Raw genomic sequence first — 57671 nt, 5'->3', positions numbered from 1 at the left:
CCGGCAAAGAACAAGGTTTTACCGTTGCTTTCTAGCACCCAACCACCCCATAGCGCTTTGTCATTGTCTTCATACAAGAAGGGCACCATTATACGACTGCTGAAATGATGGGCAGGAACAAAATGTATGGTGGTATCGCCGAGTACTTTTTTTGCATACCAAGCCATTTCGGTAATGTTAAAGCCGCCAGTAGGAAAATGCTCACCAAAACCTAGCGGTACTAGATAAGAGGGCATATTACCAATGTGCTCGATATCCGATTTATTAAAATGATCGTAGTGAATGTGGGAATACATGACGGCGTCAGTTTGCTCTATTTCTTGTGATGATAGCGCTGAGGCAGGGTTGCGGAAAAAGCCATCTGCTAATTTAAATGCCCAATTTACCGGCCAGTCAAATTGTTCAAATACGGGGTCAAACAGAAACTGCTGTCCCTCTTTAGTTGTCACCACAAAACTAGCATGTCCTAACCAACGAACGGTAAAACCGCTATCGATAGCCGGTGACGGATTATCACCGCGATAGACACAGTCTTCCATATCGCCTTCACACTTTATTTTGTCAGTAGGCGCATAGCAATTTGTAGTACACGTAATTGGGTAGCTTGGAAAGTTAGCGTAAAGGTTGCTGAATCGCTCTTCAAATCCATCCGTGCTGTCTCGCTTTATCACCGACTGTGAAGGAGCGATAGTCTCAACGTGGTTTTTTGCGGCGCATCCACAAAAAAGCAATACGATAGATAAAATGACGAACTTATTAGTGAACTTTATAGCGCGCGGCATAGCGACCTCAAAGAAAATTAATACACTGATAATATTGGATTTATACGCTACCTGACACAACTATAAAAATGTTAATAAGTATTTATTTGTGAGTTTCAGATATAAAAAAACCGCTCATGAGAGCGGTTTTTCTAATTACATGAACGCTTACGCTTCAGCAATGATGATCACTTTAATTGAAGTGGTTACATCAGAGTGAATCTGTACGTCGATGTCGTACTCACCAGTTTCACGAAGTGTACCGGTAGGTAGTTTAACCTGTGCTTTTTGTACTTCAACGCCAGCTGCAGTAATTGCATCAGCGATGTCACGTGTACCAACAGAGCCAAACAACTTGCCTTCTTCACCAGCAGGTGCAGCAATTGTAACTTCAGCCAACTCGTTGATTTTTTCGGCGTTTGCGTTTGCAGCAGCTAGCTGCTCAGCAATTTTCGCTTCAAGATCGGCACGACGTGCTTCGAACTTTTCAACGTTGTCTTTAGTTGCAGGAACCGCTTTACCCTGTGGGAAAAGGAAGTTACGAGCATAACCAGACTTTACAGTCACTTGGTCGCCCAAGCCGCCAAGATTGGCGATTTTATCTAGTAGGATGATGTTCATCTAAGCTACCCCTTAAGTTCGCCAAATTACTTGTGTGAATCAGTGTACGGAAGCAACGCAAGAAAACGTGCGCGCTTGATCGCAGATGACAGCTGACGCTGATATTTTGCGCTAGTACCAGTAATACGACTAGGGACAATTTTACCGCTCTCAGTAATGTAGTTCTTGAGAGTAGCGATATCTTTGTAATCTATTTCGGTCACACCTTCTGCTGTAAAACGGCAGAACTTACGACGTCTGAAAAAACGAGCCATGGGTGATCTCCTTAAGCGTTGTCTTCAGTGGTTTCAGTTTTCTTTTCTGCGCGCTCTGTGCGAGGTGCAGAATCTTCACGACGCTCACGACGAGGCTCTTCTTTCATCATTGGAGAAGGCTCAGTAACAGCGTTTTTAGTGCGCATTACCATGTTACGCAAGATCACGTCATTGAAACGGAAAGCATTTTCCAATTCGTCAACGGCGTCAGCAGATGCTTCAGCATTGATTAGTACGTAGTGTGCTTTGTGTAGCTTTTCGATTGGGTAAGCCAATTGACGACGGCCCCAATCTTCTAAACGATGAATCTGACCACCGTCTTGCTTAAGAATAGTAGTATAACGCTCGATCATACCAGGTACTTGTTCACTCTGATCAGGGTGAACCATAAATACGATTTCGTAATGACGCATTATAGCTCCTTACGGTTGTAGCCTCGACAGTACAGCCAACTGTATGGAGACAAGGAACGAATTGGGATGGCTGTAAGGGCGCGCATTATACGCATACCGTTAAAATTGCACAAGCATTAATCACTGCCATATTTAATCGTATGTCTAAACAACCGATTAAATGCAGCGTGATACCAATAGAGGAAAAATTAATCACATAACTGTTTATTTATACAGTTAAATACTGTAGAGTTTTCGTGAATTTAAAAAGAAGGGGACCTACCATGGCCATTACCACACAGTATGTTGTTACGCACAAAGGGGTAGAAAAATTGGTAACTACCGACAAAAAAGAAGCTGATCAGTATGATAAAATGCTAGATGCAGCAGATAACTTAGCGCAATATATCCAAGCAAAGGGGATTGGTCTTGATGACAGCGCGTTAGAAGAACTCACCATCTTACTGTCTAAAAACAAAGACAAGGTCAGTAAAATATTCAAAGGTTCGTCTGCCCAAAGCGTATTGGAAGACGAAAGCGCAGAGGTGGTAAAGCTCAAAGCTAACGGCTAGTAAACAGCCGTTAGCACGCGTATTTTGTGTTGTGCTTTCTCCTGTTTTTATATTAAGCGGCCCTAAAACTAAGGCTTGCTTGTTATGACCACTATCTCAATTGTTGGTTAGTATAACGGGCTGAACATCTAGACATGTAAGTCACTTCGTTATTCGATATTATAGAAAAATGAAAATTGAGATAGTAGTCAGGAGTGAGCGTGAAAGCAGGCGTTGGCACATCAGAAAGCGCAAAGACAAACGGTTCTTATAGCACAGCCATTGCTATAGATAACGTTAGCTTTTCTCACAACGCTGCTGATAGTGAAAAAGCCCGCCCTTTTATTGAAATAGAGCAGTGGCATTTATACCGTGGGGAGCATGTTTTTCTTTCCGGCCCATCGGGCAGCGGCAAAAGCACTTTTTTAAACTTGCTAAGCGGCACACTGACCCCTAACAGCGGTGCAATATCGCTTTTAGAACAGCCGTTTTCTACTCTTACCAATAAGCAGCGGGATCGATTTCGCGCTAACAATATTGGCGTTGTATTTCAGCAGTTTAATCTCATTCCATACCTGTCTGTTAAACAGAATATTAAGGCGGCTCTCTATTTCGCCGGTGCGAATATAAAGGACAAGGCGCTTGATGAGCGTATATTGACGCTACTTAACGACTTACAGCTACCAAACCAACTGTTAAATGCGAAAGCAGACACCCTAAGCGTGGGTCAACAGCAGCGCGTTGCCATTGCCCGCGCACTCATTAACACGCCTGATATTTTAATTGTCGATGAGCCCACATCAGCCCTTGATGCAAAAGCGAGAGATAGCTTCATGGACGTGCTAAAAAAACTCTCCAAAAACAGCGCCTTGGTTTTTGTCAGTCACGACCCGTACTTAAAGAAGTATTTCTCAAGACATATGAGTATGCACCAATTTACTCCGAATCATCAAAAAGTCACTGATGTGTCTACTGCCTCTAGGGGCGTATCACCTTGTTAACCACAATCGCGATACAAAGTTTAAAGCGCCGCAAGAACACTGCCCTTCTTACGTTAGTGAGCATTGTGATTAGTGTGAGTTTACTACTGAGCGTTGACATTATTCGCTCCCAGGTGAAAAACAGTTTCACGCGCACCGTGTCGGGCGTTGATGTGATTGTAGGAGCGCCAAGCGGCCAGCTTAATTTACTACTGTCGTCTGTCTTTAATTTAACCACACCGTCGAAGGGGATTAGTTGGGACAGCGTTAGCTCGCTTAACAACGACCCCCGTGTATCTTGGCTAATTCCCTTATCGCTTGGCGATACACACAGCGGGTATCGCGTCATAGGTACCACTAATGCTTACTTTAAGCATTTTAAGTACGGCGATAAACAGCCTTTGATATTTGCTGAAGGGGGCCCATTCGCCCACGTGGGTGCAGCAGTTATTGGTGCTGACGTTGCAGAGTCTTTAGGTTACCGCATTGACGATAGTATTGTTATATCTCATGGCTTGGGAAATGTGTCCTTCCGTCAGCACGACGGCTTTCCTTTTTCAGTGACCGGTGTGTTAGAGAAAACAGGCACACCTGTTGATAAAGCGGTGTATGTAACGCTTATTGGTCTTGAAAAAGCCCATGTACATGCTAGTCCGTCCAGCATAGTGAAGCCATCCCAATCTATTCAACGCCCGTCAAAGTTACACGCTCAGGCACACGTACATTCTGACGGTGAAGCTGCTGTTTACGATAACGGTGAGCATAAAACAACCAATCACGAAGAAGCAGGACATGAAGAAGCAAGGTATGAAGGTGACAATAGCCCCCATTCCCACAAAGAGAAACCTGAACGCCAGCGCTTGGGCGAGATGGACATTGAAAACAATAATGTTTCATCAGTGTCTGCGGTGATGCTGGGGCTTAAAAATCGCATAACCGCTCTACAGTTGCAATATCAGCTCAATCAGCGAAGCAAAGACCCCGTACTCGCCATATTGCCAGGCATGGCGCTTGCTGAGTTATGGCAAATTATGGGAAATGTGGAAGCACTGCTTTTGCTGTTGTCTTCACTCATCGTCGTGTCAGCCCTTATCGGCCTTGCTACCATGCTATTGGCAACGATGCGAGAGCGTTATCAAGAAATCGCTGTACTACGCACTATCGGCGCTAGCCCAGCCGCTCTTCTTATGTTGATACAGCTAGAGGCGTTACTTATTGCGCTAGCGGGGTGTGGTGTCAGTATGCTAGTAGTAACAGGCTTACTCTCTGCACTCAAGCCATGGTTAAGCGCCGAGTTTGGCTTATTTTTAAGTGATACTCTTCTGTCTTCAAACAGCTTAGCAATAGTTTTACTTGTATTACTAAGCACTTACATTGTGTCATTTTTCCCAGCCTATGCCGCGTATAAACGCGGCTTACACGCTGAATTAACCAGTCAATAAAACGCGGGCTATTTCTACTCTCCCACACGCTTGTCGGTGCTAAAGCGCAAAATAAGCTCGTGAACGCGATTAACCGTTTCACGTAACTCATCGCTTGCGGCCAGTGATGCCTCTGAAGAACGCTGAGTTTCATCAGCACCGTCTGCAACATCGACAAGCTGTTGATTAATGTGCTCAGCTACTGTGCTTTGCTCTTCAACTGCCGATGACATTTCCACGGTAGCGTCTGCAATACCGCTTACCGCGTTATTGATTTCAAATAATGCACTGCGGGTTTCTTCCACTATAAAACTGCCTCTCTCTGCCGACGCTAAACCATCGGTAGATACTCGCACAGCACGGTCTGAACGCTCAGCCAGCTCAGTGATAATATTGTGAATTCTATCGGTAGAGTCTCGAGTACGTGAGGCAAGCGTTCTGACCTCATCGGCAACCACGGCGAAGCCTCGACCTTGTTCACCCGCTCTCGCTGCTTCTATTGCCGCGTTAAGCGCTAGTAGGTTTGTTTGTTCTGCGATAGCGGAAATAATATTGGCGGCCTCGCCAATATCGCTCGTTGACTGAGCTAACTCAGTCACGGTTTCTGATATTGATTCAACAGCTTTTCGCAATGACACAATAGCCTGCATGGCCTCTTCAGCTTTTTCATTACCCGTATCCACATTCATGGCCGCAGTTTTCGCACTCTTCGCATTGCTTTCTACCCGCTCTGCAACCTCCTGAATAGCCTGGCTCATTTGCGTTACCGCAGATGCTATTTGCTGAGTAGCTTGATTTTGCTGCACCACAGCCGCACTGGTGTTTTCTGCTTGTGTGTGAGTGGTGCGCGACACAGTTTCAAGCCCCGAAGATGCATCTTTTATTCGAGTAAGTGCAGTTCGTGTTCGAGCAAGTTCACAGCCAAGAACCAGCTTCGCCCGCGCAATATGAGGGGGGGCTGCAAAATATGTCTGAGCCACAATATCATTGCTGTAGCTCTTAGGACTTAACGATAGAAACTCTGTCCACTCACTTCGCGTTTTCGCTGCCTGTGCCCCAATAAGCACCAACAATGCAACAAGTGAAATAGACGCTGATATTATATTAGATGTAAACCAAACCAATGCTACCCCCACAAGGCCAATTAATATTGACGGCCAAACGTGACCAAGGCGATGGGCTATTTGATGAGACACTGATGTGGCAGATTTGCCCGCATGAATTCGCTCGTACATGTCAGTCGCACGCTGAACCTCCTCTGCAAGTGCAGGCACTCTCACTGACTCGTAACCCACAATGGTCGATTTATCATAAACTGGTGTGACAAATGCCGACACCCAATAGTGATCGCCATTTTTACGTCTATTTTTGACTAATCCAAGCCAGCATTGTCCAGACTCAAGGGTTGCCCACATTTCTTTAAATACTGAGGGTGGCATATCGGGGTGGCGAATTAAATTGTGATTTTTACCAATTAACTCTTCACGCTCATATCCACTTACTTCTACAAACTCATCATTGCAATGCTGAATAATACCGCGTCTGTCCGTTGAGGATATCAGTCTGAAATGCGGAGGAAATGTGTGCTCTTTTTGAGTAATCGGCTGGTTGTTTCTCATTAATATCAAACTCCACAAAAGCGCATTCATAGAGACAACAATGCGCTGCTTAATCAAAACTTAGCTAAAACTTATTCAATATTAGTTAACGTTTGGGAAAAAGGAAACTTTAGAGATAAAAGCGTGCTTTTGGATATAACACAACTGCCTAGCTGTTTTTTGCTGCAAGAGGAAGAGAGACAACAACCCGGGTACCCACACCTTCAGTACTGTAAATATCTACCGTTCCATCGTGTTCTTCGACAATCGTGAGTGAGATTGACATACCAAGTCCGGTTCCATCGCCAGGCGGTTTAGTGGTATAGAAAGGCGTAAAAACTTTGTTGAGCACTTCTGGGGGCATTCCCTCGCCCTCATCTTCTATAATGATGCGCACTTTGGGTTCGTCTGCCTCAATACTCAGCGTAATGCTTTTGCCTTCTGCAGTGGCGTAAATGGCATTAGTTAAAAAATTGACCAATACTTGCTGAATTTGCCCTGCATTGCCTTTAAAGATTACATCGTGTTCAGGCGCATTGAAATACACCTTATTTTTATATCGATGCAGGTTGTTTGTTAGTTTAATTGCGGTTTGTATCGCTTCTGTAGCGCTAATATCCGCAGGCTTTCCAGAACTGGGGTATGAGAAGCTTCGCAAGGCTTTCACGATGTCTATTATCCGTTCAATACCTTCTGAGGATTCGTCAAACATCTCCGCAATATCTTTTGCGCTATCTTTAAGGGAAAAATCCTTTTCTAACTTTTGAAATGTTTCTGCTATATGACCGCCCGCATCGCGACACAAATCACCAATTTGATCTAATGCGCTTTGGTAGTCATTAAATATATCTTTCGCTACCGCCGTATTACTTCTTACATAACCTATTGGGTTATTTATTTCATGAGCAATACCCGCCGCAAGCTGACCTAGCATGGCCATTTTATCAGCGCTTTTCAATCTTTCTTCTAAATGCTTTTTGTCTTTTTCCATAGAAGATATGGCAGCTTCTTGGTGACTTAATCTATGAGATTTATCTTTATCACGAAGACCAAAATTTAAGTAATGCTTTGTGGTGTCTAGAATATAAAGGGTTTCTTCCTCTAAGTTGTCATCAGCGGTTAAAAGGGCTAGCCAAGCAAATTCGTCATCTGAAAGCTGGTGCATGAAATGAATAACACGGGCCTCACACTCTACATCCGGTCGTTCTACGGCATTGACACACCAATGCGAATAACTTTCTGTCAGCGTTAACGGTAATTCATTCACAATAAGAGTGGAAAGCTGCGGTGCTTCTACCCATCCACTATCTGAGGTAAGCACTTTGTCATCATCGCCCACGACCATATTGCCGTTTTTAACGATAATTGCTTTACCACAGCTTGCCTGACAAAACTCCACGGCAGATTCTAATGCAGAGAAGATAAAAGAGGCCACGGTGCTTGTAGCACCAAGTTGAGAGGCCGAGCGACTCAAATAAAGTAATTCACGCTCTCTTTGTTTGGAGGCCTGAAGGGACTTCCTGAGCGCTTGATTGGCTAAATAAGCATCTTGAGAGTAGGTTTCCAAAAATGCTTCCGCACTTTGTCGCGCTAGCTTTTGGCGTTTGAGCTGTCGCTCCAATGAGTTAACACGTGCTTCAAGCTCGCTTATCTTTTGACTTGCAATGCTCTCTCTCTCATCACTCACTATCAGCTACCTTAAAATCTAAATGGGTGGCTTCTCATGCGCACCCACATAGCCATTCTTACCGTTAATAACCGGCTAGCGTGTCGAGAAGTTGCATGACTCGCCCACTTGCTTGCTCCATTTCCATAAGCTTAGCATCAGATTTAGTTTGATCACCCGCCAATTTTGCTTCTATCGCCGCTTTACCACTTTGGTGCACTGCTGCATGGGGAGTGTCGAGCTCTCTAAACGCTGCAGTCTTACCTATGTTGCTGCTAGCACTTTCTCTGTACCACTGACCCAGGCGACAGCTTGAATGATCTGACAATTGTGCAACGGATTTGTCGCTGTAACCACACAGCACAGCATAAACATCTGCTTTCCAAACCACATGATCTAGCTTTACGGTTTGAATAAACGTACTAAAAGAACCTTTGGTAATTGTCGACTTCATGCTGGTACAGTGAGCCACCATACCCTCGTAGCTGCCGTTGAGTTCATTAATGCCAGCTTCTAAGTTTTCATTATTACCGCGCAACTCGTTAACGCCAGATACCGCTTTTGCGGTGCTTTGAATAATACCATTAACCAATTCAGATACTTCGGTAGCCGACTTATTCGTTTCAGTGGCAAGGGCTCTTACTTCATCAGCAACAACACTAAATCCTCTACCGGCATCGCCCGCTCGCGCTGCTTCAATAGCGGCGTTAAGAGCAAGTAAGTTCGTTTGATCTGAAATACTGGTGATAGTAGTAACAAATTTATTAATATTGTCAGCGGTAGTAGAAAGCCCAGAGATACGCTCACTCATACTGCCCATCTGCACATTCAAGCCACTCATATCATTGACGATATTGCTTAGCGTCGATGCTGAGTGTGTAAATAGGCTATCAATGTCTGCAATAGACTGATTTTCTGAATCAATATTGTGAAACGCAGCAAGCACTGATTCTCGAATGCCATCAATTTGCTGAAGCGCATCGATAATGCATTTAAGCAAAACAGAATCATTCATTTGTGCAGAGGCTGCATGTAAATGTTCAACTTCGTTTGCCAGCGACGTATTTTCAGCTTCTAATACTGCGACTCTATCTAGGGTTTCTTGCAGACGCGTTTCTAGTTGCTTAGCCAACGCCTCTTTCTCATCATACTTACCGCGTGAAACAAACATATGTTTTTCCGAAAATTATTGTTATTCGTTTTATTCAGAGTAACAGAAAATACGTAGATGTGACTATTAATCTGAAGTCGAATACGAGTGTAAAACCGTGCTTAAAATTATCGACCGTTTTACCTACCCCTTTAATAAAATATGCGTGAGCGAAAGGGATTAACGCAGTTGCAGCTCTTTTCGGCGAATAGCATACATAAACTTATAAGTTACACCTTTCGTTCACAGAAACGCGTTAACATAGTCAATAAGGTTAGCATCGCTATCAACGCCACTATTTTTATATCGACAACTACATTTACTGGTGAACCTTTCACATGGTTATTGAGACACTTCTTTTAACGTTTGCGCTTCTTGGCGTAGCCACATTGTTGCAAACCCTCAGTGGTTTTGGCTTTGGTTTAATTGTTGTCTCAAGCTTCACCCTGCTGGAAATTATGCCGCTAACTGCAACAACGTTTTTAGTGAGCTTTTTGAGTTTATTTAACTCTGTTAGCTTGGTCTTTAAAAACACTCATCATGTGAACAAACGCGCATTCAACATACTGCTTGTCACTGCAATTCCATTTATGGCTGCAGGATACATATTGCTGGAATACCTCTCTCAGTCTATGTCCCACTGGCTCAATATTATGCTAGGGAGCGTAATTTTGCTGTGCTGTGGGCTGCTTGTTATTAAACGCAGCGCTGCAGAGCGCTCTGAACCCTCAATGGGTTTTGGTGTTGCAGGGGCAATGAGCGGTCTACTAGGTGGGCTTTTTTCTACGTTTGGACCCCCTGTAGTATTTCAATGCTACAGACAGCAATGGTCAATTACAGAGATACGCATTACCTTGCTCGCTTTTTTCTGCTTAACGTCGCTGATGCGCTTAATTGTGGTGCCCTTTGGTACGCTTCCCTCTTACGACATTGTCCTTTCAACTCTTTTTGCCATTCCCATCGTTTTACTCTTTACCCGTATTGGCCGTTTGCTGGCGGCAAAGGTCTCAGCAAAACACATAAAATTACTGGCCCTACTTATGCTCATCCTAAGCGGCAGCTTGCTTATCATTCAAAATATTACGCTGTAAAACGATATTCGTTTTTCTCATCGATGTAGCCATTAATTCTCAATTTCCACGTGAGCATTGTCATGGGAATGGCCTGAGTGCAAATGGTCTGAGTGGGAATGTCCATGATGATGGTGCATAGTGAAATTTTCCATTTACAGTTAGGCTAATAAAGGTGTTTTCACAGCGGGGGTTATAAAGTAAAACATAGCTTAAACATCAACTCGCTGTTTTAACTATAGGCTCTGCTTACGCCTTATATAAAACACCATTGTCGATTAATTTCATGAACCAATGTCTCAAAGACACATTTTCACGACCCATCTTTGACAAAGACTGCAAATTAACTCACCCAAAAACGGATTGTTAACACTTAGTCTATTCGTGATGGTGATAATAAACATAATTTTCACAAAACTGGGATAACACAATCACTTAACCTGCGCTCTTCACTCGTTTTCAGTCTATGTGCTTTTTCACAGAGTTGTTTAAAACCCACTTTTATTGTTTAAATTCATATTCTTAGAGCAACGAAACCTGTAAAACCTACCGTTAAAGGCTCTATCCAAACAGCGATGGCATTTACAATAAATGTTATCGATATGGTAATTCGTGAATGGTTTTAATGTTAAAAAGTTGAAAAGATGATTGATCTTTTCGTTGCGCTCCCTTAGTGTTAGGAAAATGTAAGCGCTTCCAAAATCTTCACACTTAATTTTGTAAGCGCTTTCAAAAACACAAAAGCCATCGCGGCTGTCGTTAATACACACTCTACGACACACTTAACAACACATTTATAGCAAGGCTGAAAGCAATGACTAAACATGCATCTAAAATTACGCGGGTAGCTGCCGCGTTGTCAGTCACAACCCTATTTGGCTGTGGGGGCGGTGCCACCACATCTACTGATATAGACGCGGTAGACGCCTCTGCACCAGTGTCAGATTGGCAGCTTGTATGGAGCGACGAATTTGACGGTTCAAGCATTGATGAGAACAAATGGACTCACGAAGTAGATTGCGCCGGCGGTGGCAACAATGAAGCTCAGTGCTACACAGAAAGTGAAAGCAACTCTTTTGTCGAGGACGGCACGTTAAACATTGTCGCGCTTCCAGCAGAAGAAGGTGCACCAAAGCCCTATACTTCTGCGCGACTGAATACCCGTTATAAAGGTGATTTCAAATACGGTCGCATAGAAATGCGAGCAAAAATGCCGGAAGGACAAGGTTCTTGGCCAGCATTTTGGATGATGCCAACAGATGAAGTATACGGTGGATGGCCTCGCTCTGGTGAAATCGACATCATGGAAGCGGTTAACCTCAAAGCAGCAGACATTGACGGCAATCCTGAAAATCATATCTACGGCACACTTCACTACGGTCAAGAGTGGCCGAACAACGACAGCTCGGGAAAAGCTTACTCACTACCTAATGGCGCTAACCCTGCCGACGATTTCCATACTTATGCCATTGAATGGCAAGAAGGCGAAATTCGTTGGTATATGGATGGTTACCTGTATGCCACTCAGCGTCGCTCTGAAGTACGTGAAAACAGTAAAGGCGAAGCAACGGGTCTTTCACACCGTGGCTGGTATGCAGAATACTTCGAACAAGGCACAGGCGAGCTAACAACACACTGGGACAATGCACCATTTGACCAAGAGTTTTACCTTATTTTGAACCTCGCTGTTGGTGGAGCATGGCCTGAGTCTGTCAATGAAACCGGTATCGATGCCGACGCATTTGCACAAGGTCAAAGCCTAGAGGTTGACTACGTTCGCGTGTACGAGTGTGGGTCAGACCCCATGACAGGTAAAGGATGCGAAACCGTTCGCCCAGGTTACGACTCACTTGAAGATGCATTAGTTGAAGGTGCAGCACCCATTCCATCCCCACCTTCTACTGGAATAGCTCAAAACCTGACTATTTTTGACGGTACACCTAATCCAAACTGGCCTGCATGGGATTGCTGTGGTGGTTCTACACCCGCACTTGTTGAAGATGCAGATGAAGGTCAGGTATTTGAGTTTAGTATTGGCGATGCGCCAACGGTAATGGGTTTCATTAGCCGTTCAGCGTTTATCACCGACCCTGACGGTCAAGCGTCACCGTTTGACGCGTCACCAATGGAAGAAACAGGCAGCATTAAGTTCGACCTTAAAGCGGTTGCCTTACCAAACAATGCAACAACGTCGTGGTTGTTTAAAGTTGAAAGCTCTGAAGGCTCTACTTTCGCTGAACTTCCTTTGATGGATGGCTATGTTGGACCTGCTGACGTTGCAGGCGACACACCTTTACAAGGCGTATGGGAGTCGTACGAATTCCCACTGAGTGTATTAGCAGAGGCAGGCCTAGACACCAGTGCTATCGACGTAATCATGGTATTCCCACTATGGGATACGGGCAGCGGTGCAGTATATCGCATGGCCAACGTTGAAATTTCACAAGAAGGCGGTGCGTCATACCCTGAGCTTACTATCTTCGAAGATGGACAAAATCCAAATTGGCCAATGTGGGATTGCTGTGGCGGTTCAACACCAACCGAAGAAATGGATGATGAAGAGCACGGTCTTACTGCTGAATTCCGTATAGGCGCAGAGCCAACAGTAATGGGCTTTACCACTCGTTCAATTGATGGCGGCGGCGCTACTCCATTTGACGCCACGGCACTTACTGATGGTGGTTTACTGCAGTTCGAAATGAGAGTTGTAAGCGCACCAACTAACCCAGACTCTACTTGGGTATTCAAAATTGAATCCAATGATGCTGCTACTGCCGTTGAGCTTCCACTTACCGACAGCGCAGAAGGTCAAGCCCCAGTTGAAGGTGAATGGCAGACTTACACGTTCTCCATTGCCGATCTTCAATCACGCGGCTTAGATGTAAGCGGTATTGACGTCATCATGATATTCCCAGCGTGGAGTACAGGTGAAGGCGCGGTATACCGTGTTGATAATGCGAAGTTCTTCCACCCTGACAGCGGCAGCGAGGCGCCTGCTGGTGGCTTGAATATTTTCGCAGACACCGCAGCTGAGCAATGGTCTATCTGGGATTGCTGTGGTGGTTCAACACCAACAGAAGAAGTAGACGACGCTGAGCACGGTACAGTGGCTGAATTCAGAATTGGTGAAACACCAACTGTGATGGGCTTTTTGGCTGATGAAGAGGTGTCTTACGACGCATCTGCACTGCTTTCAACGGGCGTCGTTCGCTTTGAAATGAAAGTAAGCGCAATGCCTATTGATACATCAGGTCAGTGGTTATTTAAAATTGAGTCTATCGGCGCGTCTTCTGCAGTAGAGCTGCCAATGTCATCAAGCCTTGAAGGTGTAGAGCCTGTTGAAGGCGAGTGGCAGACATATACGTTCCCGCTGCAAACGCTTTATGACGCAGGTCTAGATATCAGTGCAATCAACGTTCTTATGATGTTCCCTACTTGGGATACAGGAAACGGCGCTGTATACCGCGTTGATAATGTAGAAATAGCAGCTCAGTAATAAAGCAATTTGCCGCCAGCAGCCTGGCGGCAAATCAAATTGATAAGAATTAGTAGGCAATTATGAAAAACACAACTTTTAAAAAGACCCAGCTTGCCACATCAATGGCTTTGTTATTGGGCTCTACTTTATTGGGCTCTACTTTTGCCATGCCTAGCTACGCGCAAGAAGCAGAGACAGCAATGCCTGAAGAAGGCGAAGTAGAAGTTATTCAAGTAAGCGGCATTCGCGGCTCTATGATCCGCTCTATGGATTTAAAGCGCAGTTCTAGCGGTGTTGTTGATGCCATATCGGCAGAAGAACTGGGTAAGTTTCCCGACACTAACTTAGCCGAAGCCCTCCAGCGCATTACCGGTGTAACCATTAGCCGTAACAACGGCGAAGGTAACGAAATTACTGTGCGTGGTTTTGGCCCAGAATTTAACTTAGTTACCCTTAATGGCCGTCAAATGCCGGGCACAGGTTTCACCCGTTCATTTAACTTGTCTAATCTTTCTTCTGAAGGTGTAAACACGCTAGAGCTACAAAAAACCGCTCGCGCAGAGAACCCAAGTGGTGGTTTAGGTGCAACGGTGAACATCATTACTATGAAGCCGCTTGCTCAATCTGGGCAGCGCGCATCATTTTCGGTAAAAGGTATCTACGATACCTCAAACGAAGAAGGCGACGATGTAACACCAGAAGTTGCCGGTGTTTATAGCAACACGTTTGCAGACGATATGTTCGGTTTTGGTGTGTCTTTTTCTCACCAAGAGCGTGATTTTCAACAGCAGGCCGCTAATATTCAAGGTTGGCAGCTGCAAGAAAATGATGCGTTACCTGAATTAGATGCAGAAAACGTGGTTGATAACCGCTCTAACATCACCAATGCAGCCTTCTTTCCAAAAGATATGAACTACAGCATTAGCGATGTACAGCGCGAACGTTCAAACGCACAAGTTACGTTCCAGTTCCGTCCCATTGATGATTTCACAGCAACAGTAGACTACACCGCCTCTCGCGCTACCACAGGCACTAATACTGTGGGTTGGGGTATTTGGAATAACTTTGGTGCTAACATCAATGAATACGAACTCGATGCTAACGGTACGGCTGTTTATGCTGATATTAGTGGCGATGATGCTTCATTCACTGCAAGTAGAAATACCACCCGTGTAGACGCTCGCTCAATCGGTATTAATCTAGATTGGACGGTAAGCGACGATTGGCACTTTGCCGTGGATTATCACGATTCATACAACGAAATTGATAATGGATATGACGAAGGACTAGGTAGCTCTGGTCAAATCATTCTTGGTTCAAACCAGCTTCAGTCAAAAGTGTATGATTACCGCGAAGGTGACATTCCTCAAGTATTTGTAAACTGGAATAACGGCACTAACGAAGTCGCACCGGGCGAAATTGACTCTAACTTTAGTCAGTTCATTTACTCACCTGGTCGTTCTGACATTGAGCAATTCCAGCTAGATGGCACCTGGTATAACTCTGCCTTTGATATTCCATTAATGAAGGTAGACTTTGGTGTTGCGCGCACAGAGCAAGCGCTTAGCGGCTTTACTGCGTGGAGCGGACTGCGTGGCGGCCCGGGCTTTAACCCATCGTTCACGCAAATATTCCCAGACAGCATGTTCGTACGCAACGACACTAGCGGTTTCCTAGATGCCTTTAGTAGCGGCGGTGCTAACATGAACCCTGGCTATTACTACACCTATGATTTTGACGAAGCTATTGCTCGACAATTAGCGTTTATCACATCAGATGTCGTGGGCGAAGCAAATGCCTACTCTACAGACCCTTATTACATGGGTGCACCTGCTGTCAGTAATGTTGAAGAAATTACAGATTCAATTTATGTACAAACAGAGTGGGATTTTGAAATTGGCGACTACTACGTACAGATAAACGCAGGTGTGCGTTATGAGGAAACTGAAGTACCAAGCTCTGCGGAAGTTCGCGTTCCACAGCAAGTTAACTGGGTAGCCGCTTCAGAGTGGATCACGCAGTTTGAAGACCAACTGCAAGTACAGGACTTCACAGGCGAATACGACGTATTGCTTCCTATGTTTGACGTGAAAGTTGACGTGACCGATGACGTAGTAGCCCGTTTCTCTTGGGGTAAATCAATTACCCGCGCGCCTATCGGCCTATTGCAAGGCGGCCTAGCGTTTAGCGGCAGCCCTAAAATTGGTTCGCGTACGGCCTCAGCAGGTAACACCAGCTTGTTGCCATTTGAATCATCAAACTTAGACTTATCGTTTGAATGGTACTACGACGAGGCAAGCTATGCGTCAGTGGGCCTATTCAGAAAGTCAGTAGAAAACTACATTACCACTACCGGTCAAGACCGTCAGTTTGAAGGGCTTAACGATATTTACCTAGGCCCACGTTGGAATGAAGCGGTAAATGCACTTGAAGCAGCGGGCACGCAGGCTACTGACAGCGCTATTTATGGTTACTTTGTCGATAATGGATTTGCCGATGAAAATGGCGTAGTGACGCCTAATGCAGACGACCCATTAATTACATGGCGTACAACCCAGCCTGGTAACTCTAGTGATGCGAAAACCGTAGAAGGTATTGAACTTGCTGTTCAACATACCTTCGGTGAAACCGGCTTTGGCTTTGGCGCAAACGCCACATTGGTAGACGGCGACGTTGAATACGACCCATATAACCTTGAAGAGCAAGACCCGTTAGTGGGTATTAGTGACTCTGCAAACTTCCAAGTGTTCTATGAGAAAAATGGTTTGTCTGTGAAAGTCACTTACGCATGGCGTTCAGACTACGTAGTGGGTATTGGTCAAGCTCAGGGCTCATCAGATAACCCCGCCACTCAGTTTGATACTTACGCACAGGTTGATGCAAGCATTAACTACGACGTTGATGAACACCTAACGGTATTTCTTGAAGGGATAAACATTAACGATGAAACCGAACGTGGGTATGGGCGTTTTGAAGAGCAGTTCTTGTTTGCTCGCCAATACGGTCCGCGTTACACGCTAGGTGCTCGTTATACGTTCTAAATGTGTTTAGCACGGGGCGCGGCTTTTAAGACAAGCGCCTCTTTTAAGACGAACCCTATTAAAAAGGCCGCTTCATTCACATGAAGCGGCCTTTTTCATTAGCTTGAATCAGTCTGTTTTAGAACGAACCAATCACAGACAGTCTTGCATTAATTGGCGCACCAACGGTTGCTTGATGTCTTGAGTGCGCGTTCGGGAAGTATAATGTGTCAGTTAAGTTTTCCACATTAAGCTGTAAGCGCATGCCGTTATGTAGCTCGTAGTATGCTGACGCATCTACACGCGTGTAGCTAGGTAATACTGGCGAATCGGTAGCAGTAACCACAAAACTCTCATCTTGATAGGTTGCGCCAACGCCAAAGCCTAACACGTCGCTTACTTGATATGTTGTCCAAACCGACATGGTGTTTTCCGGAAGTTCACGAAGCTCAACACCACTGGCATTTTCACCGTCTAAGTTGCTGTAGTTGGCAGTAACAAACCACTTATCTGTAATGTAACCTTGAAGCTGCAGTTCAAAACCTGACACGTCAGAATCAACTTCTATGAAGCCTTCAGGGTCGTTAGGATCGTTATCTAATGAAGTTTGCTCATTCTCAAATATCGCCGCTGTAAAGCTCATGCTGTCGGCAAAATCCCACTTCACACCAATTTCTTGGTTAGTAAACGTATCAGGGTCTAGTCTATTAGCATCGCCGTTAATATTGGCATATTGCTCACCACTGCGTGGTAAAAATGACTCACTGTAGCTGGCATAAATTGAGATATTTTCTTGCGGCTTGTACACCAAACCTGCACGAGGGGATACTTCTTCATCGGTACGGTTGCGGGTTTCTAATACCTCAGGGCGTGCATCAAATACTTCAATATCGAAGCTATCGAAACGAGCACCTAATACAAGGTCGAAGTTTTCAGATAAGGCAATTTCGTCTTGTACGTAAAATGAATATACGTCTAAGTCTACGCGGGTATCGTCGTTTAAATCTGAAAATGCAGTAGTAACTGTATTTCCAGCCGCATTAGTACCCGTTAATCCTCTAAAGTTTAAAGGGCGGCTAACTAGGAAATCTTCCTGGTCGTCACCATTTGAATCGAAAACTGGGTTTAAACGATTTTGGTCAGATTCAGTATTAATAAACTCACCGCCAAAAATAACCGTGTGTCCAATGCTACCCGTTTCAAACTCACCGACTAAGTTTGCCGATAAAATAAGATTTTCACGCTCAGTGCCATCAATGTAACCATCAAGCGTCGCAACGTTTGTCTCTGGGTCAAAGTCAGCGGCGTAGAAGTTGGCATACACTTTGTCGTAGTTACCGTAAAAGGCGTTAAAGTTACCCTTTAAGTTGTCAGAAAAGTTGTGTTGAATATTGGCGCGAAACACGTCAGCTTCTAACGTTTGATAGTTATTTTCCGGGTCGCCAAAGACAATATTTTCAAACGCTTCTACCGGCTCACCTTTTGCACCAGTAGGAACACCACGGTCGATAAAACGCTCGTGGTCGATATACTCATAGGACAAATCAACGATTGTATCGTCGCTTAGCTGAAAGCGTGCTGTAGGGTTAAAGCCGTAACGATCGCCGTAAAAGAAATCACGATGGTTATCTAAGCTCTCGTACATAGCATTAATTCTTACCGCAGAGTCTTCACCCGTGTCGATGTTAGTATCAAGCTGTAAGTTGTACGCGCCAAATGTATTCGCAGATACGTTGTAGTTTACAAACTGCTGTTCGATTGTCGCTTTCTTAGAAACGCGATTTAAAATACCGCCCGTGCCGCCACGACCAAATAATAAGGCATTCGGACCACGTAAAATTTCCACTTGCTCAACATTATACAGTGCACGGTAATACTGAACGTCGTCACGGTTACCGTCTATATAAAAGTCGGCGGTTGAACGCACGCCACGAAACACAACAGCGTCACGGTGTCCTTCACCCTGAGAAGTGTTAACCCCAGGGGTATAGTCAATAATTTGCCCAATACTGGTGATACCACGTGCAGTAATTTCCTCTGCCGACATAATAGATAAACTTTGTGGTACATCAAGGATAGGTGTTGGGCTTTTAATAGAATTTGACTGATTTACTGACAGGTACTTACCTTCAATCGTAAGTCTTTCAATATCTTCCATCGCAACCCCAAAGGCGGCGGGGCTCAACATTACGGCTGTAGCAATAGTCGTAAGCTTAAATTTCACTATAGTTCTCCATGTACGTCAGCGACGTGTAGCGTGTGTGATTATTGCGCAGCTAGGCTTTAACCTTTTTATTATTGGTGCGCTATGGGCGCTATAAATGCGCCTTTTAATGTAAATAGGAATTATTACCATTTCGAAAGGGATGATAAATCAAAAAATGACGATTTGCGAGCAGTGAAGGGAACTTTTTTTCATCACCGCCATGGAAATGCGTACAGCTGAGTATTGGTTTTACACTTTCAACACAACAATGCTATTTGCAATACTGTGATTTACAGCAACACGCAAAAATAAAACGCCGCAAACCGTGACACTGCATTATCACTTTTGCGGCGTTTATTATTTCAGGGCTTTATTGTTTTACAGCTTCATCATGTATGAGCTTTATCGTAACTCATTGTGAAATGCAAAAGGTACGCATTTCACGCGTTATGAAACCACTAATTAATTACACATTACATCGGCCGAGTCAGCGGTATTAGGCGTAAACTGAATATCTGCAACACTTATACTTGCCTTGCCTGAGCTGCCAAGCTCAAACGGAACCACAAGGCCGGTAAAGTCGATACCTGCATTCACAAAACATTGTAAATCAATACTGAGTGAAGACCATGTGTTTTGCTCTAACGCGTTCACTTGTTCACTAATATCAAGCTGTGCAGAACAGCTACCTGGCTTATCGCCCTCGCCTTCACAATTCATTCCCACGGTGAGCGAGCCCTCAACCGTGCTATGGGGGTTAATGTTTAGCGTAAGCGCAGCTTTATTAAGTAACTGGGCACTTAAGTCTTCGCGGAAGAAGCTTTTGCTTGCAAAACGCATGGCGGCATACTCACTGCCATCAAAGGTGACTTTTCGGGCGTCTTCCTGAACGACTTTATCTACAGTGCGATAGTTAATTGCGCCTACGTTATGAGTGCTCGCATTAACCGTAAGCGACTCATCGCCAGAGTAAAGCCACAACACCCAAGGAGACTGCACGGCACCGTTTAATATTTCAAGAGACTGACTGTTATCACTGCTTATGCTGACCTCGGTGTTCAAATTATCCGCTAGCACGTTGTCGTCAGCATAAGTAAGGCCAAACCCATATGGCAATAATGGCGCATAATTATCGTCGCCAATATTTACAATTTGCTGTGGCGTTGCAGGCCATGAAAAAGGAAGCTTACCTTTGAAATCTTGTTTGCCAAATAACACGTCGGCCACCGCCGCGCCCTCTGAACCAGGCAGCCAAGCCGCCACGAAGGCATCAGATGCGTTAAGCTCTGCATTTACCCACATAGGGCGACCGCTGATAAAGACTGACACTACGGGAATACCCTGTGACTTGAAGCGCTCAAGAAGCGCTAGGTCTTTTTTAGTCCCGTACTGATAAATTAGCGTCTCTCTGTCACCGTGGCCTTCTGCATAAGGCTCTTCGCCAAATACTACAATTGCCACATCTGGCGTGTTCCCGCCTTGTGCAATTTCACCATCAACAGACAGCACCACATCGCCACCCGCAGCCTCTACATGGCGCTTGATGCCGTCGTATATGGATGTACCGCCAGGAAAATCAGCGTTAGTATTGTTCGTTCCCTGCCACGTAATACTCCAGCCGCCAGACTGCTTGCCTATATTATCTGCTGCATCGCCAGCCACTATTATGCGCTTAGCACCCGATAAAGGAAGAATACCCTGCTTGTTCTTAAGCAAAACAAGAGACTCGCGAACAGCTTGACGTGCTACCTCACGATGCGCTTCGTTTCCGATAAGCGAACGATCGCCAGATAAAGGGCGGTTGGCAGGACTCGGTTTATCAAACAAGCCCGCACGCACTTTTACTCGCAAAATACGGCGTACCGCATCATCAATGCGAGACATGGGAATGACGCCATCTTTAACGTGGGCTAAGGTAGATTCATATACCCCTTTCCAATCGCTAGGAACCATAAAAATGTCCAAGCCAGCGTTAACCGCTTGTGCACAGTCAACGTTGCTGCAGCCTTTAACCTGGCCGTGGCCATTCCAGTCTCCAACGACGAAGCCGTCAAAACCCATTTGCTCTTTTAACACATCGGTTAGTAGGTATTTGTGACCGTGAAGCTTTGCGCCATTCCAACTGTTAAACGACGCCATCACCGATTGAGCGCCTGCGGTTAAACCACCCACATAGCCCTGAGCGTGAATATCGAACAACGCTTGTTCGCTAGCAACATTGTCACCCTGATCGTCGCCGCCAACGGTGCCGCCATCACCTACAAAGTGTTTTACCGTACTGATGACCCGTTGGTCACTGAGAAAATCTTTATCAGCCGAGCCCTGCAGCCCTTTAACTACTGATGCCGCATAGTCTCGTACAATGGCTGGGTCTTCCGAATAACTTTCATAAGTTCGGCCCCAGCGGTCATCTCTCACTACCGCCACGGTAGGCGCGAACACCCAATCGATACCCGTCGCCATGACTTCTTTTGCTGTAATGTGGGCTATCTTTTCTACCAATTCTGGGTTTTTTGCAGCCCCTAAACCAATGTTATGAGGAAACAAGGTCGCGCCAATCACATTGTTGTGACCGTGCACTGCATCTGTGCCCCACATAGTTGGAATTACAGAGCCGTCGAGGCTGTCATCGATAGACGCTTGGTATAATTTTTCAGCTAGGGCAACCCAATCATCCGGCGTGGCGTGCTTATCATTGTTTGGAAAGGCACCCCCCCCATTTAAATACGAACCGAAACCATACTGACGCATTTCTTCAACCGTGATATTGCGAATTTCCGGTTGGATCATCTGCGCTATTTTTTGCTCAAGTGTCATTTGCGATAAAAGGTCTGACACTTGCTTTTCTACAGCAGGGTTTTGTTTTACTTCTATGTCGAGCTTAGGCCATATTGCTGCCGCGCCGCTTACAGCAGAGCTAGCTTTTAGCGAACTGCTCTGGTTAGCACTATCAACATTATTAATGGATACGTCTTTTTCAGATTCAGCGCAGCCACTTAGTAAAGCACCAGCAATGACTGAAGCGAGTAATGTATTTCGCATGGTGATTCCTTAATCTTTTATCAGTTGAGTTACGCGGCTGCCTATCAAACCGTAATAGGCGATATACAGGTAGCAAGACGCCGGTAGCAAGAATGACATAGTCACTCCGATGCTATCTGCCAACATACCCTGGAATAACGGGATGATAGCGCCGCCCACAATGGCTAAACATAAGATGCCTGAGCCCTGTGGCGTATCCTTACCAAGCTGCTGAAGTGCTAGACTAAAGATGGTAGGAAACATAATTGAATTGAACAGACCGACACAAAGTACGGTCCACAACGCAAGCGGTCCCGTGGTCGATATTGATAGCACAATGAGAAAGATAGCCATGGCTGAATTAAATGCCAATACGATACCACCAGACACTTTTTGCATTATCAATGCACCGATAAAGCGCCCTACCATGGCGCCACCCCAATAATACGCCAATAACTTAGACGCTTTCGCTTCGGTTAAACCTGCAACCGAGGGACTGGCAAGGTAGTTAACTAACATACTACCAATAGCAACTTCAGCGCCCACGTACATAAAGATACCGACAGCCCCGAGTACGAGATGCTTGTGCTGCCACGCACCACCTTTGAAGATTCCGGTATTACTGCTGGTGTGATTAAGCTTAGGCAGCTTTAGATACAAAAATACGAGGGCAAGCAATAGCAATGAAGCTGCCAGTATAAGGTAAGGAATCTGAACATCAGAGGCCGATGCGGTGGCAGCGTTGTGCTCACCTGTTGCGCCGTACATTAAATACGAGCCAAAAAAAGGCGCTACCGTGGTGCCAAGTGAATTAAATGCTTGTGTCATAGTAAGGCGAGAGGAGGCGGTTTTTGGGTCGCCTAACGCAGTGACATACGGATTTGCTGATACTTGCAAAATGGTAATACCGGATGCCAACACAAATAAGGCCAGCAGGAATACACCATATATTTGGCTCTCTGCAGCGGGATAGAACAATATGCATCCCAAACAGGCTATGCCAAGCCCCAATACAATGCCTTTTTGGTAACCAATTCTAGAGACGATTGCGCCAGCGGGTAACGAGACAATAAAATACGCACTAAAAAAGCAAAACTGGATAAGCATTGCTTGTGTAAAAGTGAGGTCAAACGCACCTTTCAAATAAGGAATAAGAATATCATTCAAGCAGGTAATAAATCCCCACATGAAAAATAACGTTGTTAATGAAATGAGAGCAAAACGATAATTACCGTTTGGCGCCGCACTGTTCATTGGTTGCGATTCAGCTTGCGATGGTATGTCCACTGATAACCTCTATTGCTATTTTTGTAATTAATGATAAATTAACATTTGAAAGCGCTTACATGTAGATACAAACCCTTTGTAAGCGCTTACATTTTAGTGAATAATTACATGAAGCGTTGCCGAATTCAATGTAAAAATCATGTTATTTTTGATTTATGAATAACAAACTACAATCAAAGTTTGTTGAGCCTAGGACATGAGAAAATGCCAAACATAACGCTGCCCGCTGACTCCTTACTGTTATCAAAGGACTTTTTATACGGCGTAGCCACCTCAAGCTTTCAAATAGAGGGGGATAGAAGCGGGCGACTAGACTCAATTTGGGACACATTTTGTTCACAGAATAATACCATTGAAGACAACTCCAATGGTGATATTGCGTGTCAACATGTGGAAAAATGGCAGGAAGATGTTGCACTCATCGCAGGGTTAGGAGTTGATGCATATCGACTCTCAATCTCATGGCCTAGGGTGGTTAACAGCGATGGAACTATCAACCATATCGGCATGCAGTTTTACGTTGACTTGGTTGACGAGTTAGTAAAACACAACATCAAAGTATTCGTCACCCTGTATCACTGGGATCTTCCTCAGTATTTAGAAGAAAAAGGCGGATGGTTAAATAGAGAAACCGCCACAGCCTTTGCGCATTACACTGACATAGTAGCCAGTGCGTTAGGTGATAAAGTATATTCTTTCGCTACCTTAAACGAACCATTTTGCTCTGCATACCTAGGCTACGAACTCGGTATTCACGCACCGGGCAAAACCGGCGTGGCCAACGGCAGAAAGTCGGCGCACCATTTGCTGTTAGCACATGGTCTGAGTATGAAGGTGCTTCGCGAGAAATGCCCTAACAGCTTAAATGGTATTGTGCTTAACTTTTCTACTTGTCACAGTGCCACAGAATCACCAGCCGATAAGTTAGCCGCAAAGCTTGCCGATGAATACCATAATCGTTGGTATTTACAGCCTATTATTGAAGGCACCTACCCGGATGTGTACGACCAACTGCCCGTAGAGCAACAGCCGGATATTCTCGAGGGTGACATGGACATTATCTCCCAGCCGATAGATTTCTTGGGCATTAACTTTTATACGCGCACCGTATATAAATCCACAGAGAATGGTTGGTTCGACGTACAAGAACCTGAGGATGTGCCTTTAACTGCCATGGGCTGGGAAATTACCCCCGATGCCTTTACTGAGCTGTTAATAGATTTGCACCAGCGATATTCACTGCCACCCATTTACATTACCGAAAACGGCGCCGCCATGGATGATGAAATGGTAGAGGGTGAAGTTGCTGACAGCGACCGCGTTGACTATTTCAACTCCCATCTCAACGCCGTACACAATGCCGTTAAGGCAGGTGTGGATATTAAAGGATATTTCGCGTGGAGCCTGATGGATAATTTTGAGTGGGCACTTGGCTATACAAAACGATTTGGCATTGTGTATGTAGACTACAGTACTCAAAAAAGAACCTTAAAACAAAGTGGTATTGCCTATCAAAAACTGGTCAACAGTAGAGTTAATGTTACATTAGCGGGATAGGATAAAAGGATAAGCACCCCACACCATGGCAACGATATACGAAGTTTCAGAAGCAGCAGGCGTTTCACTTGCTACCGTTTCCCGCGTTATGAATGGAAACACGAAAGTAAGCGACCGCACCCGTAAAAAAGTTGAGACCGCAATGGCTAAATTAGGCTATCAGCCAAATGCCATTGCACAGTCCTTAGCGTCTAATAGAACCAATAGTGTGGGTCTATTAGTTTCTGAACTTCACGGTTCATACTTCGGCGACTTAATGAGTACCGTAGAGCAGGCGTTAAAGCAGTATGGTAAACACGTTATTATTACTGCCGGCCACGTGGATGAAAAACGTGAGCATGACGCCATCGAGTTTTTGAAAAGTCGCCGGTGCGACGCCCTTATACTGCATGCTGAAGCGGTGTCAGATGAATACTTAACGACCTTGTGCAAATCCGACCTACCCGTTGTGGTTATTAACCGAAAAGTAGACGGACTGGATGATCATTGCTTTGTTGTTGATAACGAAAAAGGGGGGTATTTAGCCGCCCAAGCAGCAATACAGCAGGGGCACAAAGAGATAGGTTACATTAGCGGCCCCAAATTCAAAAAAGATGCGAGCGATCGCCTAGCTGGGCATAAACGCGCGCTTACTGAAGCAGGCATTGAAGCAAAAGATGACCATATTTTTGAAGGTGATTTTCATGAATCCTCCGGGCAAGAGGGCATGCATTATTTGAAACAGCACTTTCCTGATATTACCGCCCTTATCTGCGCCAACGACGAAATGGCATCTGGCGCAATGACAGCGGCACGAGAGGCGGGGCTTGAAATTCCACAGCATCTGTCCATCGTGGGATTCGATAACGTGCTGTTTTCCCGTTATTTGTACCCAAAGCTCACCACCATCAATAACCCCATTCAATCCCTTGGCGAAATGGCAGCGCGCTGGGTGCTTAAGAATGTCTACGACACCAAAATAAACCAAGCTATTGAGCATTTGTTTGTGCCTGAAGTCGTTGAAAGACATTCACTGAGCAAACGTTAATATGATAAAAAATGTGCCTACCTCGCTTTACTACACACTTATCGTCTCCCTTGGGGGCTTTATATTTGGCTTTGACGCTAGTGTAATATCTGGCGCCATTGGCTTTATTGACGTTGAATTTGGCTTAAGCGACTGGCAACAGGGCTTTGTTGTAAGCTCTCCTACCCTTGGCGCATTGTTTGCCATGCTGTTTGCAGGCGCAATAAGCGACGCTATCGGTAGACGTAAATCACTTATTATTGTTGCACTACTGTATTTTATCTCGGCCATTTGCTCAGCATTGGCACCAAACTATGTGCTGTTGGTTGTTGCTCGCTTAATTGGCGGTATTGCGTTTTGCTCGTTAATTATTGCACCGGTCTATATTTCTGAAATTAGCGCAGCTAAACACCGAGGCAAAATGGTGTCGGTGAACCAACTGAATATCGTGCTTGGCTTCGCCTTGTCCTACTTCAGTAACTATTATTTCTTGCAGCTCAGCAATAGTGAATTGACATGGGTACAAGAGCTTGGCATTGATACCCATACTTGGCGCTACATGCTAGGTCTTGAAACCCTTCCCGCTGCGCTCTGGTTTACCCTGCTTTTCTTTGTACCTAAAAGTCCTCGCTGGCTCATGCTGAAAGGAAAAACCGACGAAGCCAAGCAGTCAATATCAACGCTTTTCGACCCATGTGAAGCAAAAATGCAGCTTGATGAAATTTACTCATCGCTGTCAGAAAAGAGCTGGTCATTAAAAGAACGTCTTAGCTCTCTCACCGTTAAATCGATGCGCTATCCATTGTTTATTGGTATTACCATCGCCATTGCTCAACAAATTACCGGCATCAACGTCATTTTCTTTTACGCCCCCACTATTTTTGAACAAAGTGGTGTGGGTACCGACGCCGCATTTATGCAAGCGGTTTGGATTGGCCTGGTGAACGTCGCTTTTACCGTGGTTGCCATGTTAACCATCGATAAATGGGGCAGAAAGCCGCTGCTTGTTATTGGCCTTTGCGGTGTTGCTATTAGCATGACGGTATGTGCCTACGGCTTTAAACAGGCAGTGTATGAAATTGACAGCAGCGATATTGCAGCAATTCAGCAAACAGACCAGCAGCTTGCTGCCAAGCTCACAGAGATAAAAGATGTGGTGTACTACTCAGATGTCACCTTTAAACAGAGTCTGCAAGCTACACTGACTACCGCTCAATATGACACCCACCAGCAGAATATACTCAACAGCAGTATTACTATGAACGCGCCCTTAGTGCTATTTGGCATTATTGCCTTCGTGGCGTCTTTTGCTGTATCTCTTGGCCCTGTAATGTGGGCCATGCTAGCGGAGATATTCCCTAATCAAACCCGGGCTATTGCCATATCTCTTGTGGGCGTGATTAATTCACTCACCAGCTTTTTAGTACAGCTTATTTTTCCATGGGAATTAATGAATTTAGGCGCTGCGGCGACCTTTTTCTCCTACGGTATTTTTGCCCTAATAAGCTTAGTATTGGTCGTTAAATACTTCCCTGAAACTAAGGGGAAAACCTTAGAGCAAATTACCGCGTCGTTTGAGGTTAGATAAAACTAAACGCTAATTACGTGGCCGCCAAAAAAGCAAACCAATTTACGCCAACTGGCGCTTGTGCAACCCTATGTTTTCTACATTTGCTTCTTCTAACACCACGTGCTTATCAATAGACAGCGCAGTGGGCAACACATGAGAAGCCACGATAACTAATTTACTTTGCGCCTCTCTTTCAAGTAATTTGCAAACTAGCCCTTGGGTTTTACTATCAAGGCCTTCAAATGGCTCATCAACCATTAACACGATTGGCTCGGCTAACACGGCTCGCGCTAAAGCAAGCCGTTTTCGCTCACCGCCAGATAGTTGCCTGCCCGACTTTCCAACCCAATTTGTTAAAGGTAAAAGCGTGTCCAAGCCCAATGCTGATAATAATTCACACATGCCTTTTTGCGAAATATCACACCCTGCGGGGTCTAAATTCATTTGAATGCTGCCAGATAAAATAATGGGGTCTTGCTCTACATATAGCCAACGCTTTACCAAGCCCTCGGGTAAGGCGTGACCATCCACTTTTCGCTTACCGTTAGCCGTAGTGGGTAATAAGCCGGCTATTGCCTGCAAAAGAGATGACTTCCCGCAGCCAGACGCACCGTTTATCGCTACCACACCCTTTGCAGGTAGGTTAACGGTTACTGGCACAGTACTGCGACCTTTCGCCGCAAAATGCGTAAGCTGTAAAGACGTTAACACCGGTTTTTCTGCCAAATGCCGTATAGGCGATGTGCTCAAGCTATCTAACGCGTTGCCGCTCTGTTGATGTTGCGCGGCATTTGCTACCGCATTAAAGCTAGCCGACGCCCAATCTGGCGCGGCTAATAGCACCATGGGCACAATAAGCGCGATGGGAGCAAAAACGGCGACCTCTGCAAGCGGCAATACTCCGGCCATCAACAACAACGTAAGTACAAAGGCGGCACCTTGGAATATCCACACTGTTTGTATTGTCTTTCTCTTTTGCTGAAGCTGCTGCTGCCATACAGGCGCCGCGCTTGGGGCATTTTCAACATTCTTCTTGCTATTCAAATGCCAAATAGAACTTGCCGCCAAAAAGTGTGAGGAAGCACGTCTAAATGCGCTCGTTGCTTCTGTGTTTTCACGCGCTATCGCTAACGCACTTAGCCATTGAAGGGTAAGCAGAATAATCCATGCGCAGTACAAAATAACGAGATAGATAGCACCGGGAAGGCTCGTCCATAACGCAGTTATACACGTCACACTAAAAATAAATAGAACGCTGGATAAGGGGGAAATCCACTCTATCCATTTGCTAGCAAGCACTTCGGTGTGCTGCGCTAATGCTTCCGTTGACGATGCTTTGTCGTCTAATTGGCAGTTATGTAGCTGTGAAAAAACATCCATTCTTACGGCTGCTATTCGACCTAACAGATCCTTATGCCCAACCCACATACTGGCATATCCCGATGCTATACGAAGCAGCGCCAAACCACGAATGACCACGGCGGGAATGACGTAGTTAAACCCTATTGGTGCAATTGCGCTGATGGCGATAAACCATGAGGATATCACCAAAATACTGAGCCCGGCGGTAGCGTGAAGCACAGCAAGTACTAGGGTTATGTAGGCAGATCTGCTTTCATTATTCATTTTACGGCTCTTTCTTTTCAGCATGACTCAACGGAATTTTATCAATAACCTGTTGGTGCTCGATGTGCCAGAAACCAGAAAACCAATTGGCTGGCAGCGCTTTATGTGAAGCCCATATCACTGTTTTATCCTGAGTTAGTCGGTAGATAAGTTGCGCTATTCGATGGTGCTGCTCATCGGGAAGGTGTGCTGTGGGCTCATCGAGTAACCATAATGGGCGATCGCGTAGTAGGGCTCTCGCTATACTTAAACGCTGCGCCTCGCCACCTGAAAGTAGTGGGTAGTCGGTCATTAGGGTATCTAAACCAAAGGGTAGCTGCTTAAGCCAATTGGACAGCTCAACTTTTTCTAACATCGCTAGTAGCTGCTGGTCTGTGTATCGGTCGTATAAACACAAGTTGTCTCTTACGCTGCTAGGCAAAATAACAGGGTGCTGAGTTAACCATATTGACGGCCACTGACAGCGATGTGTTGCACGGCGCTGACCTGCCAATGCTTCTAAAAGCAGGGTTTTGCCGCTTCCTGAACGACCGCTAAGTAAAATGCAGTCGCCTTTATTAAGCGTCAGGGTTTGCGCACTGACTATGGCGCTCTTGCCTTGCCCTGCATCTGCTATCTCATCAAATACCGCGAATTCTTCTGCAAAAAATCGATTGGCACTTTCACCATGCACTGAAGTGGTTTGCGTTGCGTCCACTGCAACACCTTTCGTTTCGATATCACAAAGGCAACTCGCCAAAATTGGTTTAAGTGCTTCCATTGCAGATTCGGCCTGTGCTTTTTGGTGATAGATTTGTCCTAACCTTTTCATTTCACTTAGCAGTAGAGGAACAACAAGTAGAATCCACAGGCCCTGTTGCAAAGTAATTTCAGGTCCAACATTTAGCTCATTAAGCAGTGTAAAACCGATGAATACCGCGACTAGCGCCACAGATAAGGTGGCAAAAAAATCCAGTACACTGTTTGATAAAAACGCAACGCTCACCACTTTCATGGTGCGTGAGTTTAAAGTGTCACTTGCCTCTTTGAGTAAATCGGTTTGCTTTTCGTGAGCTTCAAAGGTGGACAACATAGGCAGTGCGGCCAGTCTATCTGTAAACATACTGCCAAGACGCGACAGTGCTATAAAGTGTTTCTGATGAAGTGCAGCTGCCCCTTTGCCTACAATGATCATAAACAAAGGCACCACCGGCAAAGTGACTAGCAGTCCTGCGCCGATAACCGGATTCACAACAAATATTACCGCCAGCGCTAGTAGCGGTACTATTACTGCGATGGCTTGCTGCACGCTATATTCTACTGCCCAGTCAGTTACGTCGTGCAATTGCTTTTGCCATACTGACTGCCAGTAAAACACCGTTTGCTGTCGAACCAATGCGTGCTGACGATTGGCAAAAACCGCCGTTAGGACTCGCTCTAGCTTTGCCAATGTATTGGTTTTAGTGTCTATAGACTTGTGGTTAAACACCCCTTGCAGTAGCCAGGCAAACAGTAAAGCGAAGCCCAAACCGATGATATGAGAGTGTGTTCCATGAGCCATGTTAACTACCCAGCTATGGGCGATATGAGAGAAAAAATAAAATCCAATGATCAAAGAAAAAAGCGACAAACACTTGATGACGACCAGACGTGTCTGTGATGTACGCATACCAAGCTTATGCGCCTCATCAAGCTGCCTACACCAGGAAGTCAGTGTTTGTCGGTTGGGAACCTTTTCTTTAGTCACTGTTTGCTCGTTTAATATTATTGTGTGTGTTTGACGTTATTTAAAAGCACGCGTAAAAGCTAATTCAAAAATAGGTGCAGCCACCTTCACCATTGTGTAAGTGGCTGCGCCTGCTTTCTCCAAACTAGCTAGGTTGTTGCGAACGACAATTCTGCAGTTTAAAACAGGGTTAGTCTGCGTCTTCAGGCCGGTCCATATTCTCTGTCGACTCCAACCACATGGCATTAATAATGCCAAACGAACACGCTAGCAAAACACCCAATATCCAAGCGAAATACCACATAATCGTCTCCTTAATAAATAGTATGAGATTGGTCTAGGTCGTCGTTTTTAATGCGACCGCGCATGACATAAAAGCTGTACGCTGTGTAACTCAGCACAATGGGAACAAAGATGCATGCGACGATAAACATCACGTTTAACGTAAGGTGACTTGAGGTAGCATCCCAAACGGTCAGGCTTGCATTCGGCATGGTGATACTAGGCATTAAAAAAGGAAACATAGACACACCAGCAGTCAAGATGACACCCGCAATGAAAAGCGCACTCGATACAAAAGCCATACCTCCTTTGCCCTTTTTAGAGAAAAACGCACAGGCAAGGCCAGCAACAACACCCAACACGGGAGCTATAATGGTTAGCGGATAATCGCGGTAGTTGTTTAACCAGGCTCCAGCTTCCACTGCCACCTCTTTTTTTAGCGGGTTTGATGTGGCTAACGTATCAACGGCAGAGGTAATCACAAAGCCGTCTAAGAACGCTACCCAAATACCCGCAAGAACGAACAGCACAACCCCAACTAAACTCAACACAATAGAGACGGCGCGCGCACGAACCTCAATAAACCCATCGGTTTTCATTTGCAGCCACGTAGCGCCGTGATTCAGCAGTATGGCTACTGACAATAAGCCAGCCACAAGTGCAAAAGGCGTAAGCAAGCCAAAGAAAGACCCGGTGTAGGTTGAACGCAAGGTGTTGTCCATCTCAAAAGGCACACCTAACAACAGGTTTCCAAAGGCGACACCGAAGATAAGTGAAGGGATAACGCCACCGGCAAATAACGCCCAATCCCACGCTTTTCTCCACTGAGGGTTAGGTAACTTACTGCGGTAATCAAACCCAATAGGGCGCATCCAAAGTGCAATCAATGTGAGCGCGAGGGCGAGATAAAAGCCCGAAAAGGCTGTTGCGTAAATCATGGGCCAAGCGGCAAAAATAGCGCCCCCAGCAGTGATAAACCATACCTGATTGCCATCCCAATGAGGGCCTATGGTGTTGATCATAACGCGGCGCTCTTTATCGTTTTTACCGATGAGGGTGAGTAGCGCACCCACGCCTAAATCGAAACCATCGGTAACCGCAAAGCCAATAAGCAACACGCCCACTAAGCACCACCACACCACACGAAGCATCTCGTAATCAATCATGCTTTTGCTCCTTCATTGTCGATATCAATTAGCTCGAGTTCAGATTCACTCTGCGTTTCTTCAGGTGGTACTGGGCCTTTTTTGGCAAACTTCTTCATTAGGTAAAAAGCGATGATAAACATGACAGTATAAAACGCGGTGTAGGCAACCATAGTGGTCACAACATCACTGACAGCAAGATTAGATACAGAGGCATGCACGGGTAATATTTCTGCAATTGACCATGGCTGACGTCCATATTCGGCCACAAACCACCCTGCTTCACTGGCTACCCAAGGTAGAGGCAAGCTAAACAAAGACGCTTTCAACAGCCAGCGGGGCTGAGTAATTCGGTGTTTCGTGCTGTAGTAAAAGGCACAGATAAACAGCGCTAACATGATAAAACCAGACGCCACCATTAACCGGAAACTCCAGAACAGCGGAGCGACAGGCGGAATACTGTAGTCCACAGCTTGTTGCAACGCTAAGTCAGACGGATTGGTTACATCGTTAGCGTAAGGCTCTAACAGCATGGCATAGCCTAAACTGTCTTTGTGCGTTTCAAACGTGGCGAGTTCTTGCTCCGTTGCCGTGCCGCTTCGCACGCTATCAAGCAATTCATAAGCTTTGATGCCCTCTAAAATGCGCGCTCGATTCTGTTCTTTGAGATCTTTTATCCCTGTGACTTCTTCGGTGAGAGAGCGAGTGGCAATAATGCCCATAGCCCACGGGATTTGAATTGCATATTCAGTCTCTTGCTTTTCGTCGTTAGGCAATCCAAATACAGTAAAGGGAGCAGGCGCTGGGTGCGTCTCATACTCAGCTTCAACCGCCGCAAGTTTTACTTTTTGCACATCGCCAAGTTCATACCCGCTTTCATCACCTAATACGATAACCGACAGAGTTGCTGCTAAGCCAAAGCTGGCGGCAATAGCAAACGAGCGGCGAGCAAATGCAATATGCTTGTGATTGAGTAGGTAGTAACTAGAGATGGCCAATACAAAGATTGCGCCGGTGACGTATCCTGCTGAAACCGTATGCACAAACTTAACTTGCGCCACAGGATTGAAAATAACCTCAGCGAAGCTCGTCATTTCCATGCGCATAGCTTCAAAGTTAAACTCTGCGCCTACTGGGTACTGCATCCAGCCGTTAGCAATTAAAATCCACAGTGCAGAGAAATTTGAGCCAATGGCTACCAGCCACGTTGCCATAAGGTGTTTCACCTTAGACATTTTGTCCCAACCAAAGAAAAAGAGACCTACAAAAGTCGACTCTAGAAAAAACGCCATTAATCCTTCGATGGCAAGGGGAGCACCAAAAATATCACCCACGTAATGAGAATAATATGACCAATTCATTCCAAACTGAAATTCCATGGTAAGGCCTGTCGCCACGCCAATAGCGAAATTAATACCAAACAACTTGCCCCAAAACTGAGTCATTTGTTTGTATATTTCTTTACCGGTCATGACATAGACCGACTCCATAATGGCAAGCAAAAAGCTAAGCCCCAAGGTTAGGGGTACAAATATAAAGTGGAACATTGCGGTTAACGCAAATTGCCACCGCGATAGTTCTATTAACGTATCGCTCATGGGTCATCTCCCTCGTATCTTAGGTGCGCAGCTCGCACCTGGCATTGGTTAAAATAATTGGCTTAATGCATTTAACAGCTAGCAGCAAATCTCACCTGCTGTAAAAGCAACGAGCAAACTGATATACCGTGATAAAAATTATTGCATGGAGGAAAAGGAAGGGTTTTGATCTAACGCAAGTGACTGACGAGATCAAAAGTGCCAAATTTGACAGTTAAATGACAAATCTGACACAACATGAGCATGAATGCGGGCAACTATTCTGCTTGTGGCTTGGGTGGCAAATAGGTAAGAGAAAAGGCACCTCTTAAACTTCCAACATCAAATCCGGTGGCCTCGTCGTTGGGGTATGCGTCTTTGATGGTACGGTAAACGTCGGGCGCGATATTATTGCCATGGCACGCTGTGCATACTTGGCCAGTTTGAATAGCCTTCATATATCGCACTTCTCCTGTCTGCTCATCCACATGCATTGCTTCTAAAGGGCCTGGCAGTTTTTGTGATAGCTGCTCAGCAAAGTGAGCTAGTTGGGTTTGTTCCCAGTCATCTGCGGTATTGTTAGGATTTCGTACTTTTAATGCGGTTCTACCTACTGTCCAACCCTCGTTACTTAACGACTTTGCTATGGGCTCTGCCACCAGTTTACACTCTGCTACGCCGGCCTCTAAGCCACCGCGTTTAATTGCTTGCTGCAGCCTTGCTTTCAGCTCGCCTCCGAGGGCTTTTGCATGACCTCTGGCTTCCATGCGAATGCCTTCTAAATGGTCTGGTGAAGCCGGTTTCTGTGTTGCATTTGCCGTCCCTGAGGCCAGTATGACCGTAGTGCAAGCGAAGGCACTGATGATCACAAGCGCTTTGCGCAGAGACGTTTTTTTGCTAGTACTTATACTTGTCGCGATATTGTCAAATGAGTAGGGATTCATCTTGCCAACCTTAGGTGTTGAGTGTTTGTTAAATTCCTCAGTGTTTTCGCACTATTTCAACGTATTCCAGCGGTGAAAAGGCTGCCTTAACAGCAAAGGTTCTGCGTTTGATAAACAAGCAACGTGCCAACGTGATAGTATTTGGAATAATAAATTAGGATTAGCTAATGTACTTTGTGAGTGCGATATGAATATCTCTATTATTCAAGCCATGATTAACGCCATTGATAAGCCTGCTATTTTTATTAGCCCTAACTACGTTATTGAAGCCGTTAATAAACCGTATCGGGACACCTATCCCGTTGATATAAAATTAGGTTTCAGCACTTGCTATCACGTGTCTCATCGAAACAACAAACCATGTAATGAATGCGGTGAAACCTGTCCAATGCAGGAAAGTAAAAAAACAGGCAGGGCCGCGAATGCGGTGCACATTCACGCCACCAATGAAGGCCAAAGCTATTGCGACATCCTCATGCGGCCAATATTCGGTAGCGCGGGGGAACTATTAGGCTACCTGGAAATATTGGATAAGCTGACATTTGCGTCGAATAGCCCGTCCCCCGGTAAAATGATTGGTGAGTCTGACGCGTTTAAAGCCATGCTGAACAAAATTAACCGTGCGGCAAAATCAGATATTTGTGTACTTTTACAAGGTGAAACCGGAACGGGAAAAGAGCTTGTATCACAAGCTTTGCACTCTGCAAGTTACCGTGCCAACAAGCCTTTTGTTGTGATTGAATGCACAGGGCTGTCTGATGCGTTATTTGAAAGCGAGCTCTTTGGTTACGAAAAAGGCGCTTTCACTGGTGCGTCTTCAAGTAAAAAGGGGCTGGTTGAAGCCGCTGAGGGCGGCACATTGTTTTTTGATGAAATTGGTGACGTACCATTAGCCATGCAGGTGAAATTACTGCGCTTATTCGAAACTCAAACCTACCGCCCAGTGGGCAGCACGACTGTAAAAAAAGCGAACTTCCGACTTGTTTGTGCGTCTCACAAAAACATAAAAGCAATGGTTCAGCGTGGCGAATTTAGACAAGATCTTTATTACCGAATAGCAGGGTTTCCCATTCAGCTGCCGGCCCTGCGAGAGCGCCCTGACGACATTCCAATGTTAGCTACGCATATTTTATCGGCGCTAGCAGAGAAGAAACGCCTTCACAAAACGGTGTTAAACCGCCTTTCCACTTATTCCTTTCCCGGCAATATTAGAGAGTTAAAAAATATTATTGAGCAGGCAGCGCTGCTTGCGAATGAAACAACAATTCGTGAGCACGACCTGCCTGAATCTATTTTTGACGAAGTTACTGATAGTCCTACTGGTAGCGCTACGAATATCAGCACCGATAATACATTCAACCGTGCAATTAACGGTTTATTTGACAGCACATTTACTACACACGCTGTCGCAAATTCAGACGCACTCTTAAAAGAAGATATTATGACACTTGAGCACGCTGAAGCAGATTATCTAAAGCAGGTTTGTCGTAATTATACTGGCAGTGTAGAAGAACTCGCTGAAGCCTTAGACGTAAGCGTGAGAACACTTTATCGGAAACTCCAAAAGACAAATATCAAAATAAAAGGAGCTTTCTCTTAAGCTTATGTTTTGAACCAGCCCTAACTCAGTTTTATCATTTGCCTATAGACGGCTTCCCGCAAAAAGCGCTAGGATAATCGAAACATTTGGGGAGACGAGATCATTATTCGTTTTACGCTTACCACGCTGTTGTGCTTATCATTGCTAATGCAAAATGCATTGGCACTGGGTCTTGCTGCGTTTTCAATGCAACAGGCACAGCTTCTTGCAAGCGAAGACATAGAGCGCCCACGTTTTTTGAGCGTTTTACTTGGCTTCCACTTGGTATTACTGGCGGGCTAGCAGATGGATTTAACTATATTGGCAACCTTGATTTAGAACACGAAACTGCACGGCAATTTGAAATAGGCATCGATTACACCACGGCATCGTGGCAAATCTCACCCCGTTTATTTTATCAAGAAATAGAGAATTATATTGCCGGCTCGCCCTCTTCGAACATGGCCGCAAACATGTTTTCCACCATGATGTCTGGGCAGGCCCCCTTTATGTGGAGCAACACTGACGCAGTGATAACGGGGGCCGATGTTACTGTTTACGGACAGCTTTCGGACACGGTTTCACTCAAGTCGGTATTGAGTATACAACACGGTAATCGCGACGATATTGATGATGCTTTATTTAGAATAGCCCCTGAGCGCCTAATGACCTCATTTGACTGGGACACAGAGCTATTAAGCACCCCTGTCTTATTGGGCTTAACCTCAGAACTTGTTGGAAGACAGAGCCATACCTCAAGCTTACAGAATGAGAGAGACACAGCGGGCTATGGACTGCTGCACCTCTCTGCACAATGGCAGCTGCATCCTAAGGTTCAGCTAACTACGCAAGTGAACAATATCTTCGATAAGTTTTATGCGCCTCACACCGCTGGCGTAAATCGCGTAGCGCAAGAAGTTGTGGCCGTAGGAGAGCCTGTGCCGAACCCAGGTCGAGAGTGGCAAATTTCACTGCGGTATCAGTTTTAATCTAGCAGATTACAAAGCGCCTCACGTAAAGAGGCGCTTTGTAGAATCGCAGTGTTAAAAAAAACGGGAAATTAGCTGCTTGTTCTCTTTCTTCAAGCTATGCCAAATTTTGTAACGCCTGCCATAGCAACCTAAATGCAAGTAAGGTAATAACGGCTTTGAACAACCAATTGAAGGTTTCGTTTGGCACGCGTTTGAGCATTCGTAACCCAACAAACGTACCTAATGCGCCACTTGCAATCATGGCAACAATAACACCGCCCCACTGACCGAAAGAAAACCCCACAAAGAGAAAAACGAATGCTTTCAACGCATGTTGAATAGTCATACAGGTTGCGAGTGTTGCGGTAATACGCATTTTGTCGGCAACACTACGATGGACAAATGCAGCAACTAAAGGCCCTGTTGCACCCACAAACATTGAGATGATTGTGGTAATAAACCCTGCAATGCTGCGCCCAATGGGAGATAGTTCATGCGCTTTAGGTTTCTTTCCCCACACCATAAAAAGGATAAACCCAGAAACCGCAAACTGAATAAACACCAAAGGAAGCTGCACAACAATAAATGATGCCAAAATGCCACCTAATAAGGCACCAAAACTAAAGTACATGACGATTTGCTTATCGACATGCGTGCGGGTCATTAACGCTCTATTCCCGTTTGAGCCAAGCTGAACCAAGCCATGAACTGGAATAAGCGCAGTTAATGGCAAGGTTGAGGCTAGAATAGCTAATAGCAGAACGCCACCGCCTATTCCCAAAGATGCTGTAATCAAGGAGGTAAAAAATGAAGCCACTATAAGCAAAGTAGCGCTTAAAGTGCTCAGTGCACCACCTGCTGTTATGAGTTCATAAAAAATATTCAAACAAGGTTTCTCCTAAAAAAACCGCAACACATAACCAACATGAGGGTGATCAAATCTGCTTACTAAGGCGTTTAAAATTTGTTCAACGCAAATGGTGAAACGCCATGCCTACGCCAAGATATGTAATGAAAGCCCTTGATACTTTATTAGACGAGCACAGCACCATGCCGTCTAAGTCCATAGCGCGCCAAATTCTTAAAAACAGCGGGTTAAGCGAGGATGATATAAAGATGTGTGTGAAAAAGCGAACGCTATCACACACCTATATTTTTGAGGCATAACGACTGTGACGTTTGATAAACAGACTAGGGTGCGTTTTATCAATTAAGTTTTCTCCTATTACAAATTCAAGCAACATCCTCTTCAATACTTGAAAAGGTAGAGGCCGCTCTCTACCAAGCTAAAACAACCGGAAGGAATAAGGTAATATGCGCTTAAGCCGTGTGTAAAAAACAACACAACATTAAGAAAAATTTACACTCTCTATTTTACTCAACTTGCCCCGCCAGAACCTAACGCCCTCCAAAAAAACAACAAACTTAATAAAAACAATAATTTATAAAAAATAAATACGAAAAACCTACTTGGCACGAATAAAGCATATATTAGACTAACGGATAACAAGAGTCGTAATGTGAAGTCAGGAAGGCTTTTGAAATGGAGAGTCCATATTACGAAATAGCGAGCTTTGATGGAAGACGATTGTCACGATATATGGATTGCGTCATCCACGGAAAATGGAATTTACTCAGCACCGCTTAAGGAAATTGTTTTACGTTGCATTACTCATCGATGATGCGGTTGGGTTGGAATAAAACCAGCAAACTGAGCAGGATGCAGCAACCTTGGTTAATACGGAAAATAACTAAGATTGTCAGTACCCTCATCGAAAGTTTCGACATTGATGTCGCATGCTACGAAGGAATGTTGCCTATTTGGACTGGTTGAAGAATGTGTGTTACTTCAGCCGGACCATAACGAGGACATTGATAAAGTCATCGATTTTATCAATGAGTTGTCATCAGACGACTACCCTCTCCCCACCAAGACCCATCCCGGTCTTTACACAACTCTGATTTTTGCCCGCCTTTGGCGGGTATTTTTTTGCCTGCTCGAAAAAACGAGAGCGAGTTCATGCTATTATGTACGCTCTTTGCAGTATCCTCTATTTAGGTTAACTACTTTGCAGCCTTCTTCGTCTTCTCCTGTCGTATTTAGAATGTTGTTCTGCGCCATGCTTGCCACCTCGGTAGGACAAAGTGTAATGCTAGCGACGCTGCCATCAATGGGCCGGCAAGCGAATTTATCTGAATTTCATATAGCGACAATCATGTCGAGCTCGGCACTTATTTTTGCTATAGGTACAAATGTGTGGAGCAGAGTAGCGCGACGTGTTGGGTTCAAGCGTACATTGCTTATAGGTCTGGCAGGCTATAGCGCGGGAACGTTTGCTTTTGCGAGTGCGTGGATGGCTGGATTTTCAGGCATTATCAGCGGAATTAGTTTATTTTTAGCATTACTCATAAGCCGAAGCTTGCAGTCTACCATTATGTCGGCTACGCCACCGTCTGCAGTTGGCTATGCTGTGGCAATTAGTGCCCCAGCACTGCGCGTTAGTGCAATTAGTAAAGTAACATCTGCCAGCAATGTGGGTCAGATCATAGGGCCGGCCTACGCAGGCTTGCTAGTTGGATTTGGTCTTTTGGCCCCACTTTATAGCATAGTGGTGCTTACTCTATTGGCATTTGCCCTCGTACTTTATAAATTACCGGTTTTACCGCCGCAAAACTCCACTGAACAAAAAGTGACTACGGTCGCTTTAGAAGATAAGCCAACCCGCGTTCCCTTTGTATTTGTAGCAAGCTGTGTATGCGTATTTGCAGCTATGGCAATGATGCAGCAAACCATGGGCTTTTTCTTTATCGATTTTTATGGGAAAAGCCCTGTAGAAGCCGCTCGCTTAGTTGGGTTTGCAATGATGATGAGTGCAGTCACGTCATTAACCGCTCAGTTCACCATTGTGCAAAGGGCGCGATTGAGTACAGAAATCATGATGTCCTTAGCCCTTCCTTTATTGTCCCTAGGCTATCTTATTTTGTATTTTCAACAGAGTTTTGCTGTTTCATATATAGGCATGGCTGTTATGGGCGTGGGTATGGGCATGGCGTATCCCTCACTTGCTGCAGCAGCGACAACCTATTGCTCGCCGTCGCAACAGTCATCAATTACCGGTTTAATCACCGCAACAACGGCAATGGGATACATTGTAGGCCCACCACTTGCTGCAACACTCTATCAAGTTAACATTGCGTTGCCATTTGCAGCGGCCAGTATATTAATGGCAATTATTTCATGCGTCATTTTAATAACGCTTCGCAGAATAAGGCAGTCAGCAGCCCATTAAGCACGTTACTTTTTTAACGTCACCTTAGAGAATATTGACTCAATTATGTGTTTAGCGAAATAAAGTTAAATAAGTGTGGAACCTTTTCTTAACTTTGCCCTCTTACTTATACATGAAGTCGTTGAGTGTTCGGTTTTATGTAGTGTGTGTTTTCCAAGTGATATTGTGTTTTTAAGGGGCGTTTCGCCCCTTTTTCTTTTCTACCTTTCCTTTTTTATCCTCTCTCTTTTTTTTCTATTTTTTAGCGCTTTTTAAAAAGTCGAATTAAATCGGGTTTATCGTTCGCATTTTGCAGAAGTCACCAAAACATGCCGTATTTCCCCTTCTGTCCAACGAATTCATTTGGGCGGCGAAGCGCTTCGTACATTTCCGTCAACATACATAAACCCGATGCCGTTGAAATTATATGGGAAACAAAAGCAACTTTGCCTGAAGTTGTGGCTTCGCTTTCGTGGTACGAAGGCTTACCTGCAGTATGGATAGCCTGTGAATTCAGCGATATGCGAAATATAAGACGCTGGCTGAAAGACGAGAAAAAACTGCCTCACGAACAGCTTTATATCAGCAGCTACTGGAAAAAAGGCCGTAGTGAAGATCAGCACAAAAAAGAAAAGCGGCAAGATAGCGAAGCGTTTATTAATAGTTTAAGCGAAGCGTTTATTAATAGTTTAGGCGAAGCGTTTGTAAATAGTTTAAAAGCAGGGTAAGCGAGCACTCGCTGTTCATGCAGAATTTTCAGGCGCTTGTAATTACTGCACGAAATAGAGTGCGACACTTAACCCAAAGCTAACAATAGTCAACAATTTCAGAAACTTACATATTGGACTGTGAATTGCACCTTTATTATTGAGTAAGCATCTCAGGTCGACTCCAAAGGCCAACAAATGCTTTTTATTCATTATGACAAGGAGAAAACATTATGAACAGTGATCGTATCGAAGGTAATTGGAAGGAAATGAAAGGTAAAGTGCAGCAGAAATGGGGCAAACTTACCGACGACGACCTAGATAAAATTGATGGCCGCAGAGAAGAATTAATTGGTAAGGTTCAGCAGGCATACGGCAAAAATCGCGATGAAGCAGAGCGCGAAGTCGATAGCTATTTAAACTAGTTAGCTACCTGAACTAGTTAGCTACCTGAACTAGTTAGCTACCTGAATTAATAGTCATCTTAATTAGATGGCTATGTAGATTAGTGAGAAATTTGGCAATTAATCTACGCATCCACCTTTTCACACATTGTATTTCACATAGCATTGATGAAAAGGTGGGTCTTTTATTTGTTTTTACCGTCTTCAGAGGCGCTCATGCCTCTTTCCCACCACGGAAAAGAAAAGTCGATATTGTCTGGATCTTGCGTCTTCGCGTATTTCATGCGAACCGAACTCCAAAATGCCGCTTTAAATATCGGGTCGTAGATAACGAACTCACCTTTCTCGCGGTATTGCTCAAAAAGCTGCTGGTATGCGCCAACGGGAGTGAGCGGATTATCTTGCTGAAAAACAACATCACCGCCATAAGCCTCGTAAAGTGCTTTAGACACTTTCCAGCTTTTAGCCATGCTTTGCGCTAGGGCCATACGGTAACGCTCAAGCTCTTCTTCAGGGTACTCCCCTGCATTGTCTAAATCGACAGTCCACAGCTTTATGACGGAATAGGCAGACTGAATTTCACTGTCTTCTGGGGTAATTTCATTTTTCTGTGCAAAATCAGCTAAAACCGATTCAGTGATCTTGCTACCTAAAGCACGCTGGGCAAGTAGGTGGCGTACTTCCTTTTCAGACTTGTCCGTTAGCATCGATTGGAAACGCTCTACGTCTGCCTCAGAAGGCTGCAGCTCACTATTTGTGATTGATTGATTAAATAGTCGTGCAATGATTTCATTTGCTGCTTGGGGAGTATTCATGCCAAGACAAAAAACGATAGCTGCAAACAGCACCATTGGGATAACTTCTGAACGAGTCACTTTTTCTGCTTTCCTAATTTCCGATATTGAGAGTGAGCACACATCGATTAGATGCGCTGTTAGGCACTACACCCCAGCACACAAGACACATCTAGTTATATTTATTAGAATTTTCCGTTGTCTTGCGGAATGACAAATTTTGAGGCTTATACTTTAGTTTATTTACTCCTAAACTTCCACTTTTCCACGCAAAGATTTTTTCGCACCTCGTAATTTTTTTGCGTCGACTCTTCGCGCTTTCGCGGCGCGGCTCACTCGCGTGGGCTTTCTTGGTTTTTGCTTAATCGTCGCTGCTTTTATCCACCCTATCAGTCGAGTAATCGCATCTTCTCTATTTTGTTCCTGCGTTCTGTAATTTTGTGCCTTCAATACAAGAACGCCGTCGGTAGTGATTCGCTTGTCTTTTGCAGACAGCAAAGACTCTTTAAGAGCATCCGGCAGCGATGATGCCCGTATATCAAAGCGCAAATGAATAGCACTGCTTACTTTATTCACATTTTGACCACCCGCGCCTTGTGCACGAATAGCCTGCATCTCTATTTCGCTTTCATCAATTGATATTGACGACGTTATTTTCCGTTCCATTGACCTTCCTATAACCTACTTAGCGGGCTTCTTAACGTTATTTGTAATGAGCGTTTAGCCGCTTTCTTTTTTTCATCAATACGCATTTCTCAAACCATACATTTCTCAAACGCTATGTCCTTTCACACGAACACGCGATTACGTTATTGACGCTGTTTCAAGAAACCTATACGTTTATTTCTCTATTTTATGTTGGAACACTTATGTTCATTGCGTTGCTTATTATTGTTTTTATTCTTGCCCTACTTGTTTGGTTCACCACTAGCATTGATAAAAAAATTGAACAAAATTTCTTTGCAACAGGCAAGCTGACTCCCGTAGAGGGTGGCACAATTCACTGGCAAATGCAGGGAAGTGGTCCCGCGCTGGTACTTATTCATGGTCTGTTAGGCAATAGTGCTAATTTCTCGAAGCTCGCATCAATATTAGCAACTCGCTACACCGTTTACAGTATTGATAGGCCAGGAAATGGGTTTTCTATCCGCGCAAAGTCCACATCAGCGTCATTTGAAAAGCAAAGCAGCATGATACGTGAATGGATGGACAAAGTCGGTATTGATAATGCCTATCTTGTTGGTCACTCTATGGGTGGCGGAATTGCACTGCGCATGGCGATTGATGCCTCAGAGCGCATTAATGCTGTATCGCTGCTGTGTCCACTTACCACAAAGTTACTCAAAGGCGCAGGTCCGCTTTCCATTCTTTACATTCCTAATAACTTTCTACGTAAAAGCATATCTAAAACTATCGCTAGCCCATTTAGAGTAAAATTTGGCAGCAAACAAATATCGCAGATTTTTCACCCTGAAGCAGTCCCAAAAAGTTTTGCAAAACATGGAGGTGGAGCGCTGGCTCTGCATTCAAAGTCTTTTTACGAGGGGAGCCGCGATACTGTGGCAGCGCAAGGTAGCTTAGGTCGTCAGCACTCAGCTTACGCTAACATAACCTGCCCCGTTGGCGTGTTATATGGCGAACAAGACGCTATCTTAGCGCCTGACATGCATATACACCCGGTAAAAAGCACTATCGCAGGTTCTGTATCAGAAATAATTGGAGACGCAGGGCATATGATCCCCGTAACGCAGCCTCAGCGTTGCGCTGACTTTATTTTTACTATTAACGACAAGCATGCGCAAAATATTAGTGCATCGTAGTTTTTTGCAGCGCCGAGCCATCACCCTGTTTATGTTTTGATAAAATGGGCGAAAATTGCTCTTCCGCATCGCTTTGCTTTAACGAACGAAGGTAGTCGGATATACGCTCTAGTCCGTCATATTGCGAACACGTATCCGATGGAGTTGATCCAAACGCCATATTATAACTGTAAAACCATGAGTGTATTTGTTCAGTGTTTCCTTTTGACATGGCACTGAGTAAATAATACATACGGATAAATGACAGCTGCTTTCTGTAAGCTGGTGCGCTGTTTTCGAATCCATTCAAGGTATTCTTTGCCAGGGTTTGCGTAGAAATTCCCAGTATTTCAGAAACCTGCGTAACATCTAGGCCTAGTTCTTGAGTTGCCCACGTGAACGCTTTTGTCACCACATTAGTGGGGAGCGGCGTTTTGCTCATGTTCTTACCTCACTTCTAATCGGCATTAGTGTTCTAATCTTCGTTATTCCCCAGCAGTGCTGCCAAAATCGAGCCAGATTGCGTATATAAACATCTGCCCATTATTAAACTTTATTAACACGAGTGACGTTTAAACAGTCTTATATCTAAAGACTTCTTTTTCAGAGTCGCTTTTTAACCGCTTAGCAGTGACATGATTGGTTAAGTCGCGACTGGCGAGTCGTTAGTCAGATTAAATTCTAAAAAAAAGAACGAACTGTCGAATTTTTAGAAATTTTCATTCTTAGGCTTAGACTATATGCTGTATTCAAATTGATAGATGGACGCACTATGAACACGAGATGGCCGCGAATTATTTTACTTATCCACTGGGTTACCGCATTGGCAGTGGCTGGCATGTTCGCGTCTGGGCTGTGGATGGTCGACCTTACCTACTATAGCGACTGGTACAAAACAGCGCCCCACTGGCACAAAAGCGCAGGCCTCATTCTTTTAGCGTTAACTCTAGCCCGTATAGTATTTCGCCTAGTTAGCACTCGACCAGCTGCACATGGCAATCGGTTTGAAAAGCGCGCAAGTAAAGCCGGGCATCTTTTTTTGTATGCGCTGCTGTTAAGTATGTTCACCTCTGGCTACCTAATTTCAACTGCAGACGGGCGAGCCATCGACGTTTTTAACTGGTTTGCAGTGCCTGCTCTTGGTGAACTCATTGAGAACCAAGAGGATATCGCGGGCGACGTCCATTTCTATTTAGCATGGACACTGATTGTTACTGCCTCACTGCACGCAGTAGCAGCGCTGAAACACCATTTTTTCAATAAAGACGACACGCTGAAGCAGATGTTACGGCTTCGCTAAAATTCAACGAAAGGAGATACTATGAAGAAGTTAACACTGGCACTAGCAGCCGCATTATCGATGAGCTCTGTTCAAGCAGCTGATTACGTAATCGATAGCAAGGGCGCACACGCGTCAATCAACTTTAAAATTCAGCATTTAGGCTATTCATGGCTTACCGGTCGCTTCAATGACTTTGAAGGTACCTTTAGCTATGATGACGAAAAGCCAAGTGATGCGAATATAATGGTAAACATTACCACCGACAGCATCGATTCAAATCACGCTGAACGAGACAAGCATTTAAAAGGCGACGACTTTTTGGACGTTGATGAATACCCTTCAGCAAAATTTGTAAGCACTAAAATTGTTGAAAAAGGCGACGGTATGATGGACGTGATGGGCGACTTTACGTTTCATGGTGTCACTAAACCTATTACTATTAATGCGAAAAAGATTGGCGAAGGTAAAGATCCGTGGGGCGGCTATCGCGCTGGGTTCATGGGAACGACGGTTATTGCACTGAAAGACTTCGGTATTGATTACGACCTAGGTCCAGCGTCACAAACTGTAGAACTAGAGCTGCACGTGGAAGGCGTTAAGCAATAAGCACAAAGTAAGCTTGCGATAAGTGAGCAACAAGCAGAATAAACAGCCCGCGTACCGGTTTGATGCTGTAGCAACAGCCGGTATGCGGGCTTTCTGTTATTTGAGAAAGATAAAGCCTTAATGAAGCTTAAGTTTTGGGCTCATGGCGTGGCTTAATTTTTTAACTAACAGCTTGAGCACCCCTTTCACCTTTCCGTGAACGGCAAACTGGTGCATATTATACAGCGACACATACACTAGCTTAGCCAATCGGCCTTTATAAACATACTGCCGTTTGACAACGAGCCCATCAAACTGCCCACCGTGCTGTATTTACTCAAATGCACTAGCGAACCGTAGTCCTGATAAACAAAAGGTTTTGTTGTTTTGCTATTAACTACGGCACAAATATTATGAGCTACAATATCTGCCATCTGGTGCGCAGACTGCGCCCGAGGCGGAACCCACTTTCCGTTATCCTGCTTAAAACCACAGCAATCTCCCAGCACCCAAATCGTTTTTTCTGTGGTGCTTCGAAGCTGCTCATCAACAAGAATTTGATTCGCTTTATTGGTTTCAAACAGCCCTATGCTGGTAACAAAATCCGGCGCTTTAACCCCTGCCGCCCACACCATTAAATTCGCGTCGATACGGGAACCGTCTTTGGTGATAAGCCCATCGCAATCTGCCTCTGCTACCGTTGTTTGTTCTTCAATAACAACGCCTAAGTCGTTTAATGCCTCACGAGCCGTATTGGCAATGCGCGTCGGCAGTGCGGGAAGTATGCGTTCTCCAGCCTCGATAATAGTAATCTTAAGTCTCGAAGCGGACATGTCCGGCATGCCGTAGGCCTTTGACAGATTGGCCATATGGTGAAGCTGCGCCGCTAGCTCTGTGCCTGTAGCACCAGCGCCCACAATGGCAACGTTAATATGCGCGTTTTTATCTAAATTCGAAACTTCTTGCTGGTTAATGCGAATAAGTTGATTTAACAGGGCGCGATGAAAGCGCTCGGCTTGCGCCAAAGAATCAAGCAGATAGCAGTGTTTTGCCACACCTGGCGTACCAAAGTCATTGCTTACGCTACCAATAGCCATTACTAGCTGATCATATTCAACTTGGCGCTTGGGAAGGACTTCATGCCCCTCTTCATCTATGAGGGGTGAGAGTGTGAGTGTTTTTGCCGCGGCATCTATTGAGCACATTTCTCCAAGCTGGAAGCGATAATGATGTGATGCTGCGTGAATGGCGTAATCTACCCCGTCAGAGTGCTTATCAATAACACCTGCGGCCACTTCATGTAGCAGCGGCTTCCAGACATGGGTTCTGCTTCTATCTACTAGCGTAATATCAGCTTTATTTTTGCTGCCCAGTTTGCGACTTAAACGACTGGCTAATTCAAGTCCACCTGCGCCGCCTCCCACTAAGACTATTTTCTGCATGCGTGTTTACCTATAAAAATCATTCCACCTATAAACACTGATGCAATACTTTATAGGTGGCGTGACTTATCTGGCGCAAGCAGCACATCTACAGACTACCCCTATCACGTTGTGCCTACAAGTGATGTTGGTTAGCCCGTTGAGTGCGCGGTCGTTACAAGAAAGTGTACATTCTTTATAAGAACAAATACTTTTCTTAGTAGCCCTTTTTGGACAGCTATCTCTAGTAACCCGGTCTAGTCACCCGTTCTGATCATCTCGCATAGCAACCTTACATAGCAACCGCACTTAATCACTGTATTTAGAAGCCGTATTTAGCTACTAAATGAACTACTTTGAATAATAGCCTTACATCGTAAATGTGGCGCTTAGCATAAAGTTACGTGGGCGCCCTGGAAAGTAACGTGCACCGGTGAACGAGGTAAAATCCGCTCGTTCAGCATAGGTTTCATCAAGCAGGTTATTAATGCGGGCATATAACGTCATATTGTCAGACACGGCATAACTTGCCCGCGCATGAAATAGATTGTGGCCTTCATATTCATTGGCATTTTCTGGGTCAGTAAAATAGCTCGCAACATGTTGCCACTCTAGCTGTGTTTCTATGGCGTCGGTTAGCGAATATTGCAGTCGAGTGTTTGTAAGCCAGTCTGGCGCAGTATCCATATCGTTGCCTTTAATATTGACCTCTCCAGATAGCTGGTCGTGCTCATAGGTATGCGCAGAATAGGAGCCCGCAAAATCGATCCTTAAGCGGGAGTTGATAGCATAATTAAAAGTAAGCTCAACGCCTCTGTGCCAGGTTTCTCCGTTGCTAACGTTAAAGAAATCGCTATCGCGATAAATTACGTTGTCTTTCTCTAAGCTATATAGAGACAGTACATAGCTGCCGTCAGCCAGTTCGCCCCGTATACCAACTTCTATGTTGGTGGCGTCCACCGCGTCTAAATCAGTCACTTGTTGCGCTCGTTGTAAGCGGTAAAGCTCTGTGGCTTGAGGGGCTCGATAACCTTTGGCTATGCCGCCATAAAAACGTGTGGTGTCAGATAAAGCGTATTGCATCGACAGTTTTGGGCTAAAGTTATCAAAGTCGTTTTTGCCGCTTTCAGGCCGACTATAGCGACATCCACCAAATCCGCACTCAGAACCGTCCTCTGTCAGTCTCCCCACATTCATATTATTGGTGTAGTCGTATCGCATACTCTCGAATCGACCGCCAATGGAAATATCCCATGCGCCTTGCTGCAAATTAACGGCAAAAAACGGCGCTAACAGCGTTGCGTCCACGTTGTAATCGTAATGCTTCCCTTGGGGGACAGTTTCAACGAGAAACGCCGAGCCTACAGTTTCACTATCTTGCGATTGAATGAGTTCACCTTGGGTATATTCAGCATCTAAACCAACATCAATATTTAACGAAGGGCTCATAATGTAATTGTATTGCGTTAGCACACCTACGCCTTCTTGCGCGTTTTGCTCAAGTGGTTTACCCGGCAGAAAATGCATTCTAAAGTCCATAGACTGATCGCGCACGTAAGGCGTAATTGACAGTGCACTGTTGTTATCAAATAGCCAATCAACTTTGCTCCAAATGCGTAAGCTTCTCGCCTTTCTAAACGCTTCTGGGTTTGGATTACTCTGCGCTACCTGCTTATCTTTATAGCTTTCAAAACCGGTTATATAGCCTGCCGTTTCCTGATCGAGATTGGTGTACGTTACACCGCTTGTTATCGACACATTGTTGAAATCAGCTCTATGGCGAATATTCACTTTTTCTTGATCAACGCCCTCATCGTTTCGATAACCCGTATCTCTGGTGATGCTAGCATTTATGCCTATTCCGCTATCACCGAAGTCTTTACCTTGCCTTAATTTAACGCGATGAAATCCGTAGGAGCCATAGTCAAAGCCTACAACTCCGCCCCCTCTGGTGGTATCAGGCGTCACAACGTTAATTACGCCGTGAATCGCATTGGAACCATACAGCGCAGAGGCCGGCCCTTTTATTACATCAATATGCTGAGCCATTTCGCCATGGGCCTCAAAGAGCTCGTTGATATTACAAAAGCCAGCAGCACGTAAGGGGATCCCGTCTTCTGCCGCTAGAATTCCGCCGCAGGCACCAGCGCCGGTAAGTACAGGAGAGCGCAATGCGGGTAAATACTCTTGGCCATTGCCTCGCTGTACGCCAGCCCCGGCTATGTAATTAAGGGATTCCTGAATATGTTGGAAAGATAACAGATCTAAAGTGTCTTCAGTGATTGAGGAGACGATATAGCCAACATTGTTTTCGTTACCCGCAATACGCGACGAAGTGGTTTCGATACGCTCAATATTGTCGCTATTTTCTGCAGCTGAAACAGTTAATGGAACGGCGGTTAGCGACAGTGTGGTAAGGGAAAGTGTGATGTACGACAATGAAAATAACGGCTTAAACGTCATTAATAATCCTTTGAATAATAAGGGCGTGCTCTAGTTTGCGGTGACTTTTTGCAGTCGCGTTTGCTCGCAATAGTTTTTTCAGATGTTAAGGCGCACTGAACTTTGCTATTTTTTTGATAAACGCCTACTTTTCGCAAGCGCATTCAGCCAATCTCGATAAACCTGCCGTGCAGTTATACTGATGCAAGAATACGGATGCATAAATAAAAATCTAAACCGCATGATAGCGTTACTATACGGTATTGTTGTCATTACAATAAAACCATTACGTTAAACGCTCATAAAAGTAAGACAGATCTGGCTTTCACACACGTTTAAGTACGATGAGCATGTATTTTCACAATTCAATCAGCAATAGCTATGTAGGAAGAATGTATTGAACACGCTAATCCCAAGTCTCTCCCAACTCATAGAGTTCGCAGTTGCCCCCGTTTTTTTACTCACGGGAATTGCAGGCTTTTTAAACGTAATGTCTTCTCGGCTAGGGCGAATTTCAGATAGGGTTCGTGTTGCAGAAAGACAAATTCATACGCTATCCGACCCGCATATTGTAGATAGGTCTAAGCGCGAGATTAAAGTACTGTGGAGAAGAGTAAAAGTGATCAATTGGGCCATCGGCCTTTGCGTTACCTCGGGCCTTCTCGTGTGCTCTGTCATCATGGCTTTATTTGCAGGCTCGCTGTGGGTAGTCGATTTAAAAACACCGGTGATAGTGCTTTTTATTCTTGCCATGATCTTTTTGATAATTGCGCTAATCGTGTTTTTAATCGAAGTTAAATTGGCCACCACTACCATCAACATGGTGCGAACTATTCGCTGATGGCCCATCATAGCTAAACCAATACTTACTTTGCTAGAGCGCGCTTGCTCTTAAAGCGCTCTAGCAGTGAAATATTATTGGCCTTTCGATAGCTCGTCTAACACAGAAAAAAGCACATTTGCCCCAATTCGCGACACTTCTGTATCGTATTTACTTTCCACATTAACACCTTCTTGCCCACCGGCTAAATCGCTGATGGCGCGAATAATCACCCAGTCCACATCATTGATAGTGCACACTTGGCCAATAGCCGCTGATTCCATTTCGGTGACTTCTGCACTAAACACGTCCCGCGTCCATTTTCTGTACTCTCGATTGTCTAAAAATACCGAGCCCGTAACACCGTTCCCTCCCACGAAAAGAGTAGCATCACGGTCGTCTAGCACGCGCTGTGTTGGCATGGTTGCCATGGCAGCCTGTGCAGCGTTGAGTAAGCGCTCAGTTGCGCTAAAATAGGCCGTATCCATCGGTTCGTCCATGCCTTCTTTTACAATAAGCACCTCATCGGGGTGAATAAACTGAAATGGCTTATAATGAGGTAAATGTGGATCATTAACCCGACGTGCCTCTTGCTTTTTCACAAATGCCTCATAATACTCGGGAAGAATATACTCGCCCGGTGCACTGGGGTCTTCATTGGTATATACGCTCTCGTCATGGTAATACCAACGTGCCGGCACAATGACATCCCCGGGTTGCCACTTTGGGTTAACTGCTCCGGCAATTCCCATGAACACCACCTGTTTTACGGGGAAATAGTCTAGCGCCATTTGCATAGACAACGCCGCATTGGCAATACTCATACCCGTGGCAAACACAAGTATAGGCTGGTCGTGATACGTACCTAAACGATACGTTATCCCCTTGATATTCGTTGTGGTGTGAATATTTGCGTTTGGATCTTGCTCAATACGATTCAAAATCCCCTGCATCTCAGGGGCATAAGCCACGGTAATAGCGGTGAATGACGGCGATTCAAACACTTTAGGCCCATAGGCAGTCGTGCTTGAGGTGTCAATATCAATGGTTGATGTGCAGCCGGATAGCCACAGCGAGCTAAAGGTGAAAATAAGTACGAGGATGTGTTTTTTCATGAAAGGGTTATGTCGATATCAGTGATTGAGATACTTTAACCTATCACTTTATTAAGCTAAAAAAACCTCCAAACAGGCGATTTAAATCATTTTCAATTCACGTAAGCAAACGGGACATAAATAAACAGCACACAAACCGCAGGTTTCGCTGCGACTTGTGTACCATGAAAACAAAATGGCGCTTAGAAGCGGTGGTTAACCTGTACGCTAAGAATATGCGCAGTGGCAGATTGAGCGCCCACAAACGTAGACGTTAATGTGCCTTGCTCATTTAGCGCTCGCGTTTTATTGATATTCGCTTCTCGACCATTGATGTAAACATAGGCGCCATCAATCGACGTATTTTCACTAAACGCATACGTAAAGCCACCTGAAACCCAATGGCGATCGGTATCTGGAATACTAAGTGAACGGTTTTCTATCGTAACCACACCATCGTCGTAGGCATAACCTGCGCGTAGGGTAAGCTCATCGCTGAATAAATACGTAACACCAACAGATGCGCGCAACGAGTCATCAAAGTTTTCTTGTTTGATCAAAAAGTCAGAACCATCGCTTAAATTAGCTTCTAGCTTTTCAAAGGTGCTCCAGTCGGTGAACGTTAAACTGGCCTGTACCGACCACTGATTGTCTAGCTTTTGGTTTACTGCCAACTCCGTGATAGCTGCTAAATTCAAATCTAGGCTACCAGGTTGATTTAACAAAGGCGTAATTTGTGAACTTACGTCGCCACTCAACGTTAATTCAGTTTCAGCGCGATAAGACAACGCGATATTCGTCATGTCTGTTGGCTGCCAAAAAGCACCTACATTCCATCCGAAGCCCCAATCTTCACCTTCCAACTTAAAAATAGAGGTTGTTGCAGGCACTTGCGTTTGCAGTGCATTGCTCAGTATTGGCGCTAAACTATTAGAGATTGCTGAGCTTATTTCTGCATCTGCAAAAGTTGCGTTAATACCCGCTCCTACCATCAACTGCTCATTCACTTTGTAGGAAACGGCAGGGTTAATGGTAATTGAGCGCACTTCTGCTGCATCGGCAAAGTGCAGTGCATCAAAGTCATCGTTATAGTCAGAGCGTAACCCATAAGTAGTGAATACGCCCACGCCAGCAGCCCATTCATCGTTGATAGGCGTTGTATAGAAAATACTTGGGACAATGGCGGTATCGGCAATATCTTGATTCGACGCATCAGCAGTGCCAATGGTCTGTCCGCCGACGGCGTAGCTTACATCACCGCTAATATCGACACTTGGTGCAATAACGCTAATTGAGCTACTAAATTGTGACTGTGTAAACACGCCAATTGCCGCAGGGTTTGTGGCTAAAATAGAGGCGTTTTCGGGCGTTGCGGCTTGGCCTGCCATTGCGCGACCTAGACCATTAGCACTGTGCTCGTTAACCTGAAAACCAGCTGATAAAGCTGAAGAAGAAGCGAATGTTGTTAACGCTAGGCATACCGAGGCACGAAGAGAGAGCTGTTGCTTCATAAAATACTCATTTGAAGAAAAAATTGCAGCGCGCATTCTACGTACAGGAACACATTTGTTCAACAAAGCTAAATACTATTCACGCACTTTTATCATCATTTTTACAATTTTAACGACACGTTCGCCGAATTTACAACCCAAAATGAAAACTGGACGTAAATAGAAAGCTCCCTTTTTGTTAACGCTGAAATATAACTAAAGCGCTCTGCACACTTCTATCAGCTAAATTAAATGGATGTAAATCGACCTGCACCTGTGCTTATTATTCGTATTTTTGCTGCTTGTGTTTGAATGAATAGCCCCCACCCTTCTTAAATGCCAAAACCGAACAACAGTTTCTCCTTAAGGGAACTGATGGTTCACACTATAAGGAGGTAACCATGGCTACCTACAAATCAATATCACTTGTTCAGCGTCCTGATGACAAAAAAATAGGGCCACATCTTTTTGAAACCAAAGAATTAGACATTCCAGAGGTGAAAGACGGGCAAATACTGATAAAGCAGACCCACATGTCTCTCGACCCGGCAATGCTTGGCTGGATGAGTGAGGATAGAGAGAGTTACATTCCACCAGTAGAGCTTGGCGAGGTAATGCGCTCAAGCGGCGTGGGTGAAGTAGTAGAGTCTAAACACCCTAACTTCTCGGTAGGCGACAAAGTAATGGGCATGACTGGCTGGCAAGAATACGTATTAAGCGATGGCTCAGGGTTTAACAAGCTACAGTCTGGTGTAACAGAAGAAATGGCACTGTGTGTATTTGCATTACCAGGGCTGACTGCAACAACAGGCTTGTATAACTTTGGCCACCCGAAAGAAGGTGAAACTATTGTAGTCACAGGCGCTGCGGGCTCGGTAGGGTCTATGGTAGGTCAGTTAGCAAAAGCGGATGGCTTACGTGTTATCGGTGTAGTGGGAAGCGATGAAAAAGCGGATTGGATCGTCAACGAATTAGGTTTTGACGGCGCAATAAACTATAAAACTGATAATATTGAATCTAAGCTGGCTGAACTAACACCTGACAAGGTTGACGTGTACTTTGAAAATACAGGTGGACCTATTCAGCACCACGTGTTCAATAGAATGAATGCACATGGGCGAATAGTGGTGTGTGGCATGATTGCTGACTACCAGGCTGACCAACCTTCACTAGGTCCAAATTGGATCCCACTTATCAAAAAGCGTATTACCATTCGCGGTTTTGCTATGCCCGATCACTGGGGCGAACTACCTCAACTGCTTGAAAAGCTCACACCTTACGTACAGCAAGGCAAAATAAAGTATCGCGCGCACGCCATCGATGGACTAGAAAACGCCGAAAAAGGTTTGAACATGCTGTTTGAAGGCAAAAATACAGGCAAGATGATTGTAAAACTGTAGAACGTTTATGGTCTGCGTTTATCAATAACACTGTACACTACACACCATGGTTTGAGGCCTTTAACACGGCGTAAACTGTGATGTGCTTTGCCAAGCTTCACCGATTAAAGCGCAGCAAGTTCATAACAGGCCTTACCCTTATCTTTCGCTTTATACAGCGCTTTATCTGCAACATCAATAAGGCTATCTATTGATGCATCGCCAGGCGTATCGGTAATCACTGCACCGACAGAGCAACTTATAAATGGATGTGACGCATTTGGTGCGTGAGCTAGGTTCGTCTCCTCCCAGCCCTGCAAGATTTTTTGGCAACTTTGCTTAAGTTGCTCTTCATTAACGTCGCTAAGCACAACCACAAACTCCTCTCCACCATAGCGGCCAATGATATCGGTTTTACGCTTAAATATGCCTCGCAATATAGAGGATTGTTGACGTATCGCTTCATCGCCCTGCTGATGACCAAAGTGATCGTTGTAGGCTTTGAAATTATCTAAATCTAACATGATAACTGCCAATGACACTTTGTGACGCTTTGCATAGGCCAGCAGATTTTCGCTTTGATTGCGCAAAGCACGCCTATTGAGTAAATCTGATAAGGGGTCGAACTTACTGAGCTTGGTAAGGCGATCATTGGTTTTTTTCAGTAACGTTAGGCTTCTGTCTAAGCGATATTTTGCGTAGGAGCACGTAAACAAAGAGGCAGCGACAAACCCAACAGAAATAGGCATACGATCGCCATAAGCGGGTGCTAGCCACATTACAACAATAAAGCCAATTACATTTATTACTGCACTAGTAATGGCAAAACGAAAAGGAATGCCTAAAGCAAATACACAGTAAAACGCATATAAAATCGTTCCCTCATAGGGAAAAGCAAATTGATATTCCTGCCAGCAAACCCAAATTACCCAGTAATTAGAGTACGTCAGCGCCACGAGTACAGTGGTAAATATATAGGCTCGATAGTGAGAAAAGTGACGCCAAAATGAAAGTACTATAGCGATAAGAATAATCGGTATTTGAATAAATAGACGGTCGTAGAGGTAAACTTGATGCAAAGCGCTTGGCAACAGCAAAAAATCTGCAACCATAAAACACGCAACAATGAGTGCCCCAATGAGTAAGGCTATCCGAAGGCGAACTAACTCTTTTGCTGTATTAACCTGCAAGGAAAACACCTCCGTGTTTTACATGTGATCATTTTTATAATAAGAGCTATTAGTCTAGCGCAAGAACATCCATTCATCCTAAGATCATGATAGGTTTAGCTTCAATAAACTATTCCGTAAGCCATCAATAGTAATGGGTTTAGTAACAATGTCGTTCATTCCCGCTTCTTTAAACGCAATATGTCGTTCCTGAAAAGCTTCAGCAGTTAACCCCACAATGGGTATTTCACTGAGCGGCCCCGATAGCTTTCTTATACGGCGAGTGGCTTCTATACCGTCCATCACCGGCATATGAACATCCATAAATACCATGTCGATACCGCCTTCTTCCACCCTATCAACGGCAAACATGCCGTTTTCTACGTGAGTAACGCTGCAGTTAAGCTGCTCTAACAAGGCTTTTGCCACGACCGCGTTAATCGCGTTGTCTTCGGCTAAAAGTACATTAATCCCTTTGCGAAGTAGCGCTGCACCGTGGCCATTTGCATTTGAGCCGCTGTCAATGATGTCCACCTTCAGGCGGCTTTTCACCATGGCGGTGACCAAGAAGTTTGACCCCTCACCCACTTTACTCATTACCTTAATATCGCCGCCTAATAATTCAGAAAGCTGTTTGGCGATGGAAAGTCCTAAGCCGGTGCCGCCATACTGACGAGTGATAGACGAATCTGACTGGGTAAATTTATCAAATATGTGGGCTAACCGGTCTTGCTCTATGCCTATTCCAGTGTCTTTTACCGATATAATAAGCTTATTATCTTGAGTGTCTTTTTCAGAAGGCTTTTGTAGCTTTGCAGATATCGTTACCGTGCCTTCGCGAGTAAACTTAATCGCATTGCTCACTAGGTTAATGACAATTTGGCGCAGCTTAGTAATGTCGCTAGTCACTACAACATTATCGAGATTTTTACTTGAGTAAATCAATCGTGAGCCATTTGCACTGGCATTGGTACCAAGTAAGGTGATGAGGTCGCTCAGCATCTCTGCAAGGTCGAACTCGGCCATGTCTAATTCTGACATTCCAGACTCAATTTTTGAAAGGTCCAATACATCATTAATCACGTTCGCCAAAATAGACGCCGACGCTTTCAAATCGGCAGAGTATTTTCGCTGTTTGTCGTCAAGCGGAGTGTCTAGCAATAACGTCGCAAGGCCATGTATACCGTTTAATGGCGTTCTTATTTCATGGCTCATTACCGCAAGAAAGTCGGTTTTTGCACGATTGGCTTGCTGCGCCTGTTCAACATAATCAGCGATTTCCGCAGACATCGCTTCTACATCTCTAGCTAAGCTACCTAGCTCGTCTTTTTGCTTGACGTTAATATTTACCTGTTTGTGATCAATCGCTATTCTGCTTGCGGCATCCCTTATTTTTTCGACGGGCGCAATGACAAAATATTGAGTCACTTTCCCCAATACAAAGCTTACTAGCGTAACGGCAAATACTGTCACCAGTATGGTCAACCATGCTATTTTCGACAGCGATGCTTGCAGCGCTTCGGCAGGCTGAATTGCGGTAAGCTTCCAATTCCAAGGGGAAAATTTAGTGCAGGCAAA

The 57671-nt window shown here is 44.9% G+C and carries 45 protein-coding genes and 1 pseudogene (2 of these 46 only partly in view); 20 read left to right on the top strand and 26 right to left on the bottom strand.

The genetic code is table 11. The annotated features are described in order from the left end of the window. The 4 genes from V7R39_RS11860 to rpsF form a co-directional block, all read right to left on the bottom strand. A protein-coding gene (locus tag V7R39_RS11860; protein WP_334030874.1) for an MBL fold metallo-hydrolase crosses the window boundary here: on the bottom strand, window positions 1–782 show its 5' portion. 325 nt of this gene lie to the left of the window's left edge; the window shows 782 of its 1107 coding nt (coding positions 1–782); the start codon lies at window positions 780–782; its stop codon lies off the left edge, out of view. 147 nt (window positions 783–929) lie between these two features. Further along, entirely contained in the window at window positions 930–1382 is a 453-nt protein-coding gene (gene rplI / locus V7R39_RS11855; protein WP_163105844.1) for a 50S ribosomal protein L9, read from the bottom strand. Between the two features lie 26 nt (window positions 1383–1408). Beyond that, window positions 1409–1636, bottom strand: coding sequence for a 30S ribosomal protein S18 (gene rpsR, locus V7R39_RS11850; RefSeq protein ID WP_012519954.1), 228 nt, complete (start codon window positions 1634–1636; stop codon window positions 1409–1411). A gap of 11 nt (window positions 1637–1647) precedes the next feature. After that, window positions 1648–2049, bottom strand: a complete 402-nt coding sequence (gene rpsF, locus V7R39_RS11845) for a 30S ribosomal protein S6 (RefSeq protein ID WP_032097692.1) — start codon at window positions 2047–2049, stop codon at window positions 1648–1650. A gap of 263 nt (window positions 2050–2312) precedes the next feature. Here rpsF and V7R39_RS11840 point away from each other — a divergent pair, with 263 nt between their 5' ends. From V7R39_RS11840 to V7R39_RS11830, 3 genes are all read left to right on the top strand, one after another. Continuing rightward, window positions 2313–2600 carry a YebG family protein gene (locus tag V7R39_RS11840; protein ID WP_334030872.1) on the top strand — a complete coding sequence of 96 codons (288 nt, stop codon included), beginning with the start codon at window positions 2313–2315 and terminating at the stop codon, window positions 2598–2600. Between the two features lie 200 nt (window positions 2601–2800). Further along, window positions 2801–3580: an ABC transporter ATP-binding protein gene (locus tag V7R39_RS11835; RefSeq protein ID WP_334030870.1), complete on the top strand. Its 780-nt coding sequence runs from the start codon at window positions 2801–2803 to the stop codon at window positions 3578–3580. Next, window positions 3574–5001: an ABC transporter permease gene (locus tag V7R39_RS11830; RefSeq protein WP_334030868.1), complete on the top strand. Its 1428-nt coding sequence runs from the start codon at window positions 3574–3576 to the stop codon at window positions 4999–5001. The genes V7R39_RS11835 and V7R39_RS11830 overlap by 7 nt, the downstream gene beginning before the upstream one ends. A 14-nt stretch (window positions 5002–5015) precedes the next feature. Here the strand turns inward: V7R39_RS11830 and V7R39_RS11825 are convergent, their stop codons facing one another. The 3 genes from V7R39_RS11825 to V7R39_RS11815 all read right to left on the bottom strand — a co-directional run bounded on the left by V7R39_RS11825 (window position 5016) and on the right by V7R39_RS11815 (window position 9415). Then, window positions 5016–6599, bottom strand: a complete 1584-nt coding sequence (locus V7R39_RS11825) for a methyl-accepting chemotaxis protein (RefSeq protein ID WP_334030866.1) — start codon at window positions 6597–6599, stop codon at window positions 5016–5018. A 148-nt stretch (window positions 6600–6747) separates the two neighbouring features. Continuing rightward, the gene (locus tag V7R39_RS11820; protein ID WP_334030864.1) at window positions 6748–8265 is read right to left on the bottom strand and encodes a sensor histidine kinase; all 1518 of its coding nucleotides are present in this window, start codon (window positions 8263–8265) and stop codon (window positions 6748–6750) included. 64 nt (window positions 8266–8329) lie between these two features. After that, a complete protein-coding gene (locus tag V7R39_RS11815; protein ID WP_334030863.1) occupies window positions 8330–9415 on the bottom strand; it encodes a methyl-accepting chemotaxis protein in 1086 nt (361 codons plus the stop codon). A 317-nt stretch (window positions 9416–9732) separates the two neighbouring features. Here V7R39_RS11815 and V7R39_RS11810 point away from each other — a divergent pair, with 317 nt between their 5' ends. The 3 genes from V7R39_RS11810 to V7R39_RS11800 all read left to right on the top strand — a co-directional run bounded on the left by V7R39_RS11810 (window position 9733) and on the right by V7R39_RS11800 (window position 16983). Beyond that, window positions 9733–10485, top strand: coding sequence for a sulfite exporter TauE/SafE family protein (locus tag V7R39_RS11810; RefSeq protein ID WP_334030862.1), 753 nt, complete (start codon window positions 9733–9735; stop codon window positions 10483–10485). A gap of 793 nt (window positions 10486–11278) precedes the next feature. Continuing rightward, window positions 11279–13960: a family 16 glycosylhydrolase gene (locus V7R39_RS11805; RefSeq protein ID WP_334030861.1), complete on the top strand. Its 2682-nt coding sequence runs from the start codon at window positions 11279–11281 to the stop codon at window positions 13958–13960. Window positions 13961–14022: 62 nt separating this feature from the next. Then, window positions 14023–16983 carry a TonB-dependent receptor gene (locus tag V7R39_RS11800; RefSeq protein ID WP_334030860.1) on the top strand — a complete coding sequence of 987 codons (2961 nt, stop codon included), beginning with the start codon at window positions 14023–14025 and terminating at the stop codon, window positions 16981–16983. Window positions 16984–17101: 118 nt separating this feature from the next. Here the strand turns inward: V7R39_RS11800 and V7R39_RS11795 are convergent, their stop codons facing one another. The 3 genes from V7R39_RS11795 to V7R39_RS11785 form a co-directional block, all read right to left on the bottom strand. After that, window positions 17102–19186 (bottom strand): TonB-dependent receptor, encoded by a 2085-nt coding sequence (locus tag V7R39_RS11795; protein ID WP_334030859.1) that lies wholly within the window; start codon window positions 19184–19186, stop codon window positions 17102–17104. A gap of 444 nt (window positions 19187–19630) precedes the next feature. Then, window positions 19631–22210, bottom strand: a complete 2580-nt coding sequence (locus tag V7R39_RS11790; RefSeq protein ID WP_334030858.1) for a glycoside hydrolase family 3 protein — start codon at window positions 22208–22210, stop codon at window positions 19631–19633. 9 nt (window positions 22211–22219) lie between these two features. Further along, window positions 22220–23476 (bottom strand): sugar MFS transporter, encoded by a 1257-nt coding sequence (locus V7R39_RS11785; RefSeq protein WP_438823539.1) that lies wholly within the window; start codon window positions 23474–23476, stop codon window positions 22220–22222. A gap of 204 nt (window positions 23477–23680) precedes the next feature. Here V7R39_RS11785 and V7R39_RS11780 point away from each other — a divergent pair, with 204 nt between their 5' ends. The 3 genes from V7R39_RS11780 to V7R39_RS11770 are packed head-to-tail and all read left to right on the top strand — an operon-like array spanning window position 23681 to window position 27627. Next, window positions 23681–25033, top strand: a complete 1353-nt coding sequence (locus V7R39_RS11780) for a GH1 family beta-glucosidase (RefSeq protein WP_334030857.1) — start codon at window positions 23681–23683, stop codon at window positions 25031–25033. 25 nt (window positions 25034–25058) lie between these two features. Next, the gene (locus tag V7R39_RS11775) at window positions 25059–26060 is read left to right on the top strand and encodes a LacI family DNA-binding transcriptional regulator (RefSeq protein WP_287010379.1); all 1002 of its coding nucleotides are present in this window, start codon (window positions 25059–25061) and stop codon (window positions 26058–26060) included. A 1-nt stretch (window position 26061) separates the two neighbouring features. Next, complete coding sequence (locus V7R39_RS11770; protein ID WP_334030855.1) at window positions 26062–27627, top strand: sugar porter family MFS transporter; 1566 nt, start codon at window positions 26062–26064, stop codon at window positions 27625–27627. A 42-nt stretch (window positions 27628–27669) separates the two neighbouring features. On the opposite strand, the gene V7R39_RS11765 is transcribed toward V7R39_RS11770, so the two are convergent. The 6 genes from V7R39_RS11765 to V7R39_RS11740 form a co-directional block, all read right to left on the bottom strand. Then, the gene (locus tag V7R39_RS11765; protein ID WP_334030854.1) at window positions 27670–29235 is read right to left on the bottom strand and encodes an ATP-binding cassette domain-containing protein; all 1566 of its coding nucleotides are present in this window, start codon (window positions 29233–29235) and stop codon (window positions 27670–27672) included. 1 nt (window position 29236) lies between these two features. Beyond that, window positions 29237–30775 carry an ATP-binding cassette domain-containing protein gene (locus V7R39_RS11760; protein ID WP_334030852.1) on the bottom strand — a complete coding sequence of 513 codons (1539 nt, stop codon included), beginning with the start codon at window positions 30773–30775 and terminating at the stop codon, window positions 29237–29239. Window positions 30776–31130: 355 nt separating this feature from the next. Beyond that, window positions 31131–31244 carry a cytochrome bd-I oxidase subunit CydX gene (cydX, locus tag V7R39_RS11755; RefSeq protein ID WP_032097673.1) on the bottom strand — a complete coding sequence of 38 codons (114 nt, stop codon included), beginning with the start codon at window positions 31242–31244 and terminating at the stop codon, window positions 31131–31133. A 10-nt stretch (window positions 31245–31254) separates the two neighbouring features. Continuing rightward, window positions 31255–32388, bottom strand: a complete 1134-nt coding sequence (cydB, locus tag V7R39_RS11750) for a cytochrome d ubiquinol oxidase subunit II (protein WP_334030848.1) — start codon at window positions 32386–32388, stop codon at window positions 31255–31257. Then, window positions 32385–33965 carry a cytochrome ubiquinol oxidase subunit I gene (locus V7R39_RS11745; RefSeq protein ID WP_334030847.1) on the bottom strand — a complete coding sequence of 527 codons (1581 nt, stop codon included), beginning with the start codon at window positions 33963–33965 and terminating at the stop codon, window positions 32385–32387. Before V7R39_RS11745 ends, cydB begins: the two co-directional genes overlap by 4 nt. Before the next feature lie 257 nt (window positions 33966–34222). Next, complete coding sequence (locus tag V7R39_RS11740; RefSeq protein WP_334030846.1) at window positions 34223–34888, bottom strand: Tll0287-like domain-containing protein; 666 nt, start codon at window positions 34886–34888, stop codon at window positions 34223–34225. Between the two features lie 211 nt (window positions 34889–35099). On the opposite strand from V7R39_RS11740, the gene V7R39_RS11735 reads away from it, so the two are divergent. Beyond that, a complete protein-coding gene (locus tag V7R39_RS11735; RefSeq protein WP_334030895.1) occupies window positions 35100–36488 on the top strand; it encodes a sigma-54 interaction domain-containing protein in 1389 nt (462 codons plus the stop codon). Window positions 36489–36574: 86 nt separating this feature from the next. Next, window positions 36575–37456, top strand: coding sequence for a TonB-dependent receptor (locus V7R39_RS11730; RefSeq protein ID WP_334030844.1), 882 nt, complete (start codon window positions 36575–36577; stop codon window positions 37454–37456). Between the two features lie 97 nt (window positions 37457–37553). Here the strand turns inward: V7R39_RS11730 and V7R39_RS11725 are convergent, their stop codons facing one another. Then, complete coding sequence (locus V7R39_RS11725) at window positions 37554–38324, bottom strand: sulfite exporter TauE/SafE family protein (RefSeq protein ID WP_334030842.1); 771 nt, start codon at window positions 38322–38324, stop codon at window positions 37554–37556. A gap of 104 nt (window positions 38325–38428) precedes the next feature. On the opposite strand from V7R39_RS11725, the gene V7R39_RS11720 reads away from it, so the two are divergent. From V7R39_RS11720 to V7R39_RS11705, 4 genes are all read left to right on the top strand, one after another. Further along, on the top strand, window positions 38429–38605 hold the full coding sequence (locus V7R39_RS11720; protein WP_334030840.1) for a hypothetical protein: 177 nt from the start codon (window positions 38429–38431) through the stop codon (window positions 38603–38605). A 623-nt stretch (window positions 38606–39228) separates the two neighbouring features. Beyond that, a complete protein-coding gene (locus V7R39_RS11715; protein WP_334030838.1) occupies window positions 39229–40728 on the top strand; it encodes an MFS transporter in 1500 nt (499 codons plus the stop codon). A 308-nt stretch (window positions 40729–41036) separates the two neighbouring features. Then, window positions 41037–41435 (top strand): siderophore-interacting protein, encoded by a 399-nt coding sequence (locus V7R39_RS11710; RefSeq protein WP_334030836.1) that lies wholly within the window; start codon window positions 41037–41039, stop codon window positions 41433–41435. A 212-nt stretch (window positions 41436–41647) separates the two neighbouring features. Then, complete coding sequence (locus V7R39_RS11705) at window positions 41648–41839, top strand: CsbD family protein (protein WP_032097668.1); 192 nt, start codon at window positions 41648–41650, stop codon at window positions 41837–41839. Between the two features lie 164 nt (window positions 41840–42003). Here the strand turns inward: V7R39_RS11705 and V7R39_RS11700 are convergent, their stop codons facing one another. Both V7R39_RS11700 and arfB read right to left on the bottom strand, forming a co-directional pair. Further along, on the bottom strand, window positions 42004–42735 hold the full coding sequence (locus V7R39_RS11700) for a SurA N-terminal domain-containing protein (protein WP_334030835.1): 732 nt from the start codon (window positions 42733–42735) through the stop codon (window positions 42004–42006). Between the two features lie 126 nt (window positions 42736–42861). Further along, the gene (gene arfB, locus V7R39_RS11695) at window positions 42862–43278 is read right to left on the bottom strand and encodes an alternative ribosome rescue aminoacyl-tRNA hydrolase ArfB (protein WP_032097666.1); all 417 of its coding nucleotides are present in this window, start codon (window positions 43276–43278) and stop codon (window positions 42862–42864) included. A gap of 203 nt (window positions 43279–43481) precedes the next feature. On the opposite strand from arfB, the gene V7R39_RS11690 reads away from it, so the two are divergent. After that, window positions 43482–44432: an alpha/beta fold hydrolase gene (locus tag V7R39_RS11690; RefSeq protein ID WP_334030834.1), complete on the top strand. Its 951-nt coding sequence runs from the start codon at window positions 43482–43484 to the stop codon at window positions 44430–44432. Here V7R39_RS11690 and V7R39_RS11685 read toward each other — a convergent pair. Further along, window positions 44419–44853 carry a hypothetical protein gene (locus V7R39_RS11685; RefSeq protein ID WP_334030833.1) on the bottom strand — a complete coding sequence of 145 codons (435 nt, stop codon included), beginning with the start codon at window positions 44851–44853 and terminating at the stop codon, window positions 44419–44421. The two genes, V7R39_RS11690 and V7R39_RS11685, sit on opposite strands and share 14 nt — an antisense overlap. 330 nt (window positions 44854–45183) lie before the next feature. On the opposite strand from V7R39_RS11685, the gene V7R39_RS11680 reads away from it, so the two are divergent. Together V7R39_RS11680 and V7R39_RS11675 are read left to right on the top strand one after the other, a co-directional pair. Further along, window positions 45184–45711 (top strand): cytochrome b, encoded by a 528-nt coding sequence (locus V7R39_RS11680; protein WP_334030832.1) that lies wholly within the window; start codon window positions 45184–45186, stop codon window positions 45709–45711. Between the two features lie 21 nt (window positions 45712–45732). Beyond that, window positions 45733–46299: a YceI family protein gene (locus V7R39_RS11675; protein WP_287010367.1), complete on the top strand. Its 567-nt coding sequence runs from the start codon at window positions 45733–45735 to the stop codon at window positions 46297–46299. Between the two features lie 117 nt (window positions 46300–46416). Here the strand turns inward: V7R39_RS11675 and V7R39_RS11670 are convergent. Then, a pseudogene (locus V7R39_RS11670) lies at window positions 46417–47720 on the bottom strand (NAD(P)/FAD-dependent oxidoreductase). 348 nt (window positions 47721–48068) lie between these two features. After that, window positions 48069–50162, bottom strand: coding sequence for a TonB-dependent receptor (locus tag V7R39_RS11665; protein WP_334030831.1), 2094 nt, complete (start codon window positions 50160–50162; stop codon window positions 48069–48071). A 376-nt stretch (window positions 50163–50538) separates the two neighbouring features. Between V7R39_RS11665 and V7R39_RS11660 the strand changes: the two genes are divergently transcribed. After that, window positions 50539–50982, top strand: coding sequence for a DUF2721 domain-containing protein (locus V7R39_RS11660; RefSeq protein ID WP_334030829.1), 444 nt, complete (start codon window positions 50539–50541; stop codon window positions 50980–50982). A 74-nt stretch (window positions 50983–51056) separates the two neighbouring features. On the opposite strand, the gene V7R39_RS11655 is transcribed toward V7R39_RS11660, so the two are convergent. Then, entirely contained in the window at window positions 51057–52076 is a 1020-nt protein-coding gene (locus tag V7R39_RS11655; RefSeq protein WP_334030828.1) for a 5'-methylthioadenosine/S-adenosylhomocysteine nucleosidase, read from the bottom strand. A 182-nt stretch (window positions 52077–52258) separates the two neighbouring features. Then, window positions 52259–53566, bottom strand: coding sequence for an OmpP1/FadL family transporter (locus tag V7R39_RS11650; RefSeq protein WP_334030827.1), 1308 nt, complete (start codon window positions 53564–53566; stop codon window positions 52259–52261). A gap of 380 nt (window positions 53567–53946) precedes the next feature. On the opposite strand from V7R39_RS11650, the gene V7R39_RS11645 reads away from it, so the two are divergent. After that, window positions 53947–54945 (top strand): NADP-dependent oxidoreductase, encoded by a 999-nt coding sequence (locus V7R39_RS11645; protein WP_334030825.1) that lies wholly within the window; start codon window positions 53947–53949, stop codon window positions 54943–54945. Window positions 54946–55049: 104 nt separating this feature from the next. On the opposite strand, the gene V7R39_RS11640 is transcribed toward V7R39_RS11645, so the two are convergent. Beyond that, complete coding sequence (locus V7R39_RS11640; protein WP_438823538.1) at window positions 55050–56114, bottom strand: GGDEF domain-containing protein; 1065 nt, start codon at window positions 56112–56114, stop codon at window positions 55050–55052. 84 nt (window positions 56115–56198) lie between these two features. Continuing rightward, on the bottom strand, window positions 56199–57671 hold the 3' portion of the coding sequence (locus tag V7R39_RS11635; protein ID WP_334030822.1) for an ATP-binding protein. It continues 432 nt past the right edge of the window; only the last 1473 of its 1905 coding nucleotides appear in the window; its start codon lies beyond the right edge, outside the window; it ends in the stop codon at window positions 56199–56201.

Source organism: Alteromonas sp. P256 (genome assembly GCF_036864455.1).
Taxonomy (GTDB): Bacteria; Pseudomonadota; Gammaproteobacteria; order Enterobacterales; family Alteromonadaceae; genus Alteromonas.
This window is presented reverse-complemented; position numbering and strand designations above follow the sequence as displayed.

Coding starts and splice junctions, on each gene's coding strand:
- V7R39_RS11680 (WP_334030832.1), top strand. CDS start 45,184: ATGAACACGAGATGGCCGCGAATTATTTTACTTATCCACTGGGTTACC.
- V7R39_RS11805 (WP_334030861.1), top strand. CDS start 11,279: ATGACTAAACATGCATCTAAAATTACGCGGGTAGCTGCCGCGTTGTCA.
- V7R39_RS11675 (WP_287010367.1), top strand. CDS start 45,733: ATGAAGAAGTTAACACTGGCACTAGCAGCCGCATTATCGATGAGCTCT.
- V7R39_RS11690 (WP_334030834.1), top strand. CDS start 43,482: ATGTTCATTGCGTTGCTTATTATTGTTTTTATTCTTGCCCTACTTGTT.
- rpsF (WP_032097692.1), bottom strand. CDS start 2,049: ATGCGTCATTACGAAATCGTATTTATGGTTCACCCTGATCAGAGTGAA.
- V7R39_RS11760 (WP_334030852.1), bottom strand. CDS start 30,775: ATGGCTCATGGAACACACTCTCATATCATCGGTTTGGGCTTCGCTTTA.
- V7R39_RS11715 (WP_334030838.1), top strand. CDS start 39,229: ATGTCGCATGCTACGAAGGAATGTTGCCTATTTGGACTGGTTGAAGAA.
- rpsR (WP_012519954.1), bottom strand. CDS start 1,636: ATGGCTCGTTTTTTCAGACGTCGTAAGTTCTGCCGTTTTACAGCAGAA.
- V7R39_RS11780 (WP_334030857.1), top strand. CDS start 23,681: ATGCCAAACATAACGCTGCCCGCTGACTCCTTACTGTTATCAAAGGAC.
- V7R39_RS11705 (WP_032097668.1), top strand. CDS start 41,648: ATGAACAGTGATCGTATCGAAGGTAATTGGAAGGAAATGAAAGGTAAA.
- cydB (WP_334030848.1), bottom strand. CDS start 32,388: ATGATTGATTACGAGATGCTTCGTGTGGTGTGGTGGTGCTTAGTGGGC.
- V7R39_RS11745 (WP_334030847.1), bottom strand. CDS start 33,965: ATGAGCGATACGTTAATAGAACTATCGCGGTGGCAATTTGCGTTAACC.
- V7R39_RS11650 (WP_334030827.1), bottom strand. CDS start 53,566: ATGAAGCAACAGCTCTCTCTTCGTGCCTCGGTATGCCTAGCGTTAACA.
- V7R39_RS11815 (WP_334030863.1), bottom strand. CDS start 9,415: ATGTTTGTTTCACGCGGTAAGTATGATGAGAAAGAGGCGTTGGCTAAG.
- V7R39_RS11710 (WP_334030836.1), top strand. CDS start 41,037: ATGCCGTATTTCCCCTTCTGTCCAACGAATTCATTTGGGCGGCGAAGC.
- V7R39_RS11840 (WP_334030872.1), top strand. CDS start 2,313: ATGGCCATTACCACACAGTATGTTGTTACGCACAAAGGGGTAGAAAAA.
- V7R39_RS11790 (WP_334030858.1), bottom strand. CDS start 22,210: ATGCGAAATACATTACTCGCTTCAGTCATTGCTGGTGCTTTACTAAGT.
- V7R39_RS11770 (WP_334030855.1), top strand. CDS start 26,062: ATGATAAAAAATGTGCCTACCTCGCTTTACTACACACTTATCGTCTCC.
- V7R39_RS11810 (WP_334030862.1), top strand. CDS start 9,733: ATGGTTATTGAGACACTTCTTTTAACGTTTGCGCTTCTTGGCGTAGCC.
- V7R39_RS11800 (WP_334030860.1), top strand. CDS start 14,023: ATGAAAAACACAACTTTTAAAAAGACCCAGCTTGCCACATCAATGGCT.
- V7R39_RS11645 (WP_334030825.1), top strand. CDS start 53,947: ATGGCTACCTACAAATCAATATCACTTGTTCAGCGTCCTGATGACAAA.
- arfB (WP_032097666.1), bottom strand. CDS start 43,278: ATGGAACGGAAAATAACGTCGTCAATATCAATTGATGAAAGCGAAATA.
- V7R39_RS11825 (WP_334030866.1), bottom strand. CDS start 6,599: ATGAGAAACAACCAGCCGATTACTCAAAAAGAGCACACATTTCCTCCG.
- V7R39_RS11775 (WP_287010379.1), top strand. CDS start 25,059: ATGGCAACGATATACGAAGTTTCAGAAGCAGCAGGCGTTTCACTTGCT.
- V7R39_RS11665 (WP_334030831.1), bottom strand. CDS start 50,162: ATGACGTTTAAGCCGTTATTTTCATTGTCGTACATCACACTTTCCCTT.
- V7R39_RS11655 (WP_334030828.1), bottom strand. CDS start 52,076: ATGAAAAAACACATCCTCGTACTTATTTTCACCTTTAGCTCGCTGTGG.
- V7R39_RS11765 (WP_334030854.1), bottom strand. CDS start 29,235: ATGAATAATGAAAGCAGATCTGCCTACATAACCCTAGTACTTGCTGTG.
- V7R39_RS11720 (WP_334030840.1), top strand. CDS start 38,429: ATGCCTACGCCAAGATATGTAATGAAAGCCCTTGATACTTTATTAGAC.
- rplI (WP_163105844.1), bottom strand. CDS start 1,382: ATGAACATCATCCTACTAGATAAAATCGCCAATCTTGGCGGCTTGGGC.
- V7R39_RS11735 (WP_334030895.1), top strand. CDS start 35,100: ATGATTAACGCCATTGATAAGCCTGCTATTTTTATTAGCCCTAACTAC.
- cydX (WP_032097673.1), bottom strand. CDS start 31,244: ATGTGGTATTTCGCTTGGATATTGGGTGTTTTGCTAGCGTGTTCGTTT.
- V7R39_RS11740 (WP_334030846.1), bottom strand. CDS start 34,888: ATGAATCCCTACTCATTTGACAATATCGCGACAAGTATAAGTACTAGC.
- V7R39_RS11685 (WP_334030833.1), bottom strand. CDS start 44,853: ATGAGCAAAACGCCGCTCCCCACTAATGTGGTGACAAAAGCGTTCACG.